The organism is Bauldia sp., from assembly GCA_037200845.1.
In the GTDB taxonomy this organism is placed as follows: domain Bacteria; phylum Pseudomonadota; class Alphaproteobacteria; order Rhizobiales; family Kaistiaceae; genus DASZQY01.
This window is the reverse complement of sequence record JBBCGQ010000001.1, coordinates 2,659,073-2,716,120: the sequence shown is the minus strand read 5'-3', so window position 1 is coordinate 2,716,120 and position 57,048 is coordinate 2,659,073. Positions and strand designations below refer to the sequence as shown.

52 protein-coding genes, 3 pseudogenes and 1 riboswitch (2 of these 56 only partly in view) are annotated in these 57,048 nt (G+C 67.0%); of the genes and pseudogenes, 29 read left to right on the top strand and 26 right to left on the bottom strand.

The features are described from left to right. The 5 genes from WDM94_13515 to WDM94_13495 form a co-directional block, all read right to left on the bottom strand. On the bottom strand, positions 1–1,068 hold the 5' portion of the coding sequence (locus WDM94_13515) for a DUF1800 family protein (GenBank protein MEJ0013609.1). It extends 396 nt beyond the left edge of the window; only the first 1,068 of its 1,464 coding nucleotides appear in the window; it begins with the start codon at positions 1,066–1,068; its stop codon lies off the left edge, out of view. Between the two features lie 111 nt (positions 1,069–1,179). Next, a complete protein-coding gene (locus WDM94_13510; GenBank protein MEJ0013608.1) occupies positions 1,180–2,346 on the bottom strand; it encodes a DUF1501 domain-containing protein in 1,167 nt (388 codons plus the stop codon). A 10-nt stretch (positions 2,347–2,356) separates the two neighbouring features. Then, positions 2,357–3,829 (bottom strand): DUF1800 family protein, encoded by a 1,473-nt coding sequence (locus WDM94_13505; protein ID MEJ0013607.1) that lies wholly within the window; start codon positions 3,827–3,829, stop codon positions 2,357–2,359. Between the two features lie 99 nt (positions 3,830–3,928). Then, on the bottom strand, positions 3,929–4,540 hold the full coding sequence (locus WDM94_13500; GenBank protein MEJ0013606.1) for a YjbE family putative metal transport protein: 612 nt from the start codon (positions 4,538–4,540) through the stop codon (positions 3,929–3,931). Between the two features lie 44 nt (positions 4,541–4,584). Further along, the gene (locus WDM94_13495) at positions 4,585–5,583 is read right to left on the bottom strand and encodes an aldo/keto reductase (GenBank protein ID MEJ0013605.1); all 999 of its coding nucleotides are present in this window, start codon (positions 5,581–5,583) and stop codon (positions 4,585–4,587) included. Between the two features lie 184 nt (positions 5,584–5,767). Here WDM94_13495 and WDM94_13490 point away from each other — a divergent pair, with 184 nt between their 5' ends. The 8 genes from WDM94_13490 (at position 5,768) to WDM94_13455 (ending at position 14,716) form a co-directional block, all read left to right on the top strand. Next, positions 5,768–6,940 (top strand): MFS transporter, encoded by a 1,173-nt coding sequence (locus WDM94_13490; GenBank protein ID MEJ0013604.1) that lies wholly within the window; start codon positions 5,768–5,770, stop codon positions 6,938–6,940. A gap of 317 nt (positions 6,941–7,257) precedes the next feature. Further along, on the top strand, positions 7,258–8,805 hold the full coding sequence (locus WDM94_13485) for an amino acid permease (GenBank protein ID MEJ0013603.1): 1,548 nt from the start codon (positions 7,258–7,260) through the stop codon (positions 8,803–8,805). A gap of 85 nt (positions 8,806–8,890) precedes the next feature. Next, complete coding sequence (locus tag WDM94_13480) at positions 8,891–10,261, top strand: glutamine synthetase family protein (protein ID MEJ0013602.1); 1,371 nt, start codon at positions 8,891–8,893, stop codon at positions 10,259–10,261. Positions 10,262–10,316: 55 nt separating this feature from the next. After that, positions 10,317–10,739, top strand: a complete 423-nt coding sequence (locus tag WDM94_13475) for a hypothetical protein (GenBank protein ID MEJ0013601.1) — start codon at positions 10,317–10,319, stop codon at positions 10,737–10,739. 1 nt (position 10,740) lies between these two features. Further along, positions 10,741–11,151, top strand: a complete 411-nt coding sequence (locus tag WDM94_13470) for a type II toxin-antitoxin system VapC family toxin (protein ID MEJ0013600.1) — start codon at positions 10,741–10,743, stop codon at positions 11,149–11,151. A gap of 13 nt (positions 11,152–11,164) precedes the next feature. Beyond that, entirely contained in the window at positions 11,165–12,565 is a 1,401-nt protein-coding gene (locus WDM94_13465; GenBank protein MEJ0013599.1) for an aldehyde dehydrogenase family protein, read from the top strand. A 23-nt stretch (positions 12,566–12,588) separates the two neighbouring features. Further along, positions 12,589–13,764: an iron-containing alcohol dehydrogenase gene (locus tag WDM94_13460; GenBank protein ID MEJ0013598.1), complete on the top strand. Its 1,176-nt coding sequence runs from the start codon at positions 12,589–12,591 to the stop codon at positions 13,762–13,764. Between the two features lie 4 nt (positions 13,765–13,768). Next, positions 13,769–14,716, top strand: coding sequence for a sugar kinase (locus WDM94_13455; GenBank protein ID MEJ0013597.1), 948 nt, complete (start codon positions 13,769–13,771; stop codon positions 14,714–14,716). Between the two features lie 177 nt (positions 14,717–14,893). On the opposite strand, the gene WDM94_13450 is transcribed toward WDM94_13455, so the two are convergent. Continuing rightward, positions 14,894–15,385, bottom strand: coding sequence for a YbaK/EbsC family protein (locus WDM94_13450; GenBank protein MEJ0013596.1), 492 nt, complete (start codon positions 15,383–15,385; stop codon positions 14,894–14,896). A gap of 84 nt (positions 15,386–15,469) precedes the next feature. Here WDM94_13450 and WDM94_13445 point away from each other — a divergent pair, with 84 nt between their 5' ends. Beyond that, a complete protein-coding gene (locus WDM94_13445) occupies positions 15,470–16,129 on the top strand; it encodes a hypothetical protein (protein ID MEJ0013595.1) in 660 nt (219 codons plus the stop codon). Here WDM94_13445 and WDM94_13440 read toward each other — a convergent pair. Next, positions 16,126–17,004, bottom strand: a complete 879-nt coding sequence (locus WDM94_13440; GenBank protein ID MEJ0013594.1) for a metallophosphoesterase — start codon at positions 17,002–17,004, stop codon at positions 16,126–16,128. The two genes, WDM94_13445 and WDM94_13440, sit on opposite strands and share 4 nt — an antisense overlap. 280 nt (positions 17,005–17,284) lie before the next feature. Between WDM94_13440 and WDM94_13435 the strand changes: the two genes are divergently transcribed. From WDM94_13435 to WDM94_13425, 3 genes are all read left to right on the top strand, one after another. Further along, complete coding sequence (locus WDM94_13435) at positions 17,285–17,746, top strand: NUDIX domain-containing protein (GenBank protein MEJ0013593.1); 462 nt, start codon at positions 17,285–17,287, stop codon at positions 17,744–17,746. A 173-nt stretch (positions 17,747–17,919) separates the two neighbouring features. Further along, on the top strand, positions 17,920–18,420 hold the full coding sequence (locus WDM94_13430) for an N-acetyltransferase (protein ID MEJ0013592.1): 501 nt from the start codon (positions 17,920–17,922) through the stop codon (positions 18,418–18,420). A 219-nt stretch (positions 18,421–18,639) separates the two neighbouring features. Further along, the gene (locus WDM94_13425) at positions 18,640–20,076 is read left to right on the top strand and encodes a DEAD/DEAH box helicase (GenBank protein MEJ0013591.1); all 1,437 of its coding nucleotides are present in this window, start codon (positions 18,640–18,642) and stop codon (positions 20,074–20,076) included. A 277-nt stretch (positions 20,077–20,353) separates the two neighbouring features. On the opposite strand, the gene WDM94_13420 is transcribed toward WDM94_13425, so the two are convergent. The 4 genes from WDM94_13420 to WDM94_13405 all read right to left on the bottom strand — a co-directional run bounded on the left by WDM94_13420 (position 20,354) and on the right by WDM94_13405 (position 27,314). Next, on the bottom strand, positions 20,354–22,459 hold the full coding sequence (locus tag WDM94_13420; GenBank protein ID MEJ0013590.1) for a hypothetical protein: 2,106 nt from the start codon (positions 22,457–22,459) through the stop codon (positions 20,354–20,356). Between the two features lie 142 nt (positions 22,460–22,601). Beyond that, positions 22,602–25,394, bottom strand: coding sequence for a DUF4159 domain-containing protein (locus tag WDM94_13415; protein MEJ0013589.1), 2,793 nt, complete (start codon positions 25,392–25,394; stop codon positions 22,602–22,604). Beyond that, on the bottom strand, positions 25,391–26,293 hold the full coding sequence (locus tag WDM94_13410; GenBank protein MEJ0013588.1) for a DUF58 domain-containing protein: 903 nt from the start codon (positions 26,291–26,293) through the stop codon (positions 25,391–25,393). Before WDM94_13410 ends, WDM94_13415 begins: the two co-directional genes overlap by 4 nt. A gap of 10 nt (positions 26,294–26,303) precedes the next feature. After that, positions 26,304–27,314 (bottom strand): MoxR family ATPase, encoded by a 1,011-nt coding sequence (locus WDM94_13405; GenBank protein MEJ0013587.1) that lies wholly within the window; start codon positions 27,312–27,314, stop codon positions 26,304–26,306. 290 nt (positions 27,315–27,604) lie between these two features. Between WDM94_13405 and WDM94_13400 the strand changes: the two genes are divergently transcribed. From WDM94_13400 to WDM94_13390, 3 genes are read left to right on the top strand one after another with little or no spacing between them, the layout of a single operon-like run. Continuing rightward, positions 27,605–28,165, top strand: a complete 561-nt coding sequence (locus WDM94_13400) for a CoA pyrophosphatase (protein ID MEJ0013586.1) — start codon at positions 27,605–27,607, stop codon at positions 28,163–28,165. Next, the gene (locus WDM94_13395) at positions 28,165–28,446 is read left to right on the top strand and encodes a DUF6111 family protein (GenBank protein MEJ0013585.1); all 282 of its coding nucleotides are present in this window, start codon (positions 28,165–28,167) and stop codon (positions 28,444–28,446) included. Before WDM94_13400 ends, WDM94_13395 begins: the two co-directional genes overlap by 1 nt. Beyond that, the gene (locus WDM94_13390) at positions 28,446–29,675 is read left to right on the top strand and encodes a CCA tRNA nucleotidyltransferase (protein MEJ0013584.1); all 1,230 of its coding nucleotides are present in this window, start codon (positions 28,446–28,448) and stop codon (positions 29,673–29,675) included. The genes WDM94_13395 and WDM94_13390 overlap by 1 nt, the downstream gene beginning before the upstream one ends. A 338-nt stretch (positions 29,676–30,013) precedes the next feature. Here WDM94_13390 and hemF read toward each other — a convergent pair whose 3' ends face one another. From hemF to WDM94_13345, 9 genes and pseudogenes are all read right to left on the bottom strand, one after another. Then, the gene (hemF, locus tag WDM94_13385; GenBank protein MEJ0013583.1) at positions 30,014–30,928 is read right to left on the bottom strand and encodes an oxygen-dependent coproporphyrinogen oxidase; all 915 of its coding nucleotides are present in this window, start codon (positions 30,926–30,928) and stop codon (positions 30,014–30,016) included. A 97-nt stretch (positions 30,929–31,025) separates the two neighbouring features. Then, a complete protein-coding gene (locus tag WDM94_13380; GenBank protein MEJ0013582.1) occupies positions 31,026–31,304 on the bottom strand; it encodes a hypothetical protein in 279 nt (92 codons plus the stop codon). Positions 31,305–31,321: 17 nt separating this feature from the next. Beyond that, the gene (locus WDM94_13375; protein ID MEJ0013581.1) at positions 31,322–32,521 is read right to left on the bottom strand and encodes an NAD-dependent formate dehydrogenase; all 1,200 of its coding nucleotides are present in this window, start codon (positions 32,519–32,521) and stop codon (positions 31,322–31,324) included. 189 nt (positions 32,522–32,710) lie between these two features. Beyond that, a complete protein-coding gene (locus WDM94_13370) occupies positions 32,711–33,175 on the bottom strand; it encodes a hypothetical protein (GenBank protein ID MEJ0013580.1) in 465 nt (154 codons plus the stop codon). A gap of 1 nt (position 33,176) precedes the next feature. Next, positions 33,177–34,386 (bottom strand): annotated as a pseudogene (locus tag WDM94_13365) (agmatinase family protein). Further along, a pseudogene (locus WDM94_13360) lies at positions 34,383–35,164 on the bottom strand (ABC transporter ATP-binding protein). The pseudogenes WDM94_13365 and WDM94_13360 overlap by 4 nt, the downstream one beginning before the upstream one ends. Next, positions 35,161–35,983: pseudogene (locus tag WDM94_13355) on the bottom strand (ABC transporter permease). The pseudogenes WDM94_13360 and WDM94_13355 overlap by 4 nt, the downstream one beginning before the upstream one ends. A gap of 174 nt (positions 35,984–36,157) precedes the next feature. After that, positions 36,158–37,183: a putative urea ABC transporter substrate-binding protein gene (locus WDM94_13350; GenBank protein ID MEJ0013579.1), complete on the bottom strand. Its 1,026-nt coding sequence runs from the start codon at positions 37,181–37,183 to the stop codon at positions 36,158–36,160. 145 nt (positions 37,184–37,328) lie between these two features. Next, positions 37,329–37,439: riboswitch (guanidine-I (ykkC/yxkD leader) on the bottom strand. Positions 37,440–37,618: 179 nt separating this feature from the next. Beyond that, positions 37,619–38,092, bottom strand: a complete 474-nt coding sequence (locus WDM94_13345; protein ID MEJ0013578.1) for a tRNA (cytidine(34)-2'-O)-methyltransferase — start codon at positions 38,090–38,092, stop codon at positions 37,619–37,621. A 10-nt stretch (positions 38,093–38,102) separates the two neighbouring features. On the opposite strand from WDM94_13345, the gene WDM94_13340 reads away from it, so the two are divergent. Together WDM94_13340 and WDM94_13335 are read left to right on the top strand one after the other, a co-directional pair. Beyond that, positions 38,103–38,393, top strand: coding sequence for a hypothetical protein (locus WDM94_13340; protein ID MEJ0013577.1), 291 nt, complete (start codon positions 38,103–38,105; stop codon positions 38,391–38,393). A 58-nt stretch (positions 38,394–38,451) separates the two neighbouring features. Further along, the gene (locus WDM94_13335) at positions 38,452–39,960 is read left to right on the top strand and encodes an ABC transporter ATP-binding protein (protein ID MEJ0013576.1); all 1,509 of its coding nucleotides are present in this window, start codon (positions 38,452–38,454) and stop codon (positions 39,958–39,960) included. Between the two features lie 9 nt (positions 39,961–39,969). Here WDM94_13335 and WDM94_13330 read toward each other — a convergent pair whose 3' ends face one another. Continuing rightward, the gene (locus WDM94_13330; GenBank protein MEJ0013575.1) at positions 39,970–40,572 is read right to left on the bottom strand and encodes a sugar O-acetyltransferase; all 603 of its coding nucleotides are present in this window, start codon (positions 40,570–40,572) and stop codon (positions 39,970–39,972) included. Between the two features lie 484 nt (positions 40,573–41,056). Here WDM94_13330 and WDM94_13325 point away from each other — a divergent pair, with 484 nt between their 5' ends. The 5 genes from WDM94_13325 to WDM94_13305 all read left to right on the top strand — a co-directional run bounded on the left by WDM94_13325 (position 41,057) and on the right by WDM94_13305 (position 47,978). After that, positions 41,057–42,907, top strand: a complete 1,851-nt coding sequence (locus WDM94_13325) for an ABC transporter ATP-binding protein (GenBank protein MEJ0013574.1) — start codon at positions 41,057–41,059, stop codon at positions 42,905–42,907. 76 nt (positions 42,908–42,983) lie between these two features. Further along, the gene (locus WDM94_13320; GenBank protein MEJ0013573.1) at positions 42,984–44,882 is read left to right on the top strand and encodes an ABC transporter ATP-binding protein; all 1,899 of its coding nucleotides are present in this window, start codon (positions 42,984–42,986) and stop codon (positions 44,880–44,882) included. A gap of 315 nt (positions 44,883–45,197) precedes the next feature. Further along, complete coding sequence (petA, locus tag WDM94_13315) at positions 45,198–45,767, top strand: ubiquinol-cytochrome c reductase iron-sulfur subunit (GenBank protein MEJ0013572.1); 570 nt, start codon at positions 45,198–45,200, stop codon at positions 45,765–45,767. A 20-nt stretch (positions 45,768–45,787) separates the two neighbouring features. After that, positions 45,788–47,032: a cytochrome b N-terminal domain-containing protein gene (locus tag WDM94_13310; GenBank protein ID MEJ0013571.1), complete on the top strand. Its 1,245-nt coding sequence runs from the start codon at positions 45,788–45,790 to the stop codon at positions 47,030–47,032. A gap of 4 nt (positions 47,033–47,036) precedes the next feature. Further along, positions 47,037–47,978: a cytochrome c1 gene (locus WDM94_13305; GenBank protein ID MEJ0013570.1), complete on the top strand. Its 942-nt coding sequence runs from the start codon at positions 47,037–47,039 to the stop codon at positions 47,976–47,978. Positions 47,979–47,988: 10 nt separating this feature from the next. Here the strand turns inward: WDM94_13305 and WDM94_13300 are convergent, their stop codons facing one another. From WDM94_13300 to WDM94_13290, 3 genes are all read right to left on the bottom strand, one after another. Continuing rightward, entirely contained in the window at positions 47,989–48,324 is a 336-nt protein-coding gene (locus WDM94_13300) for a type II toxin-antitoxin system PemK/MazF family toxin (protein ID MEJ0013569.1), read from the bottom strand. After that, a complete protein-coding gene (locus tag WDM94_13295) occupies positions 48,314–48,667 on the bottom strand; it encodes a hypothetical protein (protein MEJ0013568.1) in 354 nt (117 codons plus the stop codon). Before WDM94_13295 ends, WDM94_13300 begins: the two co-directional genes overlap by 11 nt. A gap of 129 nt (positions 48,668–48,796) precedes the next feature. Beyond that, positions 48,797–49,099 (bottom strand): hypothetical protein, encoded by a 303-nt coding sequence (locus WDM94_13290; GenBank protein MEJ0013567.1) that lies wholly within the window; start codon positions 49,097–49,099, stop codon positions 48,797–48,799. Positions 49,100–49,294: 195 nt separating this feature from the next. On the opposite strand from WDM94_13290, the gene WDM94_13285 reads away from it, so the two are divergent. From WDM94_13285 to WDM94_13270, 4 genes are all read left to right on the top strand, one after another. After that, positions 49,295–49,834, top strand: coding sequence for an adenine phosphoribosyltransferase (locus tag WDM94_13285; protein ID MEJ0013566.1), 540 nt, complete (start codon positions 49,295–49,297; stop codon positions 49,832–49,834). Positions 49,835–49,838: 4 nt separating this feature from the next. Further along, the gene (locus tag WDM94_13280) at positions 49,839–50,504 is read left to right on the top strand and encodes a glutathione S-transferase family protein (protein MEJ0013565.1); all 666 of its coding nucleotides are present in this window, start codon (positions 49,839–49,841) and stop codon (positions 50,502–50,504) included. A gap of 322 nt (positions 50,505–50,826) precedes the next feature. After that, entirely contained in the window at positions 50,827–51,669 is an 843-nt protein-coding gene (locus WDM94_13275; GenBank protein MEJ0013564.1) for an HAD family acid phosphatase, read from the top strand. 133 nt (positions 51,670–51,802) lie between these two features. Continuing rightward, positions 51,803–53,425 carry an ATP-binding protein gene (locus tag WDM94_13270; protein MEJ0013563.1) on the top strand — a complete coding sequence of 541 codons (1,623 nt, stop codon included), beginning with the start codon at positions 51,803–51,805 and terminating at the stop codon, positions 53,423–53,425. Positions 53,426–53,474: 49 nt separating this feature from the next. Here the strand turns inward: WDM94_13270 and WDM94_13265 are convergent, their stop codons facing one another. Both WDM94_13265 and ychF read right to left on the bottom strand, forming a co-directional pair. Then, complete coding sequence (locus WDM94_13265) at positions 53,475–53,807, bottom strand: hypothetical protein (protein MEJ0013562.1); 333 nt, start codon at positions 53,805–53,807, stop codon at positions 53,475–53,477. 135 nt (positions 53,808–53,942) lie between these two features. After that, entirely contained in the window at positions 53,943–55,040 is a 1,098-nt protein-coding gene (ychF, locus tag WDM94_13260) for a redox-regulated ATPase YchF (protein MEJ0013561.1), read from the bottom strand. Between the two features lie 364 nt (positions 55,041–55,404). Between ychF and WDM94_13255 the strand changes: the two genes are divergently transcribed. The 3 genes from WDM94_13255 to WDM94_13245 form a co-directional block, all read left to right on the top strand. Continuing rightward, positions 55,405–56,205, top strand: coding sequence for an alpha/beta hydrolase (locus WDM94_13255; protein MEJ0013560.1), 801 nt, complete (start codon positions 55,405–55,407; stop codon positions 56,203–56,205). A 106-nt stretch (positions 56,206–56,311) separates the two neighbouring features. After that, on the top strand, positions 56,312–56,551 hold the full coding sequence (locus tag WDM94_13250; GenBank protein ID MEJ0013559.1) for a hypothetical protein: 240 nt from the start codon (positions 56,312–56,314) through the stop codon (positions 56,549–56,551). A gap of 110 nt (positions 56,552–56,661) precedes the next feature. Continuing rightward, positions 56,662–57,048, top strand: the 5' portion of a protein-coding gene (locus WDM94_13245; GenBank protein MEJ0013558.1) for a hypothetical protein. The gene runs 228 nt beyond the window's last position; 387 of the gene's 615 nt are visible here — the first part of the coding sequence; its start codon is at positions 56,662–56,664; its stop codon lies off the right edge, out of view.

Here is a 57,048-nt window from a genome sequence, read left to right as displayed (position 1 = left end):
CGCCTTTGCGATCACCTCCTCGATGACCACCGAATGGACGGCGATCATGTCGCCGCCGGATTGGCTGAAGGCGGTAGCAATCGCGTCCACCGAATCTTGCGGCGGATCGTCGGCGATGAAGGCGCGGGCGAGCTTGAGCGCGAGGAACTTCGCGGTCGCCGGATGGACGGCGAGATCGTCGATCAGCTCGCGCAACAGGTTCTCGCCCTTGCCCTTGGCCTTGTAGACCTTCCCCATGACCGTGCGATCGCCGGGCTCGTGGCGATACGGATTGAAACGCACACCGTACGGAATCTTCGCCTTGCGGCCGCCGTTGGTGATGGCGCCGGCATACATCTGCCAGCCGGTCAGGATCAGCGCGACTTCGCGAACGTCGTCCTGCGTGTAGTTGGCGGCTGGGCTGATGGTGTGCAGTTCGAGCAGCTCGCGGCCAAGGTTTTCGTTGAGATCGTTATTCTCGGTCTCGCGCCGCGCGGCATCCGAATGCGGGCCGGTCGAGATATCGTTGTTGAGGTACATCAGCATGCCGGGATTGGCGATCGCGTCGTAAAGCAGATCGGCGAACTTCCCGGTCATCCGGTTGCGGATGGCGCGGCCATGCGGCCCCCAGAACAGCTTGATCTCGGTATCCTGGACGGCAATCACGAAGTGGTTGCACCAGAACATCCAGAACCGTTCGAACACCGGGCTGGGGCCGTTCACGGCAGTCAGCGTCTTGACCAGCACGTCGCGCCATACCGGAGCCCTCATGTACGGAAAGACGATTTCCTTCCAGTTGCGATCCTGGAATTCCTGGTTCGACATTTTTCGGCTGGCAGCTTCGAGCGCGTCGAGCTTGGTGCGGTAGACCTCCCACTCGCGGCTGGCGGTTTCGAAACTCTCGTCGGGCTTCGCGAACGGCGGCAGTTTGTCGAAAAGATTGGTGCCGTCGGGTCCGTAAAAATCCAGCGCCGGTGCGGAACGAACCTGCTCCATCGCCCAATCGCGGGGCGGTCCCTTCAGGGTCTCACCGGGCCGCAGTCCCAGTCCGAGCCGGCGTGCAAAAAAAAGATCGCTATCTACCGCCATGGCCCGCTGCCCACGCCTGACCGCAACCGCACCGATACTGCCTCGTCAAACCCTGGCGTGCAACGTGTCGAGGCGTAAAGCCCTGCCGGACAGTGCGGGGGACACGGCCGGCTAGAGGTAGGCCTCGAAGCGATCGTCCTTCGGATTGTCGATCACGTCGCGGCGGACGATCTCGGGATCAATGCCAAGTTGCGCCGTCACGATCGACGCGTAGAGCGAGCGCACGTCGATGGTTGCCTTGAGGTCGCGGCCTTCGAACAGGTCTGCCGGCTTCAGCCCCGGCCAGTCGGTGACGATGCCCGACTTCTTCAGGGCCCCGCCGACGACGAACACGCTGCTGCCCCAGCCGTGATCGGTGCCCCACGATCCGTTCTCGGCGACGGTGCGGCCGAATTCGGTGACCGTTACGACGAGCGTGTTCTTCCACGCTTCCTCGCCGAGCGAATGCTTGAAGACACCGATAGCCTGGTCGACCTCGGTGAGCAGCCGGCTGTATTCGCCGGGCTCGCTCGCGTGCGAGTCGAAGCCGACGTCGTCGAGCAGCGCAACGCGCGGGCCGTCCGGCAGACGCAACTGCAGCGCCGCCTGGAGCGCCAGGACCTTCATGTCGACCTGCGAGCCGACGTCGACGGTGGCGGTCATGCCGACGCCCTCTGGTGCGTTGCTCGCAAGTTGCGAGCCGTAGGCCGCCGTGTCCGCATCCTCCGACCACAGCGCGCCGAGCTTGTCGTACACGGCGCGCGGCGGGCTGCTGATCCAGGTCGGGTAGCGGCTTTCGGCGGTGGCGCGGCCGCGCAAAATGAGCGGTACCGGCAGCGCCATGGCGACGGCGCGATAGCCCGACGCGTCGAGGGCGCGACCGAGCCAGCCGGTCTGCGACGTGTACGGCTTCAGCATGCCGCTTTCCATGATGTCCTGCCCCTCGAAATGCGAGCGGCCGGTGTAGGGGAAGGACGCGCCATGAACGAGCAGTGCCTGCTCGTTGTCATAGGCGTCGTGGATGTTGCTCAGTGCGGGATGGAGGGCAAAAAATCCGTCAAGCTTCAGGAGGCCGTCAGGCATCAGATGACGCCGACGGCCCTTCAGCCCCGGATCCCCGATCGCCGGCATGGCGGCGAGGCCATCCAGCCCGCCGCGCAGAAGAATGACCAGAAGCCGACGGTTGTTCACCTCGGCGGCGAACGACAGGTTGGGCAGGCCGGCGAAGGTGAGAACTGCGGTGGCCTTGAGGAAGGAGCGCCGGCTGATCGACTCGCTGCACTCGAAAGACGGAGTCATGTGCGCGCCCTCATATCTTCAGGAACTGGGGACTGGCGAGAAGAACGGCGACCGCGATCGGTCGTGACTCCGCTCGTTTGACCATTCGCGCGAGGGATGAGTCGGTACCGGCGAGGCGCTCGGCGTAGGCGCCGAGGGCCTCGACGGTCAGGTCGAAGGCGACGGAGCCGATGCGGTAGGCCTGGCGCGTGCGGCGGTCGAGCATCTCCTTCGACAGCCAGTCGGCCTTGAGATCCGAGAAGCCGTTTGGCTGGGCCGATTCATTGAGGGGTTGGCCGATCTCCTTGTAGATCAGCGGCAGCGACTCGACGTCGCCGCCGCGCTCGATCTTCCCAATCGGCACCCGAACACCCGTCGCGCGATACGCCTGAACCAGCCAGTTCTGCGGCGTCGTCATCTTGGAGTATTGCGTCGCGTAGGCGAGCACCTCCTCGACCACGGCCGAGTGCAGCGCGATCATGTCGCCGCCGCTGTCGCTGTAGGCCTTGGCGATGCGATCGACGCAATCCTGCGGCGGATCGTCGGCGACAAACGCGCGGGCAAGCTTCGCCGCGAGGTGCCGGGCCGTCGCCGGATTGGCGGCGAGATCGTCGATGAGGTCGCGCAGCATGTTCTGGCCGTTGCCCTTCGGCGCGTAGCCCTTGCCCATCACCGTGCGCGGACCCGGCTCATGGCCATTGGGCTCGAAATGGGTGCCGAACTTCGGCTCGGGCTTCGGTCTGCGGTAACCTTCGGGACCGCCGTACACACGCCAGCCGGTGAGGAGCAACGCCGTCTCGGTTACGTCGGCCTGCGTGTAGCCGGCGGCCGGACTGACGGTGTACAGCTCAAGCAACTCGCGGCCGAGGTTCTCGTTCAGATCGCGCTGGTCCCGGTTGGGATCGCGCGCGTCGCGCGAATGGGGCCCGACGGATTGGGTATTATTCAGGTACATGAGCATCGCCGGGCTGGAGACGGCGTCGAACAGCATGTCGGCGAACTTGCCGGTCATGCGGTTGCGGATCGCGCGCAGGTGCGGGCCCCAGTAGAGGTGATTCTCCACTCCCACGGTCGCAACCGTGAAGTGGTTGGACCAGAACATCCAGAAGCGCTCGAAGACGCCGCTTTTCCCATTCACTGCGGTGAGCGTATTGACGCTCGTGTCACGCCAGACCGGCGCGGCGAGATAGGGAAGGTAGACTTCCTGCGTCACCCGCCGATTGTATTCGTCGTTCGATAGCTTTCCGCTGCCGCGTTCGAGCTTGTTCTTGGTGTTCCAGAAGACGTCATAGGTCTTGGCGGCTGCTTCGAAATTGTCGATGACCTTGGCGTAGGGCGGCAGCGTGCCGACGATGCTCTGGCCCTTCTTGTCGAAGAAATCGAGCGGCGGGATCGAGCGGAGCTGATCCATCGCCCACTCGCGCGGCGGCGCGGGGAGTGTCTCATCGGGCCGCAGCCCAAGGCCCAGGCGCCGCGCAAAAAAGAGGTCGCTGTCGATGGCCACCGTCGCCCTCCGAGGTCAACCTAAGGTCGAGGATCATGGCGCCAGGAATCGCGCCGCGCAAGGGCCGGCCCGCGGCAACACAACCAGCGCTAGCGCGATCTAAATTCCAGCGACGACGTGGCTGACTTCCCAGACGCCTTCCCAGATCATGCGCGCCGCCACGAACGCGATCAGGGCGAGGCCGACGTACGAGATCCAGAAGTAGCGGTGCAGCACGCGGGCGATGAGGCTGGCCGCGGCACCCATCAGCGCGACCGACAGGGCGAGGCCGATGATCAGCACCCAGATGTGCTGGCGCGCGGCGCCGGCGACGGCGAGCACGTTGTCGAGCGACATCGAGACATCGGCGACGACGATCTGCACGAGGGCGTGGCGGAGGTCCTTCGCCGGCGGGGCGACCGGCTCGGCGCCGGCGTCGATCAGCTCGTGCTGCTTGCGCTGCGCGATGATTTCGCGCGCCAGCTTCCACACCACCCAGAGCAGCAGGATGCCGCCGGCGAGCGTCAGGCCGATGATCGCAAGAAGCTGGGTGGTGAAGACGGCGAAGAAGATGCGCAGGATGGCGGCGGCGCCGATGCCGAGCACGATCGCCTTGCGGCGCAGCTCGGTCGGCAGCCCGGCGGCGGCCATACCGACGACGACGGCGTTGTCGCCGGCGAGCACGAGATCGATGACGACGACGGTAGCGAGCGCCGTGAGCTCTGAAAGCATAACCTCGGGATTTCCTCCAGACGGATTGGCGCTTTCGCGCGTCCTTACTTAGGCGTCGGCGCCGCCTGATCCAACACGCCTTCGTTCTTCAGGTCGCTCCACAACGACGCAGGGATGGCGGTCTCCCACCAGCCCAGGATCTGCTTCAGCTCATCGGGCGAACGCGGGCCGGGAATGATGCTCGACACGATCGGGTTGGCGACCGGGAACTGCAGGGCGGCCGCGGGGAGGGGGACATTGTGCGACGCGCAGACCGCGGCGATCTTCTTGACCCGGGCGACGATCTCCTTCGGCGCCTTGGCGTAGTTGAAGGTGGCGCCGCCGGCAAGGATGCCTGAGTTGAACGGGCCGCCGACCACAATCGAGGCGCCGTGCTTCTTCACCGCCGGGAAAAGCGCGGCGAGCGGCGCCTGCTCGAGCAGCGTGTAGCGGCCGGCGAGCAGGAAGGCGTCCCACTGGCCGAGGTCGAGGGCGTCGGCGATCGGCCAGGTGACGTTGACGCCGAAGCCGATGGCCTTGATGTCGCCGTTGCGGCGCAGCTCGTCGAGCGCCTTGTAAGCGCTCTTCACCCACTTGCGGTACGTCGCCCTGGGGCTGGCGTCGTTCTGCAGCGGCACGTCGATGTCGTGGATGTAGAGGATGTCGATGTGGTTGAGGCCGAGGCGCTGCAGGCTGTCGCCGAAGGAGCGCATTACCGCGTCGTACGAGTAGTCGTAGACGGGAACGAAAGGCAGCGGGCTCTTCCAGTTCTCGCCGGCGGGGATCGGCCCGAAGCGCGGGGCGAGCAGTCGTCCGACCTTGGTGGACAGCACCCAGTTCTTGCGATCGCGGATGCCATCGCCGACGGAGCGCTCCGACTTGCCGTAGCCGTAGTAGGGGGCGGTATCGACGTAGCGGATGCCGCTGTCCAGCGCGAGATCGACGATCTCGCGCGCCATCGGATCGCTGACCGCCAGCATGTTGCCGCCGAGCGAGGCGGTGCCCAGCCCCAGCGTGGTGACCTGAACCTTGGTCCGTCCGAGACGGCGCGACGCGAGCTTCATTTGGATCATCTCCCCCACGGCCGGCGATCTGCCCGCCGGTTCCGCGCCGTGTTGATACATGACGCACCCGGCGTTGAGTAGCGCTGTCGGCACTGTCATATGCCGCTGCCGCGTCTATTGACGCGGCGCGGCGTGGCCACCAGCATAGCGAGAATGCGGCGGTACGTGCGGGGGCACTCGACCGATGTTGCGATGGAAGCTTTCGCCGGCCGCCACGATCATGGCCGTGTTCTTCATCCAGGCGCTGGCCATCGGCGGCTTCTTCTCGCGCCTGGCCGAGATGCAGCAGGCCATGCACGCGACGCCGGCGCAGCTCGGTCTCGCGCTGCTCGGTTTCGACCTCGGCGCCTTCTCGACCTTCCCCTTTGCCGGTCGCCTGATCGAGCGTTTCGGCACGCGTCTGACGCTGACCTTCGGCCTGCCGCTGTTTGCGCTAGCGATCGCGCTGGATACGCTGGCGCCGACGCCGGTCGTTTTCTTCTTCTGCTCGATCCTGGTGGCGATGGGGTTCACCGCCACGGCGATCTCCATGAACGTCGAGGCCGACCGCATCGAGTACGCCACCGGCCGGCGCATCCTCAACCGCTGCCACGGCATGTGGAGTCTCGGTTTCTTTGCCGCATCGCTGATCGGCATTGCCATGGTGGCGCTGCACGTGCCGCCGGCGGTGCATCTCTTCTCGACGGTGCCGGTCGTGCTCGTTGCCTCGCTGGTGCTGGTGGCGCCGATGGTGCCGCTGGCGCCCCGCCCACACAGCGGCGAGGTCGAGGCGCCGCGCTTTGCGACGCCGACGTGGGCGACGTTCATGCTGATCGCGTTCGCGCTCGGCAGCATCTGGCTGGAGGCCGGAATTCGGACGTGGTCGGTGATCTATCTCCGCGACGTGTTCCACACCGCCGAGTGGATCGCGACGACGACACTGTCGGTCGCGATCGGCGCGCAGGTCGTCGGGCGGATGCTCGGCGACGGCTGGATCGAACGCTACAGACCGGTGCGGGTCGCGATGGTGCTGTCGGCGATCTCGTTCGTCGGGCTGGTGCTGGTGGTCATCGGTGCGTCGGTGCCGCTGTCGCTGCTGGGCTTCGCGCTGATCGGATTCGGCGTCGCGACGTCGTTCCCGCAGGCGATGTCGGCGGCCGCGCGTCTCGGCGACCGGCCGGCGTCGATCAATGTCGCGTCGATCTCGTTCATGAACGCTGTGGTGTTGTTCCTGACGCCGCCGATCATGGGCTTATCGGCGTCACAATGGGGGATTCGCGCGTCTTTCGCGCTCATCCTGCCGTTGCCGCTCCTGGCTGTATTCCTGGCCCGCAATCTTGCCGACCGGCCGCAGCCGGCCGCCGCGGTGGTGGTGTAAGCCACCGATTTCGCGGGCCAATTGCCGTTCGCCGGATTCCCTGTAACACTAGGATGACATTGGGACGGGCACATCCGAGTCGCCCGCCCTATCGGGGGTGGCTATGGACGCGCTCATTGCGTCCGCAAAAGTGCCGGGTGGCGCGGTTCGTCGATCAGACGGGCCCCTGAAAGCCACACGCCGCCGCCCACCAAGCCAGGAAATTTGCGTGCGTATGAGGGGCGTTCCGCGCGGGCTTTGTCGCGCGGCGAGGGTCAAGCAACCAGGGGCAGCCGCGTAACCGCTACGCCGGCTCTAAGGAGCGACGCATGAGCAACATGGACGGGACCTATACCGACGACCACAAGAAGGAGGACGTCAAAATCCTCCACAGCATGGGCTACGCCCAGGAACTCGAGCGGCGGCTATCGCGCTTCTCGAACTTCGCCGTCTCCTTCTCGATCATCTGCATCCTGTCGGGCGGCATCAACTCGCTGCCGCAGGCGACGTCGGGCGCGGGCGGCATCGCGATCGGCATCGGCTGGCTGGTCGGCTGCTTCGTGTCGCTGACGTTTGCCGTGGCGATGTCGCAGATCTCGTCGGCCTATCCGACGGCCGGCGGCCTCTACCACTGGGGCTCGATCCTCGGCAACCGCGGCACCGGCTGGGTGACGGCGTGGCTCAACCTGCTGGGCCTGATCACCGTGCTCGGCGCCATCAACGTCGGAACATGGACGTTCTTCATCGGCGCCTTCGGCGCCCAGCTCGGGATCGAGAACAATCTCGTCACCCAGACGATCTTCCTGATCATCATCACCGGGGCGCAGGCGCTCATCAACCACCTCGGCATCAAGTTGACCGCGCGGCTCACCGATTTCTCGGGCTGGCTCATCTTCGGCGGATCGATCCTGATCGGCATCGTCTGCCTGTGGGCGGCGTCGACCTGGGACATCGGCCGCCTGTTCACGTTCAAGAATTATTCGGGCGATGCCGGCGGCGGTGTCTGGCCGCCCGTCTCCAACTGGTGGGTGTTCGCCCTCGGCCTGCTGATGCCGATCTACACGATCACCGGCTACGACGCCTCGGCGCACACTTCCGAGGAAACCATCAAGGCGGCGCACTCGGTGCCGCGCGCGATGGTGATGTCGGTGGTCTGGTCGGCGATCTTCGGCCTCGTGTTCCTGGTGCCCTTCGTCCTCATGCTCCCGGATATGGATCAGGCGGCGGCGCAGGGCTGGAATGTCTGGTTCTGGGCCTTCGACCAGATGGTCAATCCGGTGGTCAAGGAGATCGTCTACATCGTCGTCTTCGTTGCGCAGCTTCTCTGCGGGCTGGCGACGGTGACATCGGCCTCGCGCATGATCTTCGCCTTCTCGCGTGACGGCGGCCTGCCGGCCTCCGGCGCGCTGTCGAAGGTCAGCCCGAAATATCGCACGCCGGTGGCGGCGATCTGGACGGGGGCGACGCTGTCGGTGCTCTTCGTCTGGGGCTCGTCGCTGATCTCGGTGGCGGGGACGTCGGCCTACACCATCGTCGTGTCGTGCACGGTCATCTTCCTGTTCCTGTCGTTCACCTTCCCGATCGTGCTTGGCGCGATCGCGTGGGGCACGCCGAAGTGGGACAAGATGGGACCGTGGAACCTCGGGCGCGGCGTCTTCATGCTGTTCGCCGTGCTGTCGGTGCTGTCGATGATCCTGATCATCGTCCTCGGCATCCAGCCGCCTAACGACAAGGCCGCGTACATCGTGATCGGCTTCTTCGTGCTCACGGCGCTGGTGTGGTTCGGCTTCGAGCAGCGCCGGTTCAAGGGCCCGCCGATGGGCGAGATCATCGCGGCGCGCCAGGCGGCGATCGCGGAGGCGGAAAAGGCGGTCGGCGAGCGCTAGTTAGCCGGCTACAGGTTCGACAATAGCGCGCCCGCGCGGCAGACTGCCGCGCGGGTTTGTTCCAATAGATGGCGCGGAGCGTGTCATGCCGGGAATGCTGACGTTCAAGGATCTGCAGACGGCGGTGGGCAAGGGGGAGATCGACACGGTCATCGTCGCGTTCCCCGACATGCAGGGCCGGCTGGTCGGCAAGCGCATGCAGGCGGAATACTTCCTCGACAGCGCCCACGAGGAGACGCACGGCTGCGACTATCTGCTCGCCAACGACATCGACATGGAGCCGGTGCCCGGCTACGCCGCCGCCAACTGGGAAAAGGGCTACGGCGACTTTGTCATGAAGCCGGACATGGCGACGCTGCGGCGCATCCCGTGGCTGCCGGGTTCGGCGCTGGTGCTCTGCGACATCCTCGACCACCACGACCACGAAGACGTGCCGCACGCGCCGCGCGGCATGCTGAAGAAGCAGATCGCGCGCCTGTCGGCGCAGAAGATGAGCTCGTTTTTCGCCTCGGAACTCGAGTTCTATCTCTTCGACGAGACTTACGAGACGGCGGCCGACAAGAAATACGACAGCCTGAAGACCGCCGGCCGCTACATCGAGGACTACCACATCCTGCAGACGACCAAGGAGGAGGGCGTGATGCGGGCGATCCGCCTCGGCCTCCAGGGCGCGGGCATCCCCGTCGAGAATTCCAAGGGCGAGTGGGGGCCGGGGCAGGAGGAGATCAACGTCCGCTACGCCGACGCGCTGACCATGGCCGACAACCACGTCATTCTGAAAAACGCGGTGAAGGAAATCGCGCTGCTCCAGGGCAAGTCGGTGACCTTCATGGCGAAGTGGCGCTTCGATCTCGCCGGCTCGTCCAGCCATATCCACAATTCCCTGTGGGACGCCGCCGGCAGGAAGGCGCTGTTTCAGGACGACAAGGCCGAGCACGGCATGTCGAAGCTGATGCAGCAGTACGTCGCGGGCCAGCTCGCGTATGCGCGCGAGATCACGTGGTTCCTGGCGCCCTACATCAACTCGTACAAACGCTTCCAGGCCGGCACCTTCGCGCCGACCAAGGCGATCTGGTCGGAAGACAACCGCACGGCCGGCTTCCGCCTCTGCGGCGCGCACTCCAAGGCCATCCGCATCGAATGCCGCGTCGGCGGCGCCGACCTCAACCCGTACCTCGCCTATGCGGCGCTGCTGGCGGCCGGGCTCGCCGGCATCGAGCAGAAGCTGGAGCTCGAGGCGCCCTACGTCGGCGACGCCTACCAGGGCAAGCGGCTGCGCGAAGTGCCGAAGACGCTGCGCGAAGCTTCGGCGCTGATGGACAAGTCGAAGATGCTGCGGACGGCGTTCGGCGACGCAGTCATCGACCATTACGTCCATACGGCGGAATGGGAGCAGTTCGAATACGACCGGCGGATCACGGACTGGGAACTGAAGCGTGGGTTTGAGCGGTATTAAGTGTTAGTTGACACACTTAGTTGTGTTTAGTAGTGTTCGTGGCAAAGGAAATGCCATGGGAAAGTACGCGCCAATCCGTTCCTTCCTCCAGAAACGAGGCACTGACGTGGTGCCGATGACATTTGCCGAGATCGAGCGAGTGCTCGGCTTCCGCCTGCCGAATTCGAAGAACTATCCGGCTTGGTGGAGCAACAATCCCACCAACAACGTCATGACGAGCGAGTGGTTGGCAGCTGGTTACAAGACGGAGCAGGTAGATATTGAGAAAGGGCGATTGGTGTTTCGCAAGTCGGCGGACAATGTCGCTCCGGTGATCGAGAAGGCAGCCGGAGCTGACAAACAGCGTCGCCGCCATCCGGCGTTTGGAGCGCTAAAAGACGTCACGTGGATCGCTCCCGGCGTTGATCTGACAGAACCTGCCGATCCCGAATGGGCCGATTTGATCGAGGACCCAAACTGGAATCATTGGCATTCCTGATATGCCGCTACTCCTCGATACTTGCGCTGCCTTATGGATCGTTGCAGGCGCTGAGCTTCATCCCGTCGCGGAAGACGCAATGGACCGGGCGCGTGATCTCGCGGAACCTGTGTTCGTGTCGGCTATAACGGCTTGGGAGGTCGGACTTTTGGCAGTGAGGGGGCGGTTTGCCTCGCCCTATTCGCCGAAGATTTGGTTCGACAAGCTGATGGCGATACAGTTTTTCGAGCCCGCTGATGTGAGCCCTTCGATCTTCATCGATTCCTGTTTCCTTCCTGGCAAGCCGCCTCGGGACCCGAGCGACAGAATTATCGTCGCTACCGCCCGGGAACACGGCTACACCATCGTGACGCGCGACCGCCTTATCCTGGAATACCGCGACGCCGGGCAAGTGCTCGCCATCCAATGCTAGTTGTGTGTTCTTCATGAACCAGACCCTGAAAATCATCTCCCCCGTCGATGGCAGCGTCTATGCCGAACGCCCGCTGGCCGACGATAAGAGCGTCCACGAAACGCTGCAGCGTGCCAGGGCGGCTCAACTGCATTGGCGCGAGGTGCCGCTGGCCGAGCGGCTGAAGTTCGCGGCCGCGTTCACCGATGCGATGGTCGCCGACAAGGCGAAGGTGACCGAGCTGCTGGCGTGGCAGATGGGCCGGCCGGTGCGCTACGGGCCGGGCGAGATGCGCGGCTTCGAAGAGCGCGCGCGCTACATGATCAAGATCGCGCCCGAGGCGCTCGCCGATATCGACGTCGGACCGAAGCCGAACTTCACGCTGTTCCTGCGCCGCGAGCCGCTCGGCGTCGTGCTCAATCTGCCGGCGTGGAACTACCCCTACATGACGGCGCTGAACGCCGTGCTGCCCGCGCTCATCGCCGGCAACACGGTGGTGATGAAGCATTCGTCGCAGACCGCGCTGGTCGCCGAGCACATCGACGCGATGTTCAAGAAGGCGAGTCTTCCCAAGGACGTATTCCAGATTCTGAACATGTCGCATGAAGCGACGCACACCGCGATTTCGTCCGGCCTGGTCGATCAGGTCGGCTTCACCGGCTCGACCGCCGGCGGGCGCGCGGTGATGGCATCCGTCGCCGCGGCGCCGAATTTTCCGGCGACGACGCTGGAGCTTGGCGGCAAGGATCCGGCTTACGTGCGCGCCGATGCCGACATCGCCTTCGCGGTCGAGAACGTGATCGACGCCGGCTACTTCAACTCCGGCCAGTCGTGCTGCGCGGCCGAGCGCATCTATGTCCACGAGGCCGTCTACGACCGCTTCCTCGAGGCGTCGGTGGCGCTGATCAACAGCTACAAGCTTGGCTCGCCGACCGACGAGTCGACGACGCTCGGGCCGCTGGTGCGCACCAAGGCGGCCGACTACGTGCGTGAGCAGGTGGCCAAGGCCATCCGCCAGGGCGCGCGGCCGCTGATCGACGAGAAAAACTTCGCCGCCTCAAAGGTCGGCACGCCGTACATGGCGCCGCAGCTTCTCGCCAACGTCGATCACTCCATGGACATCATGATGGAGGAAACCTTCGGCCCGGCGCACGGCATCATGAAGGTCGCCAACGATGCCGAGGCGATCCGGCTGATGAACGATTCACCTTACGGCCTCACCGCCTCGATCTGGACGGCGGACGAGGACGCAGCGAAGTCGATCGGCGATCATGTGCAGACCGGCACCGTCTACATGAACCGCGCCGACTACCTCGAGCCCGGCCTTGCCTGGGTGGGTGTGAAGGAATCCGGCCGCGGCGCGACGCTGTCGCGCGTCGGCTACGAGCACCTGACGCGGCCGAAGAGTTTCCATCTCAGGACCAAGATCGCCTAGCCGCCTAAGCAAGAAGAAAAATCATGATCGACCAATATCCGTCGCTGCGCGCCAACTGGTCGTACCCGACCGCCGTCCGCTTCGGCGCCGGGCGGATCAGCGAACTGCCGCAGGCGCTGGAGGCCGCCGGCATCAAGCGGCCGCTCTTCGTCACCGATCCCGGGCTGGTCAACCTGCCCATTGTCGCGAAGGCGCTGGAAATTCTTAAGACGGCGAAGATTCCGGTCGCGGTCTTCTCGAAGGTCGACGGCAATCCGACGCTGAAGAATCTCGACGACGGCATCGCCGCCTTTAAGGCGGGCGGACACGACGGCGTCATCGCCTTCGGCGGCGGCTCGGGCATGGACATCGGCAAGCTGGTCGCCTTCCAGGCGGGGCAGACGCGGCCGGTGTTCGATTTCGAGGACCGCGAGGACTGGTGGACACGCGCCAACAGCGACGCGATCGCGCCGATCGTTGCGGTGCCGACGACGGCGGGCACGGGCTCCGAGGTCGGGCGTGCCGCCGTGGTCACCGATCCGAGCGACCACACCAAGAAGATCATATTCCATCCTAAGCTTCTGCCGCGCGTCGTCATCGCCGATCCGGAGCTGACGCTCGACCTGCCGGCCAAGATCACAGCGTGGACCGGCATGGACGCGCTGTCGCATTGCCTGGAATCGTACTGCAGCCCGTTCTTCCACCCGCTTGGCGAGGGCATCGCGCTCGAAGGCCTGCGCCTCTGCAAGGAGTGGCTGCCGGTCGCGGTGGAAGATGGCAAGAACATCAACGCGCGCGCCTTCATGCTGGCGGCATCGTCGATGGGGGCCGTGGCGTTTCAGAAGGGCCTCGGCGGCATGCATTCGATGAGCCATCCGGCGTCGAGTTTGCGCGGTACGCACCACGGCCTCACCAACGCGGTGGTGATGCCGTACGTGCTGTTGCACAACGCGCCGGCGATCAAGGAGCGGCTGGCGGCGCTGGCGCGCTATCTCGATCTGCCCAAGTATACGCCCGAGGCGGTCGTCGACTGGGTGCTGCAGTTGCGCAAGCGCATCGGCATCCCGCATACGCTGAAGGAGATCGGCTTCGACATTGACGCCGTGGCGCAGGCCGCGCCGATGGCCGAGATCGATCCGTCGACGGGCGGTAATCCGCGCCCGCTCAAGGCCGCGGATTACGAGAAGCTCTACGCCGCAGCAATCGCCGGCGCGCTCTGAACGAATGGCCGGCTTCGACATTATTGCGATCGGCGAGCCGCTGTTCGAGCTAAACCAAGCGCCGGGCGAGACCGTGTTCCGCTCCGGCCATGGCGGCGACACCTCCAACGCAGCGATCGCCGCGGCGCGGCAGGGCGCCAAGGTCGGCTACGTCACCGCGGTCGGCGCCGACCAGTTCGGTGACTCTTTCCTGGCGCTGTGGCAGGGCGAGGGGATCGACGTCAGCGCCGTGAAGCGCAGTCCGGTTGCCCACACCGGGCTTTATTTCGTCAACCACGGTCCCTCGGGCCACGTCTTCTCCTACATGCGTGCCGGCTCGGCCGCCTCGCGGATCACGCCGGAGGACATGCCGGTCGAGGCGATTCATGCGGCGAAGGTCGTGCACGCCTCGGGCATCAGCCAGGCGATATCGTCGTCGGCCGCTGACGCCGTCTTCCACGCGATGCGGACGGCGCGGGCGGCGGGCGTCGCCGTCTCCTATGACACGAACCTGCGCCTGCGCCTCTGGCCGCTCGACCGGGCGCGTGCGGTTATCCACGCCGCCGCAGGGCTCAGCGATATCCTGCGTCCCTCGATCGACGATGCGCGCCAGCTCACCGGCCTCGACGATCCCGACAAGATCGCGGATTTTTATCTGAGCGTCGGGCCGAAGGTCGTGGCCATGACGCTCGGCTCCGAAGGCGCGCTGATCGCGACGAAGGAGAAGCGCGAGCGGATTGCGCCGCGCGCGGCGAAGCTGGTCGACGCGACCGGGGCGGGGGACACGTTCACCGGCGCGTTCCTCGCGGAATATCTGCGCACCGGCGATGCGTTCGCTGCCGGCCGCTATGCCAACGTGGCGGCGGCGCTGTCGACGGAGGGATACGGGGCGGTGGCGCCGATGCCCAAGCGCGCCGCGGTGGAGGCTGCGATGATGGCCGGCGCTACGCATGTGTCACGGGGTCGGCACTAGGCTTGAGAGTCTGCGGAGGCACACCCTCCCCAAAACCGCTGCGCGGTTTTGGCCCTCCCGCAAGGGGAGGGCTCAAGTGGAGTTTGTTGAAGCGCGATCTTTCAACACGACGAACCCTCCCCTTGCGGGAGGGTCAAAACGCCGAAGGCGTTTTGGGGAGGGGTGTCTCTCCGCAACTCAAGTCACCCCAATCACCACCGCCCGCGTCGCATCCCTCAGCCTCGCCGGATCGACCTCGAACACCGCGTTCGGCGTGCCGGCCGCGGCCCACACCGTCCCGTATTGCAACAGGTCGGCGTCGAGATACGGGACGAGCGGGGTGGCGTGGCCGAGCGGCGGGATGCCGCCGATGGCGAAGCCGGTGGTGGCGCGGACAAAGTCGGCGTCGGGTCGCACGATCGCCTCGCCGAGCCTGGCGCCGACCGATTTTTCGTTCACCCGGTTGGAACCCGAGACCAGGAAGAGATAGGCGCGCTCCGTCTCTTTCCCCTTGAATATCAGAGACTTGATGATCTGGCCGACGGCGCAGCCGCAGGCCGCGGCGGCCTCCTCGGCGGTGCGGGTGGCGGCCGGCATCACCTTAACGGCGATGGCCAGTCCGAGCGCTTCGGCGGCCTTGCGGACGCGTTCCGCGGCGGCCGGCAGGGCGTTCACCACTTCATGGTCCATTCCGTGCACTTTCCCCTCTCGCAAGCGAGCCGACTTTGCTAACCTTTGGTTAACCGTCGCGCGCCGCTTCCGGAGTTTCAAGCATTGAGTGACACGACCGATAACCGCGGCGAAAAGGTGCGCAGCCTGCGCGATACCTTGCGCAGCGTGCGCACGGCCGAGGCCGAGCGCTCGGACGTCGTCGTGGAACTGCGCGACGCGGAGCGGGCGCGGCTGGAGATTCTGGCCGAGGAACTGCGCTCGGTCTTCAACGAAGTGCCGGCCGACGACGAGCAGTTCATCTTCACCGTCGCGTCGGGAACGCCGCCGCGGCTGTGGATCGACATGACGTCGTTCGTGGTGATGGCGCGCGACCGGCGCTCGTATCGCTTTCTCAAGGACACCCGCCTCGGCCGCACCGTCATTCTCGAGACGGCGAAGATCGAGGACATCGCCGACACGATCACGCACTACGTCGCCGAGCGCATCATCGAGCGCGAGCGCGCGATGGAGGGCGACTGGCTGATCAAGCGGGCACGGCAGGACGATCTCGGCACGCGCCTGTCGGAAGAGACGCGCCGCGACGAAGACCGGCGGGCGCTGGCGCGCGAGGCGCTGGCAACGGCTGCCGCGGCACGCCCGCGCCGGGCAGCCGTGCCGGCGATCGATCCGCGCAACGTCGGCTGGCTGGTCGCCGCCTTCCTCGGCGGCATCCTGATCGGGGGGACCGCGCTCTTCGCCTACGCCTGGATCGCGGTCGGCTAGAGTTTCTTTTCCAGCACCGTGGTGATGGCGCTGCCGCGGAATCCGCGTTCCGCCATCGCGATCGCGTATTTGCCGGCACTGCCTTCGATGGTCAGCAGATTGTACGCGCCGCCGGGATGGCGGCGGTTCGGCGTGATCGACGGCGCGGCGGCGCCGACGACGGGCACGGGCCCGTTGGGGCCCGCGATCTCGGCGACGGAGGTGCGATGGTTATGGCCGTGGAGGATCAACTCGGCGCCATACTTCGCGACTTGCGCGCGCACGCGGCTGGCGCCGATCAGCCGCCGCGGCCAGGTGGTCAGCGAATGCAGCGGCGGGTGATGGATCAGCACGACGCGGCAGAGGCCCTCGCGCCCGGTTTCCTCCAGCGCCTTGCCGAACGCCTCCGCCTGCTGCTCGTCCATCAGGCCGGTCGCCATGAACGGGCCTGTGGCGACCGCGGTCGACAGCCCGATCAGCGCTAGCGATCCGCGCCGGCGGATGAACGGGAACGCCATCGTCGGGTTGGGATGATCGCCGTTGGCATAGGGCAGCCAGGTCGTCGAGTAGCGTTCGATCGAGCGGCGGAGATACGCGTCGTGATTGCCGGGCACGACGGTGACGTCGTGCGGCGTGCCCAGCGTCTTCAGCCAGGCAAGCGCGGCGTCGTATTCGGCATCGAGGCCGAGGTTGACGAGATCGCCGGTGACGGCGATGTGGTCGGGATGTTTCGCCGCGATGTCGTCGGTGATCGCGGTCAGCACCGAGATGTCGAAGACGCCGGCGCGGTTGCGCTGCCAGTTGACGTAGCCAAAGACGCGCTTGTTCGCGAGCTCGCGGAAGCGCACGGCGGGCAGGGGCCCGAGGTGGACGTCGGAAATATGCGCCAGCAGCATGCCGCCCGCATTAGCGGACGGGCGCGACAGCGTAAAGGCGCGTCTAGCGGCCGAGGAACCCGATGACGATGCCGGCGACGCGGCGGTCGCGGAACGCGGTTTCCTGCTTCCACAGGTGGCGGTAGCTGTCGATGCGGCGGGCGATGCGGGTGAACATGATAATCTCGCTTGTCGTGATTTCGCTAAGGCTTGAGGTAGCGATCGGCGCCCTGAACCGCCAGACGGCGGCACGCGGGTCTCGGTTGCGCCAATGGCATGGCGGCTAAAGGTTTAATATCCCTTGCTTTTTCGGCTTCCCATCCGGACCTTCTTGTTCTTCCAGCGCCATCGCCGAGGGTTAACGCTGGGTGTCCGGGCCGTGGTTTTCGACGCGCAGAACCGCGTGCTGCTGATCAAGCACAGCTACACGCCGGGCTGGCATTTCCCAGGCGGCGGCGTCGAGCGGCGCGAAACCATCGCCGAGGCGATGGCGCGCGAGCTGGAGGAGGAGAGCGGCATTGCGCTCACCGGCGAGGCGGAGCTCTTCGGCCTCTATCTGCAGCGGGCGCACGGTGCGCGCGACCATGTCGCCGTTTACGTCTGCCGCCACTGGCGCCAGGCGCGGCGGCCGCAGTATCCCAATATCGAGATCGTCGACGCGCAATTCTTCGCGCTCGACGCGCTGCCGGCCGACATCACCAAACCGACGCGCCGACGCATCGCCGAGATCGTGGAAGGCGCGCCGCGCTCGGCCGACTGGTGAGTCTGGACCGGCCGGCGGCGCCGTGTTAGGGGCATCGCCCATGGCAAGCCGCATCGCGCGACGACGAATTTCCGCCCGTGACCTCCGGTCACGCGCCGCCGTTCGGCCTGCCGCCGCGCACCTCTAGCGCGGGCGGGCCGGATCTCGCCGATCCCGTTTTCCAGGCCCCTCCCATGACCTCTCCTTTCGTATACCGGCTCGAGCAGCCGTCCGACGCTCCCGTCATCGATGCCATGCACAACGCCGTCTTTCCGCCGGGCTGGACGAAGCGCGCTGCTGCCGTGCTGCGCGACGGCGTGCCACCGGACCTCGCGCTTTCCCATGTCGCGACGGTCGATGGGAAGGTGGTTGCCTCGGTGCGCCTGACGGCGATCACCATCGGCAGCAGACCGGCGCTGATCCTCGGGCCGCTGATTGTTTCGCCGGCTTACGAAGGGCAGGGAGCCGGACGCGCGCTGGTGCGCCTGGCGCTCGATGCGGCACGCGCCGCCGGCCACAAGGTCGTCATGCTGGTTGGCGATCTGCCGTACTACGGGCCGCTCGGTTTCGAGTTTCTCGGGCGCGACGCGATCACGCTGCCGGCGTGGGTCGATCCGGATCGGGTGCTGGTCGCGGGATTGGCGCCGGGGGCGCTGGAGGGTTTGGGCGGGGCGGCGGAACGCGCGAAGCGTTAGGCACGCGACGATAATATTCATTGCTTCGCACCCTGTTCCGGCCCATATGTCGGCCACGGGCCGCGTTGCACGATTCCGCGAAGCGGAGTTCAGCGCCCGTCATCACCCTGAAATATCGACAGCCCAGGCATCGCGGGATTGGTTGATAACCACCGCGACGTCGCGCCGATTCTCGTGAAACGAGGTTCGGGCCTCTTCGCTTGAATCGAGAGACTCGAATTGACCCTTTTCACTGAACTCGGCCTCGCCGAGCCCATTACCCGCGCCATCACCGAAGAGAAATATGAGAAGCCGACGCCCATCCAGGCCGCAGCGATCCCGCCGGCGCTGGAAGGCCGCGACGTCATCGGCATTGCGCAGACCGGCACCGGCAAGACCGCGGCGTTCGCGCTGCCGATCCTGCATCGCCTCGCCGCTGCCAACGAGAAGCTGCTGCCCAAGGCGCCGCGCGTCGTCGTGCTGTGCCCGACGCGCGAGCTCGGCGGCCAGATCGTCGACTCGTTCCACACCTACGGCCGCCACATGCGGCTGAAGACGATGCTGGCCATCGGCGGCGTGCCGATCGGCAAGCAGATCCGCGCGCTCGCCGCCGGCGTCGATATCCTCGTCGCCACCCCCGGCCGCCTGCTCGATCTATCCAACGAGCGCGCCGTCTCGTTCGACCGCGTCACCGTGCTCGTCCTCGACGAGGCCGACCGCATGCTCGACATGGGCTTCATCCGCGACATCCGTAAGATCGTCGCGATGATCCCGAAGGCGCGGCAGACGCTGTTCTTCTCGGCGACCATGCCGTCGGAGATTGCCGACCTCGCCAAGCAGATGCTGCGCGATCCGGTCACCGTCGCGGTCACTCCGGCCGCCACCACCGTTGAGCTGATCGAGCAGCGCGCGATCCGCACCGACCGTGCCGGCAAGCCGCGCCTGCTCGCCGACATCCTCAACAAGGAGGCCGTCGACCGCGCTCTCGTCTTCACGCGCACCAAGCATGGGGCCGATCGCGTCGTGCGCTCGCTGAACGACGCCGGCATCCCGGCCGAGGCGATCCACGGCAACAAGACGCAGGGCAACCGCGAGCGCACCATGGCGGCGTTCCGCGCCGGCAAGATCCGCACGCTGGTCGCGACCGACATCGCGGCGCGCGGCATCGACGTCGATGGCGTCAGCCACGTCATCAACTACGACCTGCCGAACATTCCGGAGACCTACGTCCACCGCATCGGCCGCACGGCGCGCGCCGGCGCCTCGGGCATCGCCATCTCGCTGGTCTCGTCCGACGAGATGCCGTTCCTGCGCGACATCGAGAAGCTGATCCGCCGGCAGGTGCCGATGGCGGGAGCTGAGTCGAACTGGGACCCGACCAAGGACAACGCCGAGGCTGCGGCCGAAGCCCGCCGCGGCGGCAATCGGGGCAATAATGGCAACGGCGGCAATCGCGGCCGCGGCCAGCAGCCGCAACGCAACGGCGGCGGCCAGCGCGACGGCAACGGCGAAAACCGCAAGCCGCGCCATCAGGGCAAGGGCGGCAAGAAGGGCGGCGGTCAGCAGGGCCAGCGCCCGAACGCGCCGTCGCGCCCGCACAACGGCAACGTCATCGGCGAGGTCGGCTTTATGGCCAAGCCGCGGCGTGGCGGCATGAGCCAGGGCTCGGCGCACTAAGTTTCAATCTCGAGGCGGTCCCCCACCCGCCTCGCTACGCTCGGCACCCTCCCCGCAAGGGGGAGGGAAGGTAGGCCGCTGCAGCGAGATTTCCCTCCCCGTTGCGGGGAGGGGGGACCGCCGCGCAGCGGCGGTGGGTTGGGGGTAAGCGCTAGTTGTTGTGGTCCTCCCCCGTTTACGGGGAAGGGGGACCGCCGAAGGTGGTGGAGGGGGCGGCCCCCTCCGTCGGCGCTGTGCGCCGCCACCTCCCCCGTAAACGGGGGAGGACCGCTACGCTCTATCGCCCCTCGCGGATCCACGTCGCGAACGGCAGGCCGACCAGCGCCAGCAGCCCGAACAATCCCGCAATCCCAAACAGACCGAGGAAGCCCGTGAACAGCGGGATGCGCGTGATGCCCTTGAGCACACTCGCGTCGGTCATCCGAATCCCGATCCAGTCCGAGCCGGCGGTCGCGGTCGCCGAGCGCACCGGCACGATGCGCGGCAGCGTCACTTTGCCGGATGCATCGGCCATGCGGGTGATCAGCCCGTGCGTCGCATCGACCAGCGGCTTCAGTTTGTCCGCCGTCGAGCGCGCGTCGATGAATTCCTTCGGGTTGGCGGCGCCGACGTGGGCGAAGGCGCGCTTGTCGCCCTGCTCGACGCGCCAGAGGCCGATCTCGTCGGCGGGGATCGTCGTCCGCCAAAGGCCGGGCTCGGCGGCGGCGAGGTTCACCGTCGAGGTCGCGCCGGAAGGCTTGCGCACCGTCACCGGCGAACTGGTGTCGGCCATGGTCTGCTGCTCGATGGTCAGGCCGCCGGCGCGGGCGGAAGCGCGCAGCGCCTCCTCCTCGAGGTCGGGTTCCTTCATCAGCCAGTGCGCCAGGCGGCGGAGCAGGTCGACGTGCGGGCCGCCGCCTTCGTAGCCGCGCGCCCACAGCCAGGTGTTGTCGGAGAGCAGCAGCGCGACGCGGCCCTTCTCTTCGCGATTGAGGATCAGCAGCGGCTTGTCCTCGGCGCCGTCCATGACGACGTTGCCCTGCGGCTTATCGACGTCGATGAGGCGGAAGAAGCGGCCCCAGTGCGGCGGGCTGAACGCCGAGCCGTCGAGGCCGCGCGTCACCGGATGGCGCTCGCCGACCTTGGTTACCGTCGGATAATACGGCTGCTCGATGATGTTGCCGGTCGGCGCCACGGGCAGCACCGGTGCCAGCGGCGTGTCGTAGAGGCTGCCCTGCGAAGCGTAGTCCGGCCCGGCCGCGACGAGCAGCGCACCGCCGTCGCGGACGTAGCGCGCGATGTTGTCGAAGTAGAGCAGGGGCAGCACGCCCTGGTGCTGGTAGCGGTCGAAGATGATCAGGTCGAACTGGTCGATCTTCTCGGAAAACAATTCGCGCGTCGGAAAGGCGATCAGCGAAAGCTGATTGATCGGCGTGCCGTCCTGCTTCTCCGGCGGGCGCAGGATGGTGAAGTGGACGAGGTCGACCGAGGCGTCCGACTTCAGGAGGTTGCGCCACGTGCGCTCGCCGGCATGCGGCTCGCCGGAGACGAGCAGCACGCGCAGGTTCTCGCGGATGCCTTCGATCTCGACCGCGGCGCGGTTGTTGACCGGCGTCAGCTCGCCGGTGAGCGGCTCGGCCTCGAACTCGAGGATGTTCTGGCCGCCGTGCGGGATGTCGACGGTCAGCTCCGACGGCGCGCCGGGCGTCACGGTCTCGACCGACAGCGGATCGCCGTCGCGGGTGATCGTCACGCGCACCGGCGCCTCGGGCCCGGTGGCGCCATCGTCGAGCACGCGGAATTTGACGGTCTGCTTCTCGTTGACGATGCCGAAGCGCGGCGCCTGGTCGATGACGATGCGCCGGTCGCGCTCGCCCTCGTGGCCGGATAGCAGGACGTGGAGCGGCGCCGCCGGCAGGCCCGAGGCGTTCGCCGGGATGTCGTGCACCTGGCCGTCGGTCAGCATGATGGTGGCACCGACGCGCTCGGGCGGCACGTCGGCGAGCGCGGTGGCGAGCGGGCCGAACAGCGTCGTACCGTCCACCGGCTGGCCGCCCTGGTTGCCGCCGGCCTCGACCGTGCGCACCTCGATGCCGTGGAACTGGGACAGGCGATCCTTGAGCTGCGCCTCGGCCTCGGCCGTGACCTTGTCGCGCCCGTCGAGCGACTGGCTGGCGCTCTTGTCCACCACCAGCGCCACGACCGTCGACAGCGGCTCGCGGTCCTCGTTGAGCAGCACGGGATTGGCGAGCGCCAGCAGCAGCGCGACGCCCGCCGCGACCCGCAGCCAGGCGCCGCGCATGCGGCGGAAGATGCCGGGCAGGATCAGCAACGCGGCGACGACCGCGATGGCGATCAGCACGGGCAGCGGAACGAGCGGGGCGAAGGAGACGGACCAGTTCATCCGCTCCTCCTCTCGTTGTCATCCCCGCGAAGGCGGGGATCCAGTAAACGCAGGACCGACGATTGAAACGCGCTGCCGGCGTGTACTGGGTTCCCGCCTTCGCGGGAACGACATGGGAGGGGATGGACCGCCGCGGCGCGCGTCATTGCCCCAGCCGCTCGAGCAGCGCGGGCACGTGCACCTGATCGGCCTTGTAGTTGCCGGTCAGCGTGTACATCACGATGTTGATGCCGGTGCGGTAGGCCATCTCGCGCTGCATCGGGTCGGAGGGCACCGTCGGGTAGAGGAAGGTGCGATCGGCATCGACGGCCCAGGCGCCGGCGAAATCGTTCTCGGTGATGAGGATGGTCGAGACGCCGTCGCCAGCCTGCGCCGGGCGGTCGCTGCGCTCGTCGGAGGTGTCGGTGGTCTGCACCCAGAGCGGGCCGCCGGCGTAGCGGCCGGGAAAGTCGTTGAGCAGGTAGAACGCCTTGGTCAGCACGTGGTCCGCCGGCACCGGCTCGAGCGGCGGCACGTCGAGGCTCGACAGGATATCGCGCAGGCGATCGGCGGCGGGCGTGCCGCCGAAGCTGTTGACCGAGATCGAGCGCTCGAGCTGGTCGCGCGTGTCGAACAGCACCGAGCCGCCCTGGCGCATGTAGGCATCGATCTTGGCCATCGTCGCCGGCGGCGGTGCGGCAACGGTCGGCACGACCGGCCAGTAGATCAGCGGGAAGAACGCCAGTTCGTCCTTCGCCGGGTCGATGCCGATCGGGTCGCCCGGCTCGAGCGCGGTGCGCGCCGCCAACTCGTCGGAGAGGCCGAGGAGGCCGGCGCGGCTGGTCTCGTCGACCTGCGCGTCGCCGGTGATGATGTAGGCGAGGTGCGTCTTGTCCATCGCCGACAGGGCGAAGGCGTCGCTCGCCTCGTCGGCGTTGGTGCGGCCGCTGCCGGCGAACAGCGCCAGCGCGGCGAGCATGATTGCCGCGGTCGTGGCGGCGGCGCGGCGCGGGCGCCAGCGGAAGCCGCCGTTCAGCCACAGCACCGCCAGCGCGTCGAGGCCGAGCAGGCCGGCGGCGAGCGCAATCAGCCACGGCGACAGGATCGTCGGTGCCGCGGTCGGATAGTTGCGGACCGTCGTCGTGCCGCTCGACGGCAGCGCGAAGGGCGCCAGCGTCGCGTCGTCGCCGAGAAGGTTCAGCGCGCGGAAGCCGTCCTCGGAGCCGTAGAGGCCGGGCGGATGCTGCAGGTTGACCGTGACCTTGGCGATGTCGCCGCTGAGCGGCTCTGCGTCGGCCGTCGGCGCGGCGAAGTGGCCGGCGCCGTCGAGCAGCCGGTAGGCAGGCAGCGGCGCGGACGCGGTGTCGGCGCCGTTGCCGGCGTTGGCCGAGAAGGCGATGATTCGCCTCAACATATCGACGAAGGTGCCGGAAAGCGGCAGGTTCGACCAGCTCGTATCGGCGGTGACGTGGAAAAGCACCAGCCAGCCCTTGCCTGTCTTCGCGGCCGTCACCAGCGGCGTGCCGTCGGCGAGAGCCGCCCACGTGCGGTCGGAGAGCGCGCCATCCGGCTCGGCCAGCACCTGCCGGCGCACCAGCACGTCGTCGGGCACCGCCAGTCCGGCGAACGGACTCTTGTCGCTGAAGGAGGCGAGCGGCTGCGGCGTCTGCCACGAGAGCGTGCCGCCCAGAACGCGGTCGCCGTGGCGCAGCGTCACCGGGATCAGCTTGTCGGTCGCGGCGGCGAGGCGCGGGCCGGCGAAGCGCACCAGCGTGCCGCCGTTCTGCACCCATTTCTCGACCGCGTCCTCGGCGTCGGTGGCGAGGTTGCCGATGTCGGCCATGACGATGACCGACGCGCCGCCGTTGATCAGTTCGGGGATGGCGACGTCGGCGTTGGCGTCGCGCGGCTCGCGCACGTCGGCGAAGGGCTGCACGGCGCGCGAGATGTAGTAGAGCGGCGAGAGCAGCGGCTGCGCCGCCTCGACCGAGGCGCCGGATAGCAGCCCGACCTGGCGCCGGCGCCAGCGGTCGTCGAGGAGCTGCACCGCGCCCGCGGTGCTGGTGCCGGTCACCTCAAGCCGCACGATGTCGTTGCGCAGTTCGACCGGCAGCGTGAACTTCGCGTCGGCGGATGCCTTGCCGGCGGCGAATGCGAACGGCTGCTCGCCGATGACGCGGCCGCGGATGTCGGTGGCGCGCACCAGGCCGCCGGCCGCCTCGGCCGGGTTGCGGCGGATGACCGGCACGGTCAGCGCATCGGCATCGCCGACGGCTGGCTTCAGCGCGAACAGGTCGGTCGCGGTGTCGGTGTAGGCGAGCAGCGGGCCGTTGACGTCGGCCCCGAGCGCCGCGCCGAACGCGGTGACGGCGTCGCCGCCGAGACCGTCGGAAAGCCAGGCGGTGCCGCCGAAAGCGGTCGTCCTGGTTGCCACGCCAAGCGCGGGGGTGAGCGCGGCGTAGTCCGGCGACCACGGTCGCGGTGCCAGCGCATCGAGGCGGCGGCCGATCTCGGCGCCGTCGCTCGGCGCGAGATTCTGGTTGGCGGGTTCGGCGGTGGCGAGAAGCGCGATCGGCCGGTTCTGCTCGGTGGCGAGATCGACGACGCGGTGCGCCGTCGCCAGCATCGAGGGCCACTGCGGCGCCGAGGCCCAGCCGTTATCGACGACGAGCAGCAAGGGGCCGGCGCCGGGCGCAACCTCGCCGGTCGGTTTGAACACCGGGCCGGCGAGCGCGAAGATGACGGCGGCGGCGAGCAGCAGACGGAGCGCGGTCAGCCACCAGGGGCTCCGCGCCGGCTGCTCTTCCTTCTGCGCGATCTCGAGCAGCAGCCGCGTCGGCGGGAATTGCTCCAGCCGCGGCTTCGGCGGCATCAGGCGCAGGAAATACCAGATGACCGGCAGCACGGCGAGCGCTAGCAGCATCCCGGCATTGGCGAAGGCAAAGGCGCCGATCATGCGGCGCGTCCCACATGCATGCCAAGGCTGTGCGAGCGGTCGGCGAGGCGCGCGTGCAGCGCCAGCAGCGGCTCCGTCGCCGGCTTGTCGGTGCGGTGGACGAGGAACGTCCAGTCGAGGCGGCGCGTCAGCGTGCGCAGATGCTCGCGGAGCGCGGCGAGACGGCGCTGGTAGTCCTCGCGGTACTGTTCGGCGCGCGAGACGACGTGGCGGGCGCCGGTTTCCGGATCGACGAACTCGGTGCGGCCGGCGTAAGGGAAGGTTTCCTCGATCGGGTCGGTGATCTGCACGATGTGGGCGCGGGCGCCTGTCCTCAGGATCGCGTCCAGCATCGCGTCGATCTCGGCGATCGGATCGAGAAAATCGCCGAACAGCACGACGTCGGAGAAGCGGCGGAGCGCGCTGGCGCTGGGCTTCAGGCCGGCGTCGCCGGCGCGCGGCAGGAGTGCCGCAACGCGCTCGGCGGCGTTCCGCGCCATGATCGGGTCGGAGGCGCCGAGCAGGCCGATGCGTTCGCCGGCATTGGCCAGCAGCTCGGCCAGCGCCAGCGTCAGCACCGTGGCGCGCTGGCGCTTGCTCACCGGCGCCAGGCGCGAGCGGAACTCCATCGACGGCGACAGGTCGGGCCAGAGCCAGAGTGTGTGCACTGCTTCCCATTCCATCTCGCGGACGAACAGGTGCTCGTCGCGGGCGGAGCGGCGCCAGTCGATCGATGCTGCGGCCTCGCCGGTGACGAAGGGACGGAACTGCCAGAACGTCTCGCCGCGGCCTGGCGAGCGGCGGCCGTGCCATCCCGCCAGCACCACGTTCGCCACGCGCCGCGCCTCGATCAGCATCTCGGGCATCGCGTCGGCGATGCCTTTGGCCTCCGTCAGTGGCGCGAGGGCGGCGCGGTCCATCGTGGGGGCGCTATCCGATCTTCTGCTTGAGCTCGGCGATCACGTCGCGGACGGTCAGGCCGTCGGCGCGGGCGGAGAAGGAGAGCGCCATGCGGTGCTGGAGCACCGGTTCGGCCAGCGCCGCGACATCGTCCAGAGACGGCGCGTAGCGTCCATCGATCAGCGCGCGGGCGCGGGCGGCGAGCATCAGCGCCTGACTGGCGCGCGGTCCGGGGCCCCAGGCGATGGCGGAGGCGAGCTTCGGGTTGGGGGCGCCGTCGGGGCGGGCGGAGCGGACGAGATCGAGGATCGCCTCGACGACGCTTTCGCCAACCGGCATGCGGCGGACGAGCTGCTGGATGCCGCGCAGTGTGACCGCATCGAGCACCGCCTCGGCATGCGCCTCGGTCGCGCCGGTCGTCTCGAAAAGCATCCGCCGCTCGGCGGTCCGGTCCGGATAGAGCACGTCGATCTGGAGCAAAAAGCGGTCCAACTGGGCTTCGGGCAGGGGGTAAGTGCCCTCCTGCTCCAGCGGGTTCTGGGTCGCCAGCACGTGGAACGGCGCCGGCAGGTCGTGGCGGGCGCCGGCGACGGTCACATGATACTCCTGCATCGACTGGAGCAGGGCGGACTGCGTGCGTGGCGAGGCGCGGTTGATTTCGTCGGCCATCAGCAATTGCGCGAACACGGGGCCGGGCAGGAAGCGGAAGGCGCGGTGGCCGTCGTTCGCCTGGTCCATCACCTCCGAGCCGATGATGTCGGAAGGCATCAGGTCGGGCGTGAACTGGATGCGGCGGGCGGTCAGGCCGAAAACCGTGCCCAACGTCTCGACCAGCTTGGTCTTGGCAAGGCCGGGAACGCCGATGAGCAGGCCGTGGCCGCCGGCGAGGATGGTCACCATCGTCCGCTCGACCACCGACTCCTGGCCGTAGATCACCTTGCCGATGGCGGCGCGGGCGGCGCGGATCTTGCCGACCGCGGCGTCGGTCTCGGCGATGATGCGGTCCATGTCCGGGGGTGTGGCGGTATTGATGGCGCTCATATATCCGACCTCGTCTTCGGGCTCCGCCAGCCGAGGCCATCGGCCTCTTCCGGACTCGCGGGCGACCTTGGGGATTGTTGCATGGGCGTTTGCAGCGCAATAGGGGATTGCAGACGCTTGGGCATTAGACCCGAGGATATCGATAACAAGCAGGAAGCGAGGCGAAAGCGTGGCCGTGCCAATGGTTTGCGACATCGTACGCGCCGGCTTCACCGCAAAGTGAAAGCGGCGACGTGACCGAGGCCACTCCCTTCGCCCCCGCGACGTTCTTCGCCGCCGCATCGCGCGCGCTGGCGCGGACGGGGGAAGCGGGCGGCGACCACGTGCTGAACCCGGACCTCACCGGCGTCCCGGCGACCTATCGCGATGCCGCGGTGCTGATCCCGGTGGTGGCGCGGGAGCCGGAGGCGACGGTGATAATGACGCTGCGGACGGAGCATCTGCCGAACCACGCGGGGCAGATCGCGTTTCCGGGCGGCAAGATCGACGCCGAGGATGCCTCGCCGGTCGCGGCGGCGCTGCGCGAGACGGAGGAGGAGATCGGGCTTGGTCGCGACCTCATTTCGGTGGTCGGCACGCTGCCGCCGTATCTCAGCCGCACGGGCTTCCGCATCGTGCCGGTGCTGGCGCGGGTCGAGGTCGGCTATGTGCTGGCGCCCAACCCGGACGAGGTCGCCGATGTCTTCGAGGTGCCGCTGGCCTTCCTGATGAACCCGGCTAACCATCGTCGCGCTTCCCGCAGCTTCTACGGGCGGGAACGCTGGTTTTATGAGATACCCTTCGCGGAACGCTATATTTGGGGCGTTTCCGCGGGAATCATCCGCGGGCTCTACGAGCAGGTCTACGGCTGATGCTGCGGTTCGTCGCCTTCGACGCGGTCTTCTTCCTGCTGCCGTTCGCGGCCTATGCGCTGTGGCTGATCGTGACGCAGCGCACGCTGACCCAGGCGGCGGACTGGGAAATCCGCACCATCGGCTACCTGGCGCTTGCCGGCGCCGTGCTGGTCATCGCGATCCTCGTCGCCTTCGTCCATCTCGATTCCGATCCGCCGGGCGGGGTCTACGTCCCGGCGCACCTGGAAAACGGCAAGATCATCCCCGGCCATTTCGAGCCGCCGCCCGCGACGCCGTGATGGACGCGCTGCCCAATCTTTCCGGCGAGGCGTGGTTCCGGCGCGGGGACGTGCAGAAAATCTTCGCGCTGTTGAACGGCGAGGAGACGCGCATCATCGGCGGCGCGGTGCGCAACGCGCTGCTCGGCGTGCCGATCCGCGATATCGATTTCGGCACGACGGCGACGCCCGACAAGGTGACGGCGCAGGCAACCGCGGCCGGCATCAAGGTCGTGCCGACCGGCATCGACCACGGCACCGTCACGCTGGTGATGGACGGACACCCGTACGAGGTGACGACGCTGCGCGAGGACATCGCCACCGACGGGCGCCACGCCGTCGTCCGCTTCGGGCGCGACTGGACAGCCGACGCGATGCGCCGCGATTTCACGGTCAACGCGCTGTCGGTCGACAGGGACGGCACTGTCCACGATCCGGTCGGCGGCCTCGCCGACATCGGCGCGCGGCGCATCCGCTTCATCGGCGATCCGGCGCAGCGCATCGCCGAGGATCGCCTGCGCATCCTGCGGCTGTTCCGTTTCCATGCCGAATACGGCGAGGGCGCCATCGACCCGGCTGCCCTGTCGGCCGCGATCCGCGCGCGCAACGACATCCGCGATCTCTCGGCCGAGCGCATCGGGCAGGAGATGCGCAAGATCGTGATCGCGCCGCGCGCCGTCGAGGTCGCGACGCTGATGCAGGAGTCGGGCATTCTCGGCGTCGTCTTCGGCGGCGTCGCCTATCTCGCGCCGTTCGGCAAGATGGTGCGGGCATCGACCGCGGCGAAGGCTGAGGTCGCGCCGGCAACGCGGCTGACGGCGCTCGGCTGCCGCGTGGAGGAAGACGCGCTGCGCCTGACCGAGCGGCTGCGCCTTTCCAACCTCGAGCGCGACCGCATGACGGCGACGCTCGCCGCCGCCCGCTCGTTCACGCCGTTTCCCGATGCGCGCGCGGAGCGCCGCGCGCTCTACCGGCTCGGCGAGGAAGCCTTCCGGGACGGCGTGTTCCAGGGTTTCGCCTGGAGCGTGACGCCGGAAGGCTCGGTGTGGAAGCAGCTCTATCATCTGCCCGACCGGTGGAAGGCGCCGGTGTTCCCGCTCGGCGGCCGCGACGTCACCGACGTGCCGCGCGGCCCCGCGATCGGCACGCTGCTCCGCGCCGTGGAGGCGTGGTGGATCGAGCAGGATTTCGCGCCGGACGAGGCGGCGCTCAGGGCGCGGCTGCAGCAGATGATCGCAGCGCAGCAATAGGACTGCAACGCAGGCCCCCACCCGTCCGGCTTCGCCGGCCACCCTCCCCGCAAGGGGGAGGGACGCGCGTTGCTCTTCCGGCGCTCGAATATTTCGAATGCGAGTTGCCTATCCTCCCTCCCCCTTGCGGGGAGGGTGCCGAGCGAATGCGAGGCGGGTAGGGGAACGCCTTCCACTCCCGCGTCGGCATCCCCTCTACTGTCATCCTTCGGCGGCGCGCAGCGCCGACCGGAGCGCCGACCGAAGGATCAGTTTCAACAAATACCGCTGTGCGGGGGAGAGTGGTCCTCCGGTCGAGGCCTACGGCCTCGCCGAAGGATGACAGGGGTGGAAGGTCGTCACGGCCACTTCGCGACCGGCGGCATCGACGACAATATCGAATCGATATTGCCGCCCGTCTTCAGCCCGAAGATCGTGCCGCGGTCGTAGATCAGATTAAACTCGACGTAGCGCCCGCGGCGTACCAACTGCTCCTCCCGCTCCGCTTCGCTCCAGTGCTTGGCGAAATTGCGCCGCACCAGTTCCGGATAGACGCCGAGGAACGCCAGTCCCACATCGCGGGTGAAGGCGAAGTCGGCCTCCCAGTCGCCCGAGTTCAGCCAATCGTAAAAGATGCCGCCGACGCCGCGCATCTCGTTGCGATGCTTCAGGAAGAAGTATTCGTCGCACCATTTCTTGTAGCGGTCGTAGTCGGCAACCGCACTGTGGCGCGTGCAGGCCGCCTTCATGGCGGCGTGGAAGTCGATGGTGTCGGGGTCGGTCTGCGTGCGGCGCTCCGCCAGCACAGGCGTGAGGTCGGCGCCGCCGCCGAACCAGTTCCGCGACGTCGCCACCATGCGCGTGTTCATGTGCACGGCGGGGACATGCGGGTTCTGCATGTGCGCGATCAGCGAGATGCCGCCCGCCCAGAAGCGCGGGTCCTCCTCGGCGCCGGGGATGTCCTTGCGGAAATCCGGCGCGAACTCGCCGTGCACTGTCGAGATATGCACACCGACCTTCTCGAAGACGCGGCCGTGCATCACCGACATGACGCCGCCGCCGCCATCGGCGCCGGTGTGGTCGGTGCGCTTCCACGGCGTGCGTACGAAACGGCCGGTCGGCCGGTCGGCGAGGGGGCCATTGGCGGGCAGCGATTCTTCCAGCCCCTCGAAGGCTGACGTGATGCTATCGCGAAGCTCCGCGAACCACGCCGCGGCGCGGGATTTCTTGTCTTCGAGGTTGTCGGGCATGACCGGGTTCACGTGGACGTTCATGATGGGCCTCGCCGAGCTTGTGCGGGCCACTATGGCGCGTGCGGCTATAGCGCCGGATTGACCCAGCGCAAACCCCTCACGGGTTTTGACGGCTGCGCTAGGGCGCGTTCTGGAGCGGGACGCTCTTGATGATGCCCTTCGGCGAATTGCCGCAATAGCAGGGCAGGCCCGCCTTCGCCTGTGGCCCGGTGATCGTCAGCGGGCATTGGTGGACGACGCCGCCCTGCGCGTAGACGCACACCAGGTGCTGATAGCGGTTGCTGTTGGCGTGGTTGAATGTGGCGGCAAGCTGCGTCGTGCCGGCGGACACTGACGACGGGCCGGCAAGCGACGCCAATGCCGCCGTGACGATAAACCCCACGATGATCGGGCGCATCGGACTCTCCTTCCTGCTCACCGCTTGAACTTCGCCGCTTCCTCCGAGCCGCCGGTAGCGTTGCCCGACGAATAGGAATGCGCGCCGGTACCGGCAAGCTTGCCGCCATCGACGATCAGATACTCCTCGCGGATCGGGCGCTTGTCGAACCAGCATTCCAGTATCTCGCGCGTGCCCGCGGCATAGCGCGCCTGCGCCGACAGCGAGGAGCCGGAGATGTGCGGCGTCATGCCGTGGTGCGGCATCGTCCGCCACGGATGGTCCTGCGGCGCCGGCTGCGGGAACCAGACGTCGCCGGCGTATCCCGCGAGTTGCCCGGAGCGGAGCGCGGCGGCGACGTCGTCGCGGTTGGCGATCTTGCCGCGCGCCGTGTTGATGAGATAGGCGCCGCGCTTCATCGTGTTGATCAGCTTGGCGTTGAACAGGTTCTCGGTCTCCGGATGGAGCGGCGCATTGATGGTCACCACGTCGCAGTGCGGCACCATGTCGGCGGCCGACTTGTGGAAGGTGAGGCCGAGTTCCTTCTCGACCGATTCCGGCAGGCGGTGGCGGTCGGTGTAGTGCAGCTTCATGTCGAACGGCTTCAGCCGGTGGAGCACGGCGAGGCCGATGCGGCCCGCCGCGACGGTGCCGACGCTCATGCCTTCGACGTCATAGGAGCGGGCGACGCAGTCGGCGATGTTCCAGCCGCCGTTCACCACCACCTGGTATGATGGGATGTAGTTGCGCACGAGCCCGAGGATCATCATCACGACGTGCTCGGCGACGCTGATCGAGTTGCAGTAGGTGACCTCGGCGACCGTGATGGCGCGCGCCATGGCGGCGGACAGGTCGACGTGATCGGAGCCGATGCCGGCGGTGACGGCGAGCTTCAGCTTGGGTGCCTTGGCGATGCGCTCCGCCGTCAGGTACGCCGGCCAGAAGGGCTGCGAGATGACGACGTCGGCATCTACGATCTCGCGCTCGAAGGCGGAGTTCGGGCCGTCCTTGTCGGAGGTGACGACCAGCGTGTGGCCGGCGCCTTCCAGAAACTTGCGCAGGCCCAGCGCACCGGAGACGGAGCCCAGCAATTCGCCCGGCGTGAAGTCGATGGCCTTCGGCGTCGGCAGCGTCTGGCCGCCGGGATATTTGTCCAGCTTCGGCAGACCGTCGCGGGCATACGTCTTCGGATACCCGGTGACCGGATCGTCGTAGAGCACGCACACAATCTTCGCCATCACACCCTCCCGGCGGCTTGTTTTGCCGGGAGTGTATGTCGAACCGCACTCCCTTGTCGTCCCCGCGAAGGCGGGGACCCAGTAGACACCGTCGGGCGAAGAAGAACGCGATGCCGGTCTGGGGCCGCCAACTACCACCAGCGTTTACTGGGTCCCCGCCTGCGCGGGGACGACAACGGTGGGTAGTCGTCAGCGCGGCGGCGTCAGGTTCACCAGCGCCTTGGCCTCGGCCAGCGACAGCGACACGACGGCGGCGCCGTCGAAATAGACCAGCGCCAGCTTCTGCCGCTGCGAGGTCATCTTCGCCGGCAGCGGATCGTAGCGGTGGCCGGCGCCGCCGAGGTGCGGCGTCAGCGCGCCGATGTCGGTGGTCTGGCTGACCTCGACGCGGAGCAGGCTGAGGCGCTTGCCGTCCGCCGCTTCGCCGACGAAGGGCACGCCGGCGAGCCGCAGGAAGCTGGTCGGGTCGGGCGCGCGCGGGAAGGCGTCGACGAACGCGGTCTCGACCAGATCGAGGTCAGGCTCGCGCGGCGCAGCTTCCTGCACCGTGACGCCGGGGATGAGATGCGGCGTCTGCCACTGGCGGGCGGGGGCGGTGCCGTTGTGGCCGAAGCCGCCGTTGCCGTGGTCGTGATGGTGATGTCCCTCGTGCATGTCAGTAGCTCACCGGCTTGTCGATGATGCCCTTGTGGCTCCCTAGCTTCCCATGGGCGACGAGCGAGCCCAAGGCTTCCACGACGACGCGGACGCCGACCAGCGCCGTGATGTCGGAGGTGTCGTAGGGCGGCGAGACCTCGACCACCTCGAGGCCGCAGAGGCCCTCGGCGGCGACGAGCCCCAGAATCTTCAGCGCCTCGCGCGGCAGGAAGCCGCCGGGCTCGGGCCAGCCGGTGCCGGGAACGAAGCCGCAGTCGAGGGAGTCGACGTCGAAAGAAATGTAGACCGCGTCGGCGTCCTTCCATGCCAGCTCCAGCGCGATCTCGGCCGTCTTCTCCAGCCCGATGCGCTCGATGTCAGCGATGGTCAGCACGTTGGTCTGGCGCTTGCCGGCTTCGGCGACGCCCGGGCGCGGCACCTGCCAGCCGCCGATGCCGAGCTGGACGAGATTGGTCGGCGAGACGTTCGGGAGATTCGTCGCCCAGTACCAGGGCGTCGTGTGCATGCGCTCGTCGAGATCCTTCTCCTGGATGTCGATGTGGCGGTCGAAATGGATGATGCCAATTTTCTTCGATGTGCATTGGGCGATGCCGCGTACGCACGGAAAGCCGATCGAATGATCGCCGCCGAGCATCAGGGGCAGGGCGCCCGACGAGAAGACGTGGCTGACGCCCTTCGAGATCTGGTCGAAGCTCTTCTCGAGGTTCGCGGGAATGGTGAACACGTCGCCGACGTCGCACAGCGTCATCTGCTCGCGGAGGTCGACGCCCAGTTCGTAGTTGTAGGGCGTGTAGAGTGCGGAGATGCGGCGGATGCCCTGCGGCCCGAAGCGCGTGCCCGGCCGGTAGGTGGTGCCGGAATCGAAGGGGATGCCCATGACCGCCGCGTCGTACTTGGCGACGTCGCGGACGTTCTCGACGTAGGGCGCCTTGAGGAACGTGTTGATGCCGGCGAAGTGCGGGAGCTCGCCGCGCGCGAACGTCGGGATCATCTTGTCGGTGAGCGAATCCGAGCCGGGCAGGCCCCATGTCGAGCGCCCATTGCTGCTCGCGGCGCCAGCCCTTGCCGGACAGCTTGTCCTCCGCCTCGATCGCCTTCCACCCTTGAGTCTCGCGCGCGTTGAAATCGGGGTGGTGGCGGCGCTCGCGTTGCGGCGGGGCGAATGCGCCGGCCTTTCGCGATACATGCTCCCGCTGTCGCTCTATCATTGGATCGCTCCTCTGCTCTTGTCGTTGTTCTTCGCCGGCCCGAACAGCACGGGCACCGGCGAGTTCGGGTTGAGATCGAAGTCGTAGGTGATGGTGGCGCGTAGCGGCCGGGTGCCTGCGGATCGGCGCGGTAATGGTTCAGCGCCACCAGCCGGGTGCCGAGCGCGAAGGCTTCCTTGATGTCGTGGGTCACGAGGATGACGGTGATCCTGTGCTCGGCCCACAGCGGCTTGATCAGGGCATGCATTTGCGCGCGCGTACCGGGATCAAGCGCGCCGAACGGCTCGTCGAGCAGCAGCACCTTCGGCCGCTTGGCCAGCGCCTGCGCGATGGCGAGGCGCTGCTGCATGCCGCCCGACAGCGCCGCGGATACTTGTCGCGATGGGGCATGAGGCCGACCGCCTCGATCAGCGCGTCGCACTCGGCGATGGCGTCCTTACGGTCGGGACCGCGAAGGCGCGCGAGGAGGGGACTGCGCTCGAACTCGAATCCGATGAGCACGTTGCGCAGCACCGTCAGATGCGGGAACACCCGAGTAGCGCTGGAAGACGACGCGATCCGGCCCCGGCTCGCCGGGCAGCGGCTTGCCGTCGAGTTTTATCGTGCCGCGCGTCGGCCGTTCCTGGCCAAGAATCAGCCGCAGGAACGTGCTCTTGCCGGCGCCGGAGGGGCCGACCACCGACAGGAACGCGCCCTCGGCGATGTCGAGATTGATCCGCTCCAGTACGACCTGGTCGCCGTACTCGACCCAGACGTCGCGGATGGCGATGGCGCTCATCGCCGCTCCTCGACGTGCGCCCAGGCGAAGCCTTTCTGCGACAGCTTCGAGAGCGCGAAGTCCATGAGGTAGGCAATCAGCGTGATCCACGCGACGTAAGGCAGGATCACGTCCATCGCGAGGGTAGCGGCGGACGAGGAAGATGCGGTAGCCAAGGCCGGTGTCGGCGGCGATCGCTTCGGCCGAAATCAGAAACAGGAACGCCGGGCCGAGCGACAGGCGCACGCCCTCGATCAGTCGCGGCATGATCTGCGGCAGCACGACGCGGATCGCGACCTGCCAGGTCGAGGCGCCAAGCGTCTGCGCCTTGATCAACTGTTCGCGCGGCAGGCGCTCGACGGCAAACGCCATGTCACGGGTCAGGAACGGGGCCACGCCGAAGACGATCAGCACGACCTTGGAGAGGTCGCCCAATCCGAAGACGATGAACAATATCGGCAGCATCGCCATCGGCGGGATCAGGCAGATCGCCGCCACCACCGGGCGGAACGTCGCATCGACAATCGGCAGCACGCCGAGCGCGAGGCCGAGGGTGAGGCCGATCGCGGTGGCGATGCCGAGGCCGATCAGCAGGCGCTGCAGGCTCGAGGCGGTGTCGGCCCAGAGGATGTAGTCGCCGGTGCGCTGGTCAGGCTCGAACGCCAGCCGCTTGACGCCTCTCCGCCATTTCCGAAATCGGCGGCAGGATCTTGTCGTTCGGGTTCGCCGCGCGCCGCTCGGCCGAGCCGACCATGTAGACCAGCACGATCAGCAGGAACGGGAGCAGCGCCAGCCCACCCGCGTGCCGCGAGTGGGGACTATGTTCATCAGGCGGTGGATGGCTGGTCCTCCGGCGTCCTTGCTGCGGCGTGCCCCCTCAGTCGGCTTTGCCGACAGCTCCCCCGTAAACGGGGGAGCACCGGAGGCGCCGCTTGGCGATCCTCCCCTGCGAAGCGGGGGAGGGGGACCATGCGCGGCATGGTGGAGGGGGCAACCTCACCGGTGGCCACGTTTCTAGAGCTTCCCGTCGGCCGCCAACTGCATGTACGTCGGATCAAACCGCAGCTTGATATTCTTCGGGTCGCCGAGCGTGCCGGCGGGCATCTCGATGCCGACGACGTCGGGCGAGGTGGCGCCGGTACCGAGCAACTGGTGATCGAACGAGAATTTCCGCACGAGGTCCTGGATCTTCACGAGGTCCGGGCTGGTGGTGAACTTCACCGCGTCGGCCGGCTTGTCGAAGAGGAACGTCGTCTTCAACTGCGACTCGTAGCCGGCGAGGTCGGTGCCGGACAACTTGCCCATGGCCTCGCGGGCCGCCTTGCCTTCCGGCGTGTCGGCGGTGACGAGCGCCAGCGTCTCGTACCAGGCGCCGGCCAGCGCCTTGCCGAGGTCGGGGTTGTCCTTCAGCGTCTCCGTATTCACGACGAGCAGGTCCTCGATCTCGCCGGGGATCTTGCTGGAGTCGAACACCTCAGTGGCGGTCGGTTCGGCTTTCACTTCCTGAAGCTGCGGGTTCCAGGTGACGACGGCCTTGGAGTCCGGCGACTTGAAGGCGGCGACGATATCGACGTCGGAGGTGTTGACCGTCTTCACGTCCTTCTCGGTCAAACCGACCGTGTCGAGGCCGCGCGCCAGCAGGTAGTGCGACACGGAAAACTCGACGATGTTGATGTCGCGGCCCTTGATGTCGGCGAGCGTCTTGCCATCCTTCAGCACGATGCCGTCGTTGCCGTTGGAATAGTCGCCCATGATGATGGCGCTGGTGTCGACACCGCCGGCGGCGGGTATGGTCAGCGCGTCCATCGAGGCGACGGTGACGCCATCGAACTTGCCGGCGGTGTACTGGTTGAGCGACTCCACATAGTCGTTGATCTGCGTGATGTTGATGGTGATGCCGTACTTGTCGGCCCACTTCTTCACGATGCCGGCGTCGGCGGCGTAGGGCCACGGCATCCAGCCGACGTAGATCGACCAGGCGATGTTGAATTCCTTCTTGGCCTCGGCGAAGGCGCTATGCGTCGCCATGCCGGCGGTCATCACTGCCGCGGCGAGCGCGAATTTCAGAAACTTGGACTGCATCGGGAAGGCTCCTTCGATCGGTTGCGGCCGGACGGCCCATCACAAGCGAAGTTTGCCGAGCACGGACGGGAGGCGGGCTCGCGCTCAGCAAACCCGTGCAGTGACCTCCCGGGATTTTGGCCCGCCGTGTTCTCGCAGCGCGGGCAGCGCGCGAGCCGCGTCTCTCGGACCAGCATTGCCGAGCATGGCAACCGGAACCCTAGACGCTCTGCACGGGATGGAATTCGCAAGAAGGATGCCAAGCCCCCTCAGTCGGCTACGCCGACAGCTCCCCCCTGAACGGGGGAGCACCGGAGGCCCGGGCTGGTCCTCCCCGTGCAACGGGGGAGGGGGACCGCCGAAGGCGGTGGAGGGGCACGGTGCAGCCGCTTGGCTAAACGATGCGCCGCACGCTCATTTGTTGGGCATGACCGGAAATCCACCCGTCTGCCGCAGCGCCTCGCCCAACACTATCGCGGCGGCGGTAGATACGTTGAGCGACCGCAACCACGGCGCCATCGGGATCACCAGCCGGGCGTCCGCGGCCTCATGCACCGCGTCCGGGACTCCGGCGCTCTCCCGCCCGACCAGGATCACATCGTCCTTGGCGAAGATGAAATCGGCGTAAGGTTTGGCGCTCCGCGTCGTGAGAAGTACAAGGCGGCGGCCCTTCGCCTTCCGCCATTCCTCGAATTCGCCAAAGCTGAGGTGGCGAACTGGGTTCACATGCGCCAGATAGTCCATGCCGGCCCGCTTCAGCGCGCGGTCGGAAAGGTCAAATCCCGCCGGTTCGATGATGTGAACCTCCACGGCGAGACACGCGCAGAGACGCAGCATGTTGCCCGCGTTCTGCGGAATATCCGGCTGGTAAAGGGCTAGGGAAGGCATCGCGGTTGGCATGAGACGCTGGTTTGAACGCCTGATCCTGCCGCTGGTCGAGACTCCTGTCACGCGCCCGCCGGATACGCTGCTTGCCTTCTACCGCCATTTCCTGATGCCGGTGCGCGGGACGATCGTCATCGTCCTCTTGATTTCGCTGGTCACGGCGGTGACCGAGATGAGCATTTTCGTGTTCCTCGGCTGGCTCGTAGACCGCGCCACCGAGGGGCCGAAGGTCACGTTCTTCGCCACCTATTGGCCCGAGCTGCTCGGCATGGCGCTGGTCATCGTGTGCTGCTGCGGCCGCTGAACGCGCTGCTGTCGCGTTCGTTCGGCCAGCTCGGCCTGATGCGGCGCTTACCTTCTCGGTGCGCTGGCAGAGCTATCGTTACGTGCTGCGCCAGTCGCTGGCGTTTTTCCAGAACGACTTCGCCGGGCGCATTGCGCAGAAGGTGCTGCAGACCGGGCCCTCGCTCCGCGACACCGTCAACGGCCTCATCGACGGCATCTGGACGCTTATCATCTATGTCGGCGGCACGCTGTGGCTGTTCGTCGGCATCGACGCGTGGCTGATCGCGCCGATTGCGCTGTGGACCGTCGGCTACGTGCTGGTGATCGTCTACCTGATCCCGCCGGTGCGGGCTCGCTCGGCGGCCGTGGCGGAAGCGAACTCCGGCCTGTCGGGCCGGATCGTCGACGGCTACTCCAACATCCAGTCGGTGAAACTGTTTGCGCATGCCGAGCGTGAGGATGCCTTCGCCTACGAAGGCTTCCGCATCCATCTCGACGCCTACCGCAGGTTCGCCGAGACGGTCGCCAACCTGCAGATCACGCTGACGGTGCTGAACTCGCTGCTGATCTTCGGCATCGGCGGGCTGGCGCTGTGGCTGTGGTCGGTGTCGGCGATCAGCGTCGGCTCGATCGCGCTCGCGACCTCGCTGGTCATCCGGCTCAACCAGATGTCGGGCATGATCATCCGCACGATCACGTCGCTGTTCGAGAGCGTCGGTACGGTGCAGAACGGCATGCAGACGATCAGCCGGCCGTATTCCGTCGTCGATGCCGCTGACGCCCAGCCGCTGGCCGTGGCGCACGGCGAGATCAGGTTCGACGACGTCTCTTTCCACTATGGGCGGCCGGGCGGCGTCATCGATCATCTGTCGCTGACGGTGAAGCCCGGCGAGCGGGTCGGCCTGGTCGGGCGATCCGGCGCGGGCAAGTCGACGCTGGTCAATCTGCTCTTGCGTTTTTACGACGTGGAAGGCGGGAAGATCACCATCGACGGGCAGGACGTTGCGCACGTCACGCAGGAGTCGCTCCGCGCCAATATCGGCGTGGTGACGCAGGACACCTCGCTGCTGCATCGCTCGATCCGCGACAACATCCGCTACGGCAAGCCGGGCGCCAGCGACGCCGAAATCGCGGACGCGGCGAAGCGGGCGGAAGCCGACGAATTCATCCGGTCCTTGCACGATCTCAACGGCCGATCGGCCTATGACGCGCACGTCGGCGAGCGCGGCGTGAAGCTTTCCGGCGGCCAGCGCCAGCGCGTCGCGATCGCGCGGCTGCTGCTCAAGGACGCGCCGATCCTGATCCTCGACGAGGCGACCTCGGCGCTGGACTCCGAGGTCGAGGCGACCATCCAGGACCAGCTCTACGGCCTGATGAAGGATCGCACCGTCATCGCCATCGCCCACCGCCTGTCGACCATCGCGGTGCTCGACCGCCTCGTGGTCATGGACAAGGGCAAGATCGTCGAGACCGGTACGCATCAGGAGCTGCTGCGCCTCGGCGGCCTCTACGCCCAGCTCTGGCATCGCCAGTCGGGCGGCTTCCTTGGCCTCGATGAGGTGCAGCCGGCCGCGGCGGCGGAGTAGCGCTCCGCGCTAGGCGAGGCTGCGCACCGGCCGGCAGGGGTTGCCGTAGGCGAGCATGTCCGGCGGGATCGATTTGGTGACGACGCTGCCCGCGCCGATGGTGCAGCGGGCGCCGATAGTGACGCCGGGCAGCACGATGACGCCGGCGCCGATCCACACGTCGTCGCCGATGACGATGGGCGCGCCGATGGTGACTTCCTTCGTCTGCCCGGTGACCGGATCGCGGCGTTTGCGATCGGCGGCGCGCGGCGGATGCCCCGATGCCATGATCATCACCGAGGGACCCATCGCGACGCCGTTGCCGATGGTGACCGGAAATGCCGCGAGGAACGTGCTGTTCACGTTGATGAAGACGTCGTTGCCGATCGAGATGTTGACGCCGACGTCCATGTTGAGCCCGGGCATCACGAGCACGTTGGTGCCGACCTTGCCGAAAAACTGCCGCATCAACTCGGTGCGCTGGTCGAACTCGCTGACGGGCAGGGCGTTGAAGCGATCGACCAGGGCTCGCGTCTTGATCAGGTCCGCGATCAGGGTCGGGTCGGGCATCTCGAAGTGCTCGCCGCGCCGGACGCGATCGAGCCAGGTTACGCCGTTGTCTCCGTCCGCCATCGCTCCCCCCGTTTTCAGGGAGTGAGGCAGCGCGCACCGGCAGTGTCAACTCGCCGTTGTGCCGCTTCGACCTTGTCCGACGCGGTCGGGAACAGCACCTCGGACGCGACTATGAGCCGTTTGCCGACGACGAAGACGTTGGGGTTGTCGCCACAGCCTCACAGACCGCGCCTACAACCGGTGGGTGGTGTTTAGCGTACTACCCCGCGCTGTTACGGCTCTCCACCGTTTGTTTGGCTCGAAGGGCGAGTCGGCGGGCCGGTTGTGGCCCGTTTGCCACGCGCGGCGGTAGTCCGGGCCCTGGGGCAGGGCGGCTCTGGTATCCTGGGTGAAACTGCCCTAAACAGGCGCCCGTCAACGACTTGCCGCTATCCACCCTAAAGCCACCGGCCCCGCCGGGGGCGCTTCGTCGTCCGCATTTCTGCTGACCAGATCCGGCCGCGCCGGCGGTTAGTCAGAGCCGCCTGCCACCTGGAGCTTCGCCTTGTTTCGTTTCTTCGAAACCCTGATCTCGCCCTATCCGCCGGAGGACGGTACGCGTCCGCCGGGCAAGCTGCTGGCGTTCCTCTATTACTATTCGCGCCCGGCGCTGCCCTACCTGGCGCTGATGGCGCTGCTGACGGCGATTCTGTCGGTGGTCGAGATCGGCTTCATCCAGTTTTCCGGCGACCTGATCGACTGGATGGGCAAGGCGGACCGCGCCGGGTTCGTCGCGCAGTACGGCGGCCAGCTCTGGTTCTGGGGGCTGGTCGTGCTCATCGCCGTGCCGGCGCTGACGCTGTTTGCCTCGCTGTTCCAGTTCCAGACGACGTTCGGCGTCTATCCGATGCTGGTGCGCTGGCGCGCGCATCGCCAGATGCTCGGGCAGTCGCTGTCGTTCTTCAACGACGAATTCGCCGGCCGCGTTTCGCAGAAGGTGATGCAGACGGCGCTGGCCGTGCGCGACACCGTCACCAAGGTCGTCGACGTCGGTGTCTACATCATCACCTACTTCATCGGCACGGTGTTCCTTCTCGGGCAGAGCGATCTGTGGATGGTCGCGATCCTGGTCGTGTGGCTCGCCGCCTACATCGGGCTGATCGCGTGGTTCGTGCCGCGACTCGGCAAGGTCGGCGAGCAGCAGGCCGATGCGCGGGCGCAGATGACCGGTCGCGTCGTCGATAGCTACACCAACATCCAGACGGTGAAGCTGTTCGCCCATACCGACCGCGAGCAGGGCTACGCCCGCGACGCGATGAACGAGTTCCTGGTCACCGTGCAGCGGCAGGGCCGCATGTTCACCAGCCTGTCGCTCTACCTGACGGTGATGAACTCGGCGCTGGTCGCGGCCGTCGCCGGCCTGTCGATATACGGGTGGACGCGGTCGTTCGTCACCGTCGGCGGCATCACCATCGCGATCAGCCTCGTGATGCGGCTGCGGTCCATGTCGCAGTGGATCCTGTGGGAGGTCGCCGGCCTGTTCGAGTCGATCGGCACGGTCGAGGACGGCATGGGCATGCTGACCAAGCCGGTCTCCATCCTCGACAAGGCCGGGGCAAAGGAACTCGTCGTGTCGCAGGGCGTCGTCGAATTCGACCACGCCCGCTTCCACTACGGCCGCGCGACGAAGGTGATCGAGGATTTCTCGCTGACCATTCACCCCGGCGAGAAGATCGGCCTGGTCGGCCGTTCGGGCGCCGGCAAGTCGACGCTGGTCAACCTGCTCTTGCGTTTCTACGACCTCGAGGGTGGCCATATCCGCATCGACGGGCAGGACATCGCGTCGGTGACGCAGGAGTCGCTCCGCCGGCAGATCGGCATGGTGACACAGGACACCTCGCTGCTGCATCGCTCGGTGCGCGAGAACATCGCCTACGGCCGGCCGGATGCGACCGAGGCCGAGATCGTCGAGGCGGCGAAGCTCGCCCACGCCGACGAGTTCATCCAGACGCTGATCGACCCGAAGGGACGCACCGGCTACGACGCCCACGTCGGCGAGCGCGGCATCAAGCTCAGCGGCGGCCAGCGCCAGCGGGTCGCGATCGCGCGCATCTTCCTGAAGAATGCGCCGATCCTCATCCTCGACGAAGCGACCTCGGCGCTCGATTCGGAAATCGAGGCGGCGATCCAGGAGACGCTTTACGGCCTGATGGCCGGCAAGACCGTCATCGCGATCGCGCACCGCCTGTCGACCATCGCCGCCATGGATCGCCTCGTCGTGCTCGATAAGGGCCGCGTGGTCGAAGTCGGCCGGCACGACGAACTGCTGCGCAACAACGGCCTCTACGCCTCGTTATGGAGCCGCCAGTCGGGCGGTTTCCTCGATCCGGAAGCGATCGGGCAGGCGGCGGAATAACGCATTTCCCGCCGGGCGGTTGCAAAGCCGCCCGGTTGGGTCTCTATCGCGACCTTCGGACGACGGCTGATTTCCCATGATTTTTCGATCGATCACCGGTTTCTTCGAAAGCCTCATCGACCCCTTCCGGCGGCATGACCCGAGCATGCCACCGCCGGCGCTCTATGCCTTCTACTGGCACTACACCAAGCAGGTGTGGCCGGTGCTGGTCGCGCTCATGTTCGTCGGGCTGTTCGTGTCGCTGATCGAGGTGTCGATCTTCCGCTACGCCGGCGACCTGGTCGACATGCTCAGCCACACGACGCCGCAGAACATGCTGCGCGACTATGGCTGGACGTTCGCGTGGATGGCGTTCGTCGTGGTGCTGGCGCGGCCGGTGTTCAACATCCTGCACGACCTGCTCGTGCAGCAGTCGCTGGCGCCGTCGTTCACCAATCTCGTGCGCTGGCAGACGCACCGCTATGTGCTGCGGCAGACCGTCGGTTTCTTCACCAACGATTTTGCCGGCCGCATCGCTTCCAAGATCATCCAGACCGGGCCGGCCTTGCGCGAATCCGTCGTGCAGGTGTGCGACGCGCTGTGGTTCGTCACGATCTACTCGATCAGCTCGCTGGTGCTGTTCGGGCAGATCCAGTTGTGGCTGACGGTGCCGCTGGCGATCTGGATCGTCTGCTTCGTCTTCGTGCTCTACTATTTCGTGCCGCGTATCCGCGAACGCTCGGTGATCGTGTCGGAAGCGCGCTCGATGCTCACCGGGCGCATCGTCGATAGCTACACCAACATCCAGACCGTGAAGCTGTTCGCGCACACCTCGCGCGAGGACGACTACGCACTGGATGCCGTCAGCGACCACCAGAAGAAGTTCCAGCGCTCGACGCGCATGATCACCGCGATGTCGACGTCGGTGGTCATCATGAACGGGCTGCTGATCGGCGGCACCGCGGCGCTCGGCGTCGTGCTGTGGGCGCATGGCGCCATGACGCTCGGCGCGCTGACCATCGCGGCGGGGCTCGCCTTCCGCATCGCGACGATGTCGGGCTGGATCATGTGGACCTCGATCGGCATCTTCGACAACGTCGGCGCCGTGCAGGAAGGCATGGAGACGATCGCCCGCCCGCAAGAGCTCGTCGACAAGCCGCGCGCCGGCGAGATGAAGGTGACCAAGGGCGAAATCCGCTTCGAGAACGTCACGTTCCACTACGGCCGCAAGAGCGGCATCATCGAGAACCTGTCGCTGACCATAAAGCCCGGCGAGAAGGTCGGGCTGGTCGGCCGCTCGGGCGCCGGCAAGTCGACTATCGCCAACCTGCTGCTGCGCTTCTACGACCTCGAGGGCGGGCGCATCGTCATCGACGGGCAGGACATCGCGCAGGTGTCGCAGGATTCGCTGCGCGCCCAGATCGGCCTGATCACGCAGGACACCTCGCTGCTGCACCGCTCGATCCGCGACAACATCCTCTACGGCAAGCCGGAAGCGGGCGACGATGCGATGATCGAGGCGGCGCGGCAGGCGCATGCCGACGGCTTCGTGCCGGGCCTGTCCGACCACTACGGCCGCATCGGCTTCGACGCGCACGTCGGCGAGCGCGGCGCGAAACTTTCCGGCGGCCAGCGCCAGCGCGTCGCCATCGCGCGCGTGCTTCTCAAGGACGCGCCGATCCTGGTGCTCGACGAGGCGACCTCGGCGCTCGATTCGGAAGTCGAGGCGGCGATCCAGGAAAGCTTCTACCGCCTGATGGTCGGCAAGACCGTCATCGCCATTGCCCACCGGCTGTCGACCATCGCGGCGATGGACCGGCTGGTCGTGCTCGACCACGGCCAGATCGTGGAAATGGGCAAGCACGCCGACCTCGTCCGCCAGGGCGGCCTCTACGCTTCGCTGTGGAGCCGGCAGTCGGGCGGCTTCCTTGATCCGGCGCCGGAGCGGGCCGAGGCGGGGCCGGCGCCGTATGTGGAGACCGCGGCGGCGGAGTAGGGCATCTCCCTCCGCTCCTCCCTGCGAAAGCGGGGCCTAGGAGGATAGGGACGGCGGCTGTTGCATATCCCCGCGACTCTCAAGCGGAACACCTGGGTCCCCGTTTTCGCGGGGACGAGCGGGCAGAGGGAGCGGCGCTTCGCCGCGAGCGGGTCAGCGGGCTGGCCCAATCCCCCCAAAACCGCGACAATGTGCGCATTCGGCCCGGCTACTCTGGACAAGTCCTAAGCCGGGTCGCTAAACAATCCGCGACCCGGCGGGCCTTTCTGGCGCTGGATTCGGGGCTTAGGAGCTGTCTTGGCGACTGAAACCATCATCGGCACCGCCCCGCACGGGGACAAGCCGGAACCCTCCCGCCGCGACTTTCTCTATATCGCCACCGGCGCCGTTGGTGTCGTGGGCGCTGCGCTCGTCGCCTGGCCGCTGGTCGACCAGATGAATCCCGATCAGGCGGCGCTGGCGCTGGCGACCATCGAAGTCGATATCGCCGCCGTCGGCGAGGGCGAGTCGATCACCGTAAAATGGCGCGGCAAGCCGGTGTTCATCCGCAACCGCACGGCCAAGGAAATTTCCGATGCCAAGGCGGTGGCGCTGTCCGACCTCAAGGATCCGGTGGCGCGCAACGACAATCTGCCGGCGAACGCCATGGCGACCGACGACAACCGTTCTGCCTCGGGCAAGGAAAACTGGCTGATCATGCTGGGCGTATGCACGCACCTGGGCTGTGTGCCGCTCGGGCAGCAGGGCCTCTACGGCGGCTGGTTCTGCCCGTGCCACGGCTCGCAGTACGACACCGCCGGGCGCATCCGGCAGGGGCCGGCGCCGCAAAATCTCGAGGTGCCGAAGTATTCCTTCACTACCGACACCACGATCCTGATCGGCTGAGGCGGGGCGGGCGACAGACCATGGACGGACATTCGACCTACACCCCGAAAAGCGGCTTCGCCAAATGGTTCGAGGCGCGGCTGCCGATCGTCGGCTTCATATATCCGTCGTTCGTCGCCTATCCGACGCCGAAGAACCTGAACTACTGGTGGAACTTCGGCGCCATCCTCGTCTTCATGCTGGTGGCGCAGATCGTCACCGGTGTCGTGCTCGCCATGAACTACACGCCGAACGCCAACCTGGCGATGGATTCGGTCGAGCACATCATGCGCGACGTGAACTACGGCTGGCTGATCCGCTATCTGCACGCCAACGGCGCGTCGCTGTTCTTCTTCTCGGTCTACATCCACATGCTGCGCGGGCTCTACTACGGCTCGTACAAGGAGCCGCGCGAGATTCTCTGGATCCTAGGCGTCATCATCTTCCTGCTCATGATCGGCACGGCCTTCTTCGGCTACGTGCTGCCGTGGGGGCAGATGTCGTTCTGGGGTGCGACGGTCATCACCAACCTGTTCTCGGCGATACCGCTGGTCGGCGACGCGATCCACACGCTGCTCATCGGCGGGTTCGCGATCGACAACCCGACGCTCAACCGCTTCTACGCGCTGCACTACCTCTTGCCGTTCATGATCGCCGGCGTGGTCGTGCTGCACATCTGGGCGCTGCACATTCCCGGCAACGGCAATCCGACCGGCGTCGATGTGAAGAGCGGCCAGGACACGGTGCCGTTCCACCCGTACTACACGATCAAGGATTTCTTCGGCCTCAGCGTCTTCCTGCTGCTGTTCGCCTGGCTGGTGTTCTACGTGCCGAACTACACCGGCGAGCCCGACAACTACATTCCGGCCAACCCGCTGCAGACGCCGGCGCACATCGTGCCGGAATGGTACCTGCTGCCGTTCTACGCAATCCTGCGCGCCATTCCGGACAAGCTGTTCGGCGTCGTCGCCATGTTCTCGGCGATCGCGGTGCTTGCCTTCCTGCCCTGGCTCGACACATCGCGCGTGCGCTCGGCGACCTTCCGCCCGATCTACCGCCAGTTCTTCTGGATCTTCGTCATCTGCGCGATCGGCCTCGGCTACCTCGGCTCGCAGCCTCCGGAGGGCGGCTTCGTCATCGCGGCGCGCATCCTCACGGTCTACTACTTCGCGTTCTTCCTGGTCATCATGCCGGTGGTGGGACTGCTCGAGCGGCCGAAGGCGCTGCCGACCAGCATCACCGAGGCGGTGCTGGCGAAGAATGCTGCCGCCGCGGCGAAGGTCTGATCCCATGAAACTCGCCGCCGCCGTCTTCTCCGCAGCGCTCGCCGCGATCACGCTGCCGGCCTTTGCGCAGGATGCCGCGGCGCCTGCCGCCGCTCCCGCTGCCGAGGCGCCCGCGGCTGCTGTCCCGGCGGCGCCCGCCGCCGCGGAACCGGCGGCCGAGCCCGCCGAAGCCGGCGAGGCGCATTTCCCGATCAAGCTGCCCGAGTTGCAGAGCTGGTCGTTCGCCGGTCCGTTCGGCAGGTACGACACGGCGCAGCTCCAGCGCGGCTACCAGGTCTACAAGGAAGTCTGCTCCGCCTGTCACTCGATGAAGTACCTCTACTTCCGTAACCTCGGCGACGAGGGCGGGCCGCACTTCACCGACGACGAGGTCAAGTCGCTCGCCGCATCGTTCCAGGTCCAGGACGGGCCGAACGAGGCCGGCGACATGTTCGAGCGGGCCGGCAAGCCGTCGGATCATTTCCCGGCGCCGTTCCCGAACACGCAGGCCGCTGCTGCCGCCAACGGCGGCGCCGCGCCGCCCGATCTGTCGCTGATGGCCAAGGCACGCGGCGCGCCGCGCGGCGTCTTCTGGGCGATCATCGATTTCTTCACGCAGTACCAGGAGGGTGGGCCGGACTACATCCACGCGCTGCTCACCGGCTTCCAGGATCCGCCCCCGGGCGTGACGATCCCCGACGGCACCCACTACAACCCGTACTTCCTCGCCGCCGCGTCGCTGAAGATGCCGCCGCCCCTGTCTGACGGCGTGGTGACCTACACCGACGGCAGCCCGCAGACGGTCGACCAGTACGCGCACGACGTCGCCGCGTTCCTGATGTGGACGGCGGAGCCGCACCTGGTCGAGCGCAAGCGCATCGGCTTCATGGTGTTCATCTTCCTGCTGGTGTTCGCCGGACTGATGTACCTGACCAAGAAGCGGGTGTGGGAAGGCGTCGCGCACTAGCGCGGAGCCCTCACTGCAGGAAATAGCGGCGGGCCGAGCGTTTAACCGCGGCAAGGTCCTTTTCGCCGAGCGTGCCGATCCGTTTCAGGATGATCTGGTTCGGCAGCGTGAACAGCTTCCAGCGGATAACGGAGCGACGGGCGAGGCCGGCGCGCTTGCCGTCGCCGATGACGATGTCGCTCGGCCATGCCGAGTTTGCACCGGTGGTGATCATCGCGAGGACCGACTGATCGTGCTCCTCGTTGAAGGCGGCGCTGGAAAAGACCAGCGCTGGCCGGGTCTTCGAAATCGGCCGGTCGACGAACGGAAATGGCACGACCACGACGTCGGCGAAGCTACAGATCACGGTAGGCCTCGTCGTCCTCCTTCGAGTCCCATTCGCCGAGCGTCGCGGGCAGGGCGGTGAGGTAGCTGTCGGCGGTCACGACCTCGCGCAGCGGCACGACCTTCTGCGTGGCGCTCTGGCGCAGGCGGGACCAGACTTCGCGCATCTTGCCGATCGGCTTGATGCCCAGGGTCGGGCGCCCGTCGCTGCCGTCGCGCATGCGCTCCCACTGGCCGACGACGCCGTCGACCTCGAGATCGAGCACTTGACGGGGGCGCAGGCCCCGAATTCGTTCCTGCAGGCCGGGGTCGCCCTCGATGCCCTTTATCCAGATCGCGTCGTCGTTGATCTTGATCGTCGCCATGGTTTCGTTCTCCGATGGCGATGAACATAGGGGCGGGGTGGGGGTGGGGTCAAGCCCAGCCAGAAAAAGATCAACCGCGCCGGTTGCCCAGGCGCGGTTGATTTGAAGCTACGCGATGAAGCGGCGGCTCTAGCCTTTCGCCGAGACCACGTTCTTGTGCTTGAAATGGAAGGGCAGCAGGCAGCTCAGGAGGGCGCGGACGTGATCGCCCTTCTCGGCCTTCCTGATGCCGCGGGCGTCGTCAGCATCTACCTTGCCGAGCGTGAGGCCGGCGCAAAGCATGAAGCCGACGGTGGCCAGCATCGGCAGAGGACCCGGATCGGCGACGAGCGGCGGGCAGGGAAGACGGATGACGGCATTGGCGGCGATCGGCTGCGCGGCGAAGCCGATGACGGCGAGCGCCGCAATTGCATTGGGGATGGTGCGTTTCATGATTAGCAATTCCCAGATCTGTCATGACACGCCGCACCTGCCGCGACCGTAACATGCTCGGCGAGGCCGCCAAGCCGCTCGGAAATCAAGATTAAGTCTTAGTTAATCCGCGCGTTTCGGCGCCGCGCCGCATGGCTTTGCCGGCGCGTGTTTGCTAAGAGCGGGGCGGCAGAGGCGCGTCTCTTCGGGGGGCCCATGACCGCGACCGTCGATATCAAGGCGCTGATCCGCACGATCCCGGATTATCCGAAACCCGGCATCCTTTTCCGCGACATCACCACGCTGATCGCCGACCCCGTCGGGCTGCGCGCTGCCGTCGATGGACTCGTGCTGCCGTTCATTACGCAGCGCATCGACTACGTCGCCGGCATCGAGGCGCGCGGTTTCATCCTCGGCGGGGCGGTGGCGCATGCGCTCGGCCGCGGCTTCGTGCCGATCCGCAAGAAGGGCAAGCTGCCGGCGCGCACCATCGGCCAGGAGTACAGCCTCGAGTACGGCGTCGACACCATCGAGATTCACGCCGACGCGATCCACAAGGGCGCGCGCGTGCTGCTGGTTGACGATCTCATCGCCACGGGCGGCACGGCGGAAGCGGCGATCGAGCTCATCCGCCGCTCCGGCGGCGACATCGTCGCGGCGGCGTTCGTCATCGACCTGCCGGATCTCGGCGGCGCCCGCCGCATCGCCGCCAAGGACGTCAAACTGCACACCCTCGTCAGCTTCGAAGGACACTGATCGCATGGCCGAGTTCCACATCTACATCGGCTATCGCACGCTCTCGTCGTGGTCGCTGCGCGGCTGGCTGCCGATGAAGAAAAGCGGCGCGCCGTTCGAGGAGACGGTGATCCGCTACCGCACCTTCGAGGGCAAGGCGCGGCTCAACCAGCTTTCGCCGACCGGCAAGGTGCCGTTCCTGGTGCACCAGCGCGACGGCCGCGAGATCAGGGTGTGGGACTCGCTCGCCGTCGGCGAATACCTCGCCGAATTTTTCGCGGACGCGAAGCTGTGGCCGGAGCAGGCGGCGGCGCGCGCCTATGCGCGCTCGATTTCGGCGGAGATGCACTCCGGCTTCCGGCCGCTGCGCGAGCATCTGCCGATGGCGCTGCTCGATCGACACAACAACCCCAACCATCCGGGCGCCAACGCCGACATCGCGCGCATCGAGAAGATGTGGCGCGAGGCGCGCGAAAGCTGGGGCAAGACGGGCGGCGGGCCGTTCCTCTTCGGCCGCTGGACGATCGCCGATGCGATGTACGCGCCGGTGGTGACGCGCTTCCGCACCTACGGCGTCAAGCTTGGCGCGACGGGCGCGGCCTACATGGAGGCGGTACTCGCCGATCCGGCTTTCCGCGAATGGGAAGACAAGGCGAAGAAGGACCCGCCGCCGGAGCCGCAGACGGATTAGGGCTGGCCCTGCGGAGCCGTCGAATGGAAATGGAAGGGCGGGGCCTGCCTGTCTCCGCTCATCCCCGCGCAAGCGGCAATCCATGTGGGAGGAGTATCCCCGTTCCGGCAGACCACATTTGCTGACCGCGATACATGGACCCTCGCTTGAAGGGATGAGCGGGAGGAATGGACATGCCGCCACCAGGACGAGCGAACGCGCCTAAGTAAGCCGGCAAACTATTTTTCCGAATCCCTGTCGCGATGCCGTTGCTCTGTTTGCTATGCTCGATGCATCTGGCTGGTGGGCCCGAACCATTCCTGTCAACAGAGAGGCGAACTCGATGTACGGCAAAGCATTCCTGGCGGCGCTTGCGCTTGCCATCCCGATGAGCAGTGCCTACGCGGCCGATCCGGTGCCGCAGAACGATCTCCTGAATGCCACCCTGTGGGTCTCGAACTCGATCGAGTTCAAGGCCAACACGCTGTCGATGTACCAGTTGGCGAAGATCCGCCTCGACGAGGCGCTCGCCGACAAGTCGTGGAGCGCGCTCGGGCAGACCGACGCCGCCGACAAGCCGCTGGCCATCATCACCGACATGGACGAGACGATGCTCGACAACGGCGGCTACGAGTCGTGGCTGATCAAGGCCGGGCAGGATTACGCCGGCAAGACGTACGATGCGTGGACGAAGGCGCAGGCGGCGAAGGCAGTGCCCGGCGCGCTCGACTTCCTCAAGTATGCCGACTCCAAGGGCGTGAAGATTTTCTACGTCACCAACCGCGACGAGACGCAGGAGGCCGACACACGCAAGAATGCCGAGGCGCTCGGCTTCCCGATGGGCGGCAACGTCGACACGTTCCTGTTTTCCAAGGAGCAGCCCGACTGGACGTCGAAGAAGGGCACGCGGCGCGACTTCGTCGCCAAGGACTATCGCGTGCTGCTGATGCTCGGCGACAACTGGGGCGATTTCTCCGACGATTTCGGCGGCTCCGAAACCGAACGCCAGGCGTCGTTGGACAAGAACATCGCCCACATCGGACACGACTGGATCGTGATCGCCAACCCGGAATACGGCTCGTTCGAATCCGCACCGTTCGGCAACGACTACAAGAAATCGGCCGACCAGCGGCGGCAGGAAAAGATCGACGCGCTGCCGGCCTGGGCGGGCCCGCCGGCGCAGTAACGCATTCGTGTAACGGGGCGCCGTGGAAACACGGCGCTCCGCCCGGTTACGCGGGCGTGACTTTCAGCCGGTCGTAGTGCACGCTTTCGTACAGAAGGAGTCCCCGGGAAGGGGGATTTCCGGGACGAATGCGGTGACTGACACAACCTATCCGGGCCGTCTGGCCGATCGCCTTGCGGGGATCGCCGATCCGGCAGCGTTTGCCGACGGCATCTTCCGCTTTTCGCCGTTCGGCATCGCGATCTTTGCCAGCGACGGCCATTGCGTGCTCGCCAATCCGGCGTTCAAGGATCTGTTCGGTTCGGTGCCGCCGCCGGAATACTCGCTGTTCGAGGACGATATCGGCGAGCGGCTCGGCATCGTCGCGATCCTGCGGCGCGCCTTCGAGGGCGAGCGCGTCACGACGCCGCCGTTCGAGTACGACGCCAGCCAGCTCCAGAACGTCAGGGTCGCGGGGCGGCGCGTGCAGATCGAGATGAGCGCGTTTCCGCTGCCGGAGGCCGACGGCACCATCCGCCACGTCGCCATGGTCTATCGCGACGTCACCGAGGGCATGCTGGCGCGCGAGCAGCTCAGCCACGCGCAGAAGCTCGCCGCCGTCGGTCAGCTCACCGCCGGCATCGCGCACGACTTCAACAATCTGCTGACGGTCATCCTGAACGGCATCGAGGATGCGCTGCCGGTGGTCAGCGACCCTGTCATCCGCGCCTCGCTGCAGGCGGCGGCGAGGGCGACGGGGCTCGCCGAAGCGACGACGCGCCGGCTGCTCACCTTCGGGCGGCGGCAGGCGCTGACGCCCGCCGCGGTCGACGTCGGCGAGGAGATCACCAGCCTTGCCGATCTTCTGCGCCGCACGCTGCCGCCTTCGGTCGAGGTGAAGATCGCGGTGGCGCACGACATTCCGCGCTGCCTGCTCGACCGCGACCAGTTGCAGAGCGCGCTGGTCAATCTGGCGCTCAACGGCCGCGACGCGATGCCGGAAGGCGGAACGATCACCATCGCGGCGGAGAACATCGCGATCGACGAGAAATTCACCGAGAGCGACGGCGAGGCCGTGCCCGGCGACTACGTGCTGATCTCGGTTGCCGACACCGGCACGGGCATGACGGCGGAAGTGCGCGAACGGGCGATCGAGCCGTTCTTCACCACCAAGGACGCCGAGCACGGCAGCGGGCTCGGTCTTTCCGGCGCCTACGGCTTCGCGCGCCAGTCGGGCGGGCTGCTCCGCCTCTACAGCGAGCCCGGGCACGGGACGACGGTCCGACTCTACCTGCCGTGCCGCCCCGTCGGGCCAGCGTCGGCGCCGGCGGAGCGACCCCAGCCGGGCACGGTCGAGATGGCGCGCAATCGCGAGGTCGTGCTGGTCGTCGACGACGATCCCGACGTCTTCAAGGTGGCGAAGTCGCGCGTCGAGCGGCTGGGCTATCGCGTGCTCTCCGCGATCGACGGGCCGTCGGCGCTTGCGGTCGTCGATACGGGCACGCCGATCGACGTGCTGTTCACCGACGTTTTCCTGCGCGGGCCGATGCAGGGACCGGCGCTGGCGAAGATCGTCGCGGAAAGATTGCCGGACGTGCGGGTGCTGTTCACGTCGGGCCACGCGCACCCGCTGGCCGGCCAGCAATTCTCGCGGCTGGGGCTGGTGCTGCCCAAGCCTTACCTCGACCTCGATCTGTCGCGGAAGCTGCGCCAGGCGCTCGACGGCCGGCCGTTCCGCTCGCTCGCCGAGGGCGACCGGCTGCTCGACCGGACATGAAAAAACGCCGGCCCCGCGATGCGCGGGACCGGCGATTTCACGCTGCCGGTTAGCCGGCCTGCAAGTTCTGGCAGAACTGGATGACGCCCAGGTTGCCGACCGCCGAGCCGTCGGACAGGACCCGCGAGCATGTGGCACGGAGGCCCGTCTGATCGTCAGACGAGAGCCCGGCGAAGAAATTCTGCACGGTCTCCGGCGTATTGCCGGCGTTGCTGATGTCGATGCCCAGCACAGCCCTGCCGGTGAGGTCAGTGTTCGCGGAGGTTGACTCCGAGTTGTCGGTGGCGGCCGGGGTGACATCCTCGGCGAACGACGTGGCGGCTGCGGCGATCGTGAACAGCGCCGCGGCGGATAGGGCGAGAAGTCCGTGGGAGGTTTTCATTTTCAGTCTCCTGGTTGCTCAGTCCCGCAGCCTCAGGAGAACGTGTTGCGACAGCCGCCGTTCCGGTCGGCCCTTCACAGTTTGGGTCACGACATTGTTGATAGTTAGAATGAGAATAAACGCCGCGACACGCCGTCACACGTTGAAGCGGAAGAGCATCACGTCGCCGTCGGCGACCACGTATTCCTTGCCTTCGTCGCGCGCCTTGCCGGCGTCCTTGGCTGCCTGTTCGCCGCCGAGCCGCACGTAATCGTCGAAGGCGATGGTCTGGGCGCGGATGAAGCCCTTTTCGAAATCGGTGTGGATCACGCCCGCCGCCTGCGGCGCGCGGTCGCCCTTGTGCACCGTCCAGGCGCGCACTTCCTTCGGTCCGGCGGTGAAATACGTGATCAGGCCGAGCAGCGCGTAGCCGGCGCGGATCAGGCGGTCGAGGCCGGGCTCCTCCAGGCCGATAGTGGCGAGGAATTCCTTCTGCTCGGCATCGGGGAGCTGCGCGATTTCCGCCTCGATTGCCGCGGAGATCATGACGAAGCCGGCGCCTTCCAGTTTCGCCAGCGCCTCGACGGCCTTGGAGTGCCGGTTGCCAGCGGCGGCGGAGCCTTCGTCGACGTTGGCGACGTAGAGGATCGGCTTCGAGGTCAGAAGATTGAGCGCGCGGAAGGCGGCTTCCTCGCCCTTCGGCACGTCGACCAGGCGCGCCGGCTTGCCGGCGTTGAGCAGTTCCAGCGCCGCATCCATCAGCGCGACCTCGGCCTTCGCCTCCTTGTCGCCGCCCTGCGCTTTCTTGCGCTGGGCCGTCACACGCCGCTCGAGCGAGGCGAGATCGGCGAGCATCAATTCGGTGTTCACGGTCTCGGCGTCGGCGACGGGATCGACGCGGCCCTCGACGTGGGTGACGTCAGTGCCGTCGAAGCAGCGCAGCACATGCAGGTTGGCGTCGACCTCGCGGATGTTGGCGAGGAACTGGTTGCCCAGCCCTTCGCCCTTGGAGGCGCCGCGCACGAGACCGGCGATATCGACGAACGAAATGCGCGTCGGCACGATCTGCTGCGGATGGACGACGGCCGCGAGCTTCTCCAGCCGCGGATCGGGCACCGCGACCTCGCCGGTGTTCGGCTCAATGGTGCAGAACGGATAGTTCGCCGCCTGCGCCGCGGCGGTGCGCGTCAGGGCGTTGAAAAGCGTCGACTTGCCGACATTCGGCAACCCGACGATGCCGCAGCGGAAACCCATCGGTCATTCCTTCGAGGGAGGGGATTTGGCGGTGGTTCTAGTGAGGCAAGGGGGATTGGGCAAGACTGGAGGCTTGTGGCTGGGCGCGGCTGCTTGAAGAAGGAGGGACACCCCTCCTCAAACCGCCTTCGGCGGTTTGACCCTCCCACAAGGGAGGGTCACTTTGTTGAAACATCGCGCTTCACCAAACTCCGCTTGAGCCCTCCCCTTGTGGGAGGGCCAAAACCGCAACGCGGTTTTGGGGAGGGGTGTCTCTCATCCTCGCAGCCACGAGTGTCTCTCATCCACAGCGGTCACCCGCACTCCTGACAGCAGTTGTCCACGCCGCCCGCTATCCCCAAACCTCAAGAACGGGAGCGAGGCCATGACGACGTTCGTGCTGGTAGGCGGGTTCTGGATCGGCGCCTGGGCGTGGCGCGACGTGGCGGCGCGGCTGAAGGTTGCCGGCCACCGCGCGTTCCCGCTCAGCCTGACGGGCCTCGGCGAGCGCAAGGCCGAGGCGTCGCCCGCCATCGGGCTGGAGACGCACGTTGCCGACGTCGTCCATTTCCTCGTCGCCGGCGACCTGCATGACGTCGTGCTGGTCGGCCACAGCGGCGCCGGCGCCATCGTCGATATCGTCGCGGCGCGCGTGCCCGATCGGGTCGCCAGTCTCGTCTTCGTCGATTCGGGTCCGGTGCCGGAAGGCAAATGCATCGCCGATTTCTCCGGCCCGAACGGCCGTGCCGACGCCATCGCCGCGGCGGTCGGCGGGCGCCTGCCGCTGCCATCGTGGGAGGCGCTGGGCGAGGCGGCGCTGGCCGGCCTCGACGATGCCAACCGCTCATTCTTCCGTCATCTCGCGGTGCCGCAGCCGCTGAAGGTCGCAACCGACCTAGTGCACCTCCGCGGCTCGCATCGGCCGCACGTGCCGCGCCGCGCGATCCTCTGCACCATCCCGCTCGACGCGGTGCGCCAGATGATCGCCTCCGGCGATCCGTGGTTCGCGCCCATGGCCGGGCGGGAGTGGACGCTGGAATCGCTGCCGACCGGGCACTGGCCGATGTTGTCGGAGCCGGTGAAGCTCGCCGACATGATCGCGCGCCGTCATCCGGTTTCCTCGATCGGCGCGGTCGACGGTCTGGACTGGGGCGCGCGGCGCAAGCGCCTTGCCGCTGCGGTTTGATTAACCGACCTCGCGATCCGTCGCGACGGTGTGCAGTTCCGAACAGTCAGCCGCGACGTCCGCTGCTTAATCTTCGGATCAGCGGCGACGAGGAGGTCTGACTGTCATGTCACTTCTTGCTGATCTGGATACGCGATTGCACATCCTTGGCTACGCCAGCGTGGCAATCGAAAAGGCGGCACGGCGAAATGCGACGCTGGTCGTCGAGGTGGAAGCGGCGCGCCTGCTCTACGAATATCCCAATTCATCGATGTCGCTCGCCGAGTTGCGCAACCGGATGACGCGGCTCGCCGCGCAGCGCGGCGTGACGGTCGAACTCGGTTCCGGCGCCCCGCCGAGCGGGTAACGATCGACGCCGATTTGTGGCGCTTCGCCGCAGAGCGGTCGCTTGCCGGGAATTAGGCGGGTGTAGCAACGTCGGGCTGTAGACTTACCCTCCCCGAAGGAGTGCCCGCCGTGCGCCTGCTCATTCCCGCGGTTCTCGCTGTCGTCCTCTGGTCGCCCTCGGCGTTTGCCCAGTTCGCGGCTGGCGAATGCGTGCTCGCCAACGGCACGCCTGCCGTGATCCTGGGGCCGAGCAACATCGACGGGCAGTACATGGCGCGCGACAGCCGGCTAAATCAGGGGGCGGGGCAATCGTTCCGGGCCGAGCAGTTGCAGTCGGTGCCGTGCCCCGGCGCGGCGGTGGCGAAGAACGTCTGCTTCGAATCGGATGAAGGGCAGGGCGCCAGCGATCTCGAGCAGACCGTTCGCCATGCACTGCGGACGTCGCTCGAGCGGTCTGAGACACAGACCAACGTCAGCGTCGGCGAGATCGCGGTCGGTGAGCCGCGCGCCTGGACG

Coding starts and splice junctions, on each gene's coding strand:
- WDM94_13510 (MEJ0013608.1), bottom strand. CDS start 2,346: ATGACTCCGTCTTTCGAGTGCAGCGAGTCGATCAGCCGGCGCTCCTTC.
- WDM94_13500 (MEJ0013606.1), bottom strand. CDS start 4,540: ATGCTTTCAGAGCTCACGGCGCTCGCTACCGTCGTCGTCATCGATCTC.
- WDM94_13495 (MEJ0013605.1), bottom strand. CDS start 5,583: ATGAAGCTCGCGTCGCGCCGTCTCGGACGGACCAAGGTTCAGGTCACC.
- WDM94_13490 (MEJ0013604.1), top strand. CDS start 5,768: ATGTTGCGATGGAAGCTTTCGCCGGCCGCCACGATCATGGCCGTGTTC.
- WDM94_13485 (MEJ0013603.1), top strand. CDS start 7,258: ATGGACGGGACCTATACCGACGACCACAAGAAGGAGGACGTCAAAATC.
- WDM94_13480 (MEJ0013602.1), top strand. CDS start 8,891: ATGCCGGGAATGCTGACGTTCAAGGATCTGCAGACGGCGGTGGGCAAG.
- WDM94_13475 (MEJ0013601.1), top strand. CDS start 10,317: ATGGGAAAGTACGCGCCAATCCGTTCCTTCCTCCAGAAACGAGGCACT.
- WDM94_13470 (MEJ0013600.1), top strand. CDS start 10,741: ATGCCGCTACTCCTCGATACTTGCGCTGCCTTATGGATCGTTGCAGGC.
- WDM94_13465 (MEJ0013599.1), top strand. CDS start 11,165: ATGAACCAGACCCTGAAAATCATCTCCCCCGTCGATGGCAGCGTCTAT.
- WDM94_13460 (MEJ0013598.1), top strand. CDS start 12,589: ATGATCGACCAATATCCGTCGCTGCGCGCCAACTGGTCGTACCCGACC.
- WDM94_13455 (MEJ0013597.1), top strand. CDS start 13,769: ATGGCCGGCTTCGACATTATTGCGATCGGCGAGCCGCTGTTCGAGCTA.
- WDM94_13450 (MEJ0013596.1), bottom strand. CDS start 15,385: ATGGACCATGAAGTGGTGAACGCCCTGCCGGCCGCCGCGGAACGCGTC.
- WDM94_13440 (MEJ0013594.1), bottom strand. CDS start 17,004: ATGCTGCTGGCGCATATTTCCGACGTCCACCTCGGGCCCCTGCCCGCC.
- WDM94_13430 (MEJ0013592.1), top strand. CDS start 17,920: ATGACCTCTCCTTTCGTATACCGGCTCGAGCAGCCGTCCGACGCTCCC.
- WDM94_13420 (MEJ0013590.1), bottom strand. CDS start 22,459: ATGAACTGGTCCGTCTCCTTCGCCCCGCTCGTTCCGCTGCCCGTGCTG.
- WDM94_13415 (MEJ0013589.1), bottom strand. CDS start 25,394: ATGATCGGCGCCTTTGCCTTCGCCAATGCCGGGATGCTGCTAGCGCTC.
- WDM94_13410 (MEJ0013588.1), bottom strand. CDS start 26,293: ATGGACCGCGCCGCCCTCGCGCCACTGACGGAGGCCAAAGGCATCGCC.
- WDM94_13405 (MEJ0013587.1), bottom strand. CDS start 27,314: ATGAGCGCCATCAATACCGCCACACCCCCGGACATGGACCGCATCATC.
- WDM94_13395 (MEJ0013585.1), top strand. CDS start 28,165: ATGCTGCGGTTCGTCGCCTTCGACGCGGTCTTCTTCCTGCTGCCGTTC.
- WDM94_13390 (MEJ0013584.1), top strand. CDS start 28,446: ATGGACGCGCTGCCCAATCTTTCCGGCGAGGCGTGGTTCCGGCGCGGG.
- hemF (MEJ0013583.1), bottom strand. CDS start 30,928: ATGAACGTCCACGTGAACCCGGTCATGCCCGACAACCTCGAAGACAAG.
- WDM94_13380 (MEJ0013582.1), bottom strand. CDS start 31,304: ATGCGCCCGATCATCGTGGGGTTTATCGTCACGGCGGCATTGGCGTCG.
- WDM94_13375 (MEJ0013581.1), bottom strand. CDS start 32,521: ATGGCGAAGATTGTGTGCGTGCTCTACGACGATCCGGTCACCGGGTAT.
- WDM94_13370 (MEJ0013580.1), bottom strand. CDS start 33,175: ATGCACGAGGGACATCACCATCACGACCACGGCAACGGCGGCTTCGGC.
- WDM94_13350 (MEJ0013579.1), bottom strand. CDS start 37,183: ATGACCGCCGGCATGGCGACGCATAGCGCCTTCGCCGAGGCCAAGAAG.
- WDM94_13345 (MEJ0013578.1), bottom strand. CDS start 38,092: ATGCCTTCCCTAGCCCTTTACCAGCCGGATATTCCGCAGAACGCGGGC.
- WDM94_13340 (MEJ0013577.1), top strand. CDS start 38,103: ATGAGACGCTGGTTTGAACGCCTGATCCTGCCGCTGGTCGAGACTCCT.
- WDM94_13330 (MEJ0013575.1), bottom strand. CDS start 40,572: ATGGCGGACGGAGACAACGGCGTAACCTGGCTCGATCGCGTCCGGCGC.
- WDM94_13320 (MEJ0013573.1), top strand. CDS start 42,984: ATGATTTTTCGATCGATCACCGGTTTCTTCGAAAGCCTCATCGACCCC.
- WDM94_13310 (MEJ0013571.1), top strand. CDS start 45,788: ATGGACGGACATTCGACCTACACCCCGAAAAGCGGCTTCGCCAAATGG.
- WDM94_13305 (MEJ0013570.1), top strand. CDS start 47,037: ATGAAACTCGCCGCCGCCGTCTTCTCCGCAGCGCTCGCCGCGATCACG.
- WDM94_13295 (MEJ0013568.1), bottom strand. CDS start 48,667: ATGGCGACGATCAAGATCAACGACGACGCGATCTGGATAAAGGGCATC.
- WDM94_13290 (MEJ0013567.1), bottom strand. CDS start 49,099: ATGAAACGCACCATCCCCAATGCAATTGCGGCGCTCGCCGTCATCGGC.
- WDM94_13285 (MEJ0013566.1), top strand. CDS start 49,295: ATGACCGCGACCGTCGATATCAAGGCGCTGATCCGCACGATCCCGGAT.
- WDM94_13280 (MEJ0013565.1), top strand. CDS start 49,839: ATGGCCGAGTTCCACATCTACATCGGCTATCGCACGCTCTCGTCGTGG.
- WDM94_13275 (MEJ0013564.1), top strand. CDS start 50,827: ATGTACGGCAAAGCATTCCTGGCGGCGCTTGCGCTTGCCATCCCGATG.
- WDM94_13265 (MEJ0013562.1), bottom strand. CDS start 53,807: ATGAAAACCTCCCACGGACTTCTCGCCCTATCCGCCGCGGCGCTGTTC.
- ychF (MEJ0013561.1), bottom strand. CDS start 55,040: ATGGGTTTCCGCTGCGGCATCGTCGGGTTGCCGAATGTCGGCAAGTCG.
- WDM94_13255 (MEJ0013560.1), top strand. CDS start 55,405: ATGACGACGTTCGTGCTGGTAGGCGGGTTCTGGATCGGCGCCTGGGCG.
- WDM94_13250 (MEJ0013559.1), top strand. CDS start 56,312: ATGTCACTTCTTGCTGATCTGGATACGCGATTGCACATCCTTGGCTAC.